Consider the following 57,671-nt stretch of genomic DNA (forward strand, 5'->3'; position numbering starts at 1 on the left):
GACGGCTTATTTTATGATTTTGGTCTTTCATCCAGCGAGACTCTTTATTTTTAGACTTTTTGATGGCAGAAAGCTTTTTCGATTTCCCCAGCTTTTTTCTTTTAGCTGCAAAACGTCTACGTACAAAAGCAACCTGATTTCCTTTGAAGAATAATGATATTGTTCCAACACTGGCGACAGCTATGTATTTTATGATATTCCACTGATTTTCCTTGCAGATTTGCTCTACAATTTCCTTCAATCGCTCTTCTACTTTGTTTACCAGTACCTTACGGCGATATCCAGGACAAATGATAGTTAATCAATGATACAGCCGTTTTTGTTCGTCTATACTCTTGACTCATACTATAACTGTATCCATTTAATATTCAAACTACAACAAAAAATTAAAAAACGGATGCTCTAAGCATCCCCAGAAGGATACCGAGCAACACCACCTTTTATCTCACGGCTAAAGCCAGCGGGCTTTCAGGCGGCATTTCCGTAATTATTCATATATGATATAGCAACCGGATTCACTTACTCACTTCTTGATTCTTTTTCTTTTTCATCAGTAAAAACAGACCTAAACCAAAAAAGAGAATAATCAACCCAATGAAAATGAGATAAAGAATCTTACTTACACCAATGAGTGGAAGTAACAGAAAAATCATATTTCCGTCCAATTTTTTCTCAAAGATAAACAGGTGAATCCAAACAAGCAGACCTGTACACATCACCGAAAACAAAATGGAGATGACACCTAATATTTTACGCAACTTGATTCGTCCTCTCAAAAACCGTACATCTTATTTTACTTCCCCTGAACGCTTCCAAATCCTTTAAATCAACTGGCTGAAAGTTGGTTCATATTATGTATTTACTAATATATTAAATGATTTTTCATCCCCTCCGCAAATGCTTTGGGACCTTTTCTGAGAATGTATAAACACTTAAACTTAAAGTTGATCCGTTCTTCATCCCAATATATAATAAATAATTATTAATTCGAAATTAACCTAAATTTACTAAACGTTTATCCTCTCGGAAATGAATAAAAATGATTTTAGCAAAGGTTGTGAAACTTTATCTATATCTTGACAGATTTTTTACCAAGGGAATTTTTAGATTTTTTAATTAAGGCAGAAAAAGCAACTTATGCATCACAAGGGGACAATGCGTCTGTAACACCTTTGTTAGAAGGTTCACGTCAATTGGAATTCCAAGAGGGTCCATTTTTATATCGTGATGTATATTTTGGAATGAGCTACTTTGTAGGTCAAGAAGTTGTTTACTATCAAGGGCAACCTATTTGGTCTATGTGTTATTCTGGCGGAGTTGATAAAGAATTTGAGATGGATTTTGTAAAAAAAGTGTACGCCTTTTTAAGAAAAGCACTGAGAAATGTTAGTGCAGACCATCCGTTTCGTGGACCTAAAGAATTTGTTGAAGGAGATTATATTTATAGAGATAGCAATTCGGGTGAGTTAGATGAGTTTACAGGAAAAGAGACAATAACATTTGCCAATAAATTTATATATAGTCTTAACTACTCAGGTGGATTTATTAGATAAAAACAAAGACAGTTTTTTTCTGATTCACTAACGGATAGAACGAAAAAAAGGTTGCTGACGATCCATATCAGCAACCTTGTTTGTTAGACTAGTAAACTTAAACGCTCATAGGCATTTCAAATCCGTACACCTCATCCAATGCTTGGAGTTTTCCCGTGATGTGCTGGCGATAGGTATTGATATAAGCCTGTGGCTCTTTCGGATTGGGCCAGCGCTTGATTTTGCCCGTCTGTGGTGCCACGATTTTGCTTACGGCTCCACACCCCAATCCAATGATCGTTTGCCGTTCTTCCATAATGATAATATTGTATAAGCTTTCCTGGCCAGGGAAAGCATAGCCGACATTTTCCTGGTTTCCGAGGATGTTTTTCTGGCGGTACAGATAATAGGGGACATATCCGTTTGCTTGCGTCCATTCCCGTGCCAGCCGAACCATCTCTTCCACCTCATCCCGTTCGGCGACCCGATATTTCTCTTTATTCTGGGTCATGATCGAGCCCCGTTTAAAGGATAGCGTATGAACCGTCAGCGATTCTGGCCGCAACCTTTCCACCACTTCCAAGGACTGCTTGAACTCAGCCACCCCTTCATTGGGTAACCCGATAATCAAATCCATGTTAATGTTATCGATTCCCATTTCCCGAGCTAGCTGGTATTTCTCCAGTGTTTCCTTGACAGTATGATGCCGTCCGATCAGCTTTAATGTCTCTTCCTTGAAGCTTTGGGGATTAATGCTGATCCGATCAATCTGCCAACGCTTGAGCAAGTCCAGTTTTTCCGGATCGAGTGTATCGGGTCGTCCCGCCTCTACAGTAATCTCCCGCACTTGATCGTAGAATGGAATCCAACGTTTCATTTGCGTAAACAACGCATCCATCTGCTCAACCGAGATCGATGTGGGTGTTCCGCCACCATAGTAAATCGTCGTAACCGGCAAATTACGCTCTTTTAACCAAGATCCCACCGCTTCGATCTCTTCATGCAATCCCGCCAGAAACTCTTCCACCGAACCGTTTCGGCCACGAATGGCATAGGCTGGGAAGGTACAGTATGCGCACTTGGTCGGACAAAATGGAATGCCGATATAGAGGCTCACTTTCCGATCCAGTTCGTACAGATCAGGCAAAACGGCATGTTGCCGTTCCACGATTTCTTTTAGAATTTCAATCTTGTGGGGTTGTAGCAAATAGTCCTGCGCTAAAATCCCGGATGCCTCTTCGATCGTTTTCCCGTTCAGCAGCATGGTGTGCAGCAATTTGGTAGGACGAACCCCTGTCAATATCCCCCAAGGTTGGATCACACCCGTCGCCTGCTGCAACACCTGTAACACAGCATAGCTGATCACTTTCTTGAGCCGCTTCCGGTAACTTTTCTCATCGGAGGCCTCAATGGCACGCTGATGGGAAGCATGCCATTTTTGTTCTCCTTTTTCATCTGTCAATGTAACGCCTACAGAAACGGGATTTCCTGTCTCTATTTGAAACTGGAGAACGGCTTGTACCTGTTCCTCCAGTGAATCTGTCACTTTTACCTCTTCAAAAAACAAAGAAGCAATCAGTTCAATTTCCCGATAAAACTCCGAACGGAGCCCTTCCAAACGAATTTGCATCAATGATTTCACCCCCCTGTTTGCCTCTTTCAGTCTAAAGGATGAAGAAAGGGAAATCAACTGGAGTTTTAGCTTGCCATTTCATCCCTTTTCTTTTTTTAAAATCCTATTGACCATTTGGTCAATCATTTATATACTATAGCTAAACCAATAGACCAACCGGTCAATACTGAGACCGTTGACAAACCTGGTTTTCCTTTTCCAGTTGAACGACTTCTTGCTCGTTTTTATAGAGCGGGAGTGAAACGGAAAAGGAAAACCGGCATATAAAGGATATTTTGTCAACGAGCTGATACCTTTTATCCTTTCTTCTAGGGAGTGTTCTTCATGATCGAACTACAAGGATTAACCAAGCAATTTACAAATGGAAGAGGTATTTTTAATGTGACTTTAACCGTAAGGCCAGGAGAAGTATATGGGTTTCTAGGCCCAAACGGGGCAGGAAAATCGACAACGATTCGCCACTTGATGGGCTTTATGAAACCGGATCAAGGTTCATGTCAAATTGCCGGACTGGATTGCTGGCGAGATGCTGCCGCTATACAAAAACGTGTCGGCTATTTGCCGGGGGAAATTTCCTTTTTGGAAGGAACCAATGGCCTTCAATTTTTGAACCTGCTTGCTGGTATGCGCGGTCTTAAAAGCAAGGAACGAAGAGATGAGCTGATTGAACGGTTCCAGCTCGATGTCAAAAGCCCGATCCGCAAAATGTCCAAAGGGATGAAGCAGAAATTGGGAATTGTCGCTGCCTTTATGCATGATCCCGATATCCTGATCCTGGATGAACCCACTTCCGGGCTGGATCCACTCATGCAACAAGTATTTATCGAACTGATTCTGGAAGAGAAAAATAAAGGAAAAACCATTTTTATGTCCTCTCATATATTCCCTGAAATCCAACGAACTTGCGATCGAGTCGGAATGATCAAAGATGGCCGCCTGATCGCTGAAAAAAATATTCATGACTTGCAATCTGAACAACGTCGAGTCTATGAAGTCGAATTTTTCGACTTGAACAATGCCAATCAATTTATCCATACGGGATTTGAAATCATTGGCCATAACGGTCAGCGTGTCATCGTGTCCATTCAAGGAAATTGCAATGCTTTTATTCGTGAATTGGCCAAATATGAGGTAAGAAGCCTGGATATCCACGAACTTGATTTGGAAGAGATCTTTTTGGAGTACTACGAAAGAAAGGAGAAATAAAACATGAATCTTTCCCTTTTCTCTTATATGCTAAGAACCCAATGGAAAAACATCGCGTCTTTCTCTCTGATTTTGGTATTGTACGAATGGCTGATGATCAGCCTGTACCCTACGATCACGAAAAAGATCAATATCAATGAAATCTATCAAAACTTACCGGAAGAACTGCGTAACTCTTTCGGTTTACAATATGGAATCCATTCACTCAATGACCTCCTCTCTGTATATATCTACAATTTTCTCTTTCTATTCATCATGATGGCTTACTGTATATTTGCGGCGACACGTTTGATGTCTCATCTTGTTGATCGCGGTTCCATGGCGTATTTATTGGCGACTCCCGCATCCCGGGTGCAAGTCGCAACCACACAAGCTTTTGTACTTGCCGCTGGGGTTTTCCTTATTTCTTTTCTCACTACATTGGGCGGGATCACAGGTACTCCCTTATTCATTGAAAATCCGGATTGGGATCCCGACCGTTTTATCCAACTCAATCTCATTGGTTTTCTACTCTTTTTATTTATCAGTAGCTACTGTTTCCTTTTTTCCAGTTTACTCAATGATGAAAAAAAGACTTTGGGTATAGCAGCGATCCTGACCCTGCTCTTTTACGGCTGTGATCAAGCCGCCAAAATTAGTGATAAAGCTGAATGGCTACAATACATGACTCCTTTCTCATTATTCCGGGCGCAAGAAATCGTATCAGGAAAATATGAGCATCTATCAACTACATGCATAGGCCTGATTCTTGCTTCACTGATTCTGTTTACTCTGGGAGTCATTATCTTCCGCAAAAGAAATCTGCCTCTATAGATTTTTAAAATCGGTTTCTTATTCTTTAAAGAAACCGATTTTTTCCCTTTTCATTATGAACTCAAAAGGAATCGATTCCAATCCCAAAACGTTGCCCCCCTTCCAATTTCCTTCCTGAATTACTTACAGAGAGTTGGAAAATGAAACCGTTCCGGTTAACATAATAGATGTTTGAATCAATCCATTATCAAAACAGATCAAATAGGAAACCGCACCGTTTTTCGTGATCTCCATGGCTCACCATCTGGGTGCATAAAGTAGATATGAAAGGAAGTGTCCAATTGTCCCCAACAGATATCCAAATCCCTGAAGATAAACGTGAAAAGATTTATCAAGCAGCGTTAAAAGAGTTTGCCGAAAAAGGTTATGAAAAAGCTTCCACCAATCAGATCATTCAGTCAGCGGGAATTTCCAAAGGTTTACTCTTTCATTATTTTAAAAATAAGAAAAACCTGTTTTTGTACATTTTCGAAGTTTGCCTCGAGACCTTTACCAAACTCGTCCTGGATCAAGCCAAAGACTTACCGAGTGATTTATTTGAACGGCTACTCTTAATTGCCAAGATCAAGATCAAACTATCTTTAAAACATCCCATGGAATATAAATTCCTTTTTTCCTCTCTTTATGAGATTCCAGCTGAGCTGAAGCCAGACATTGATGAAAAAATCAAACACCTTGATACACTCAGACACTCCCTTCTGTTTTCCGGGCTGGATCGCTCGCGTTTTCGGCCAGACATCAATCAGGATCAAGTAATTCACACCCTTATCTTCTTTTTGGAGGCCCTTGGAAACCGCTATGTCTCTCAACTACAGGCCCAGGCAGACAAAGGATTGAGTCAAATGGAAGCGATTTATAAAGAGTTCATCGGAATCATCGATTTATTGAAGTATGGCGTATACAAATCGGAGGAGAAAAAAGAGAAGCAAACATAGAAACGAAACCCAAAACAGATGTTACTCCGCTTTGGGCTTTTCTGTCCATCTATGGATGACTGAAATGTTCCCGAATCATAAAGCGAAGAGATGGGTTCCTTACGGAGTGGCTGTAATGGTACAGAAGTCGTAACAGAGGTAGGAACCCATCCCGAAGTGCGGGAGAATAGATTCCATTTTTAAAGAATAGACTCCCATTAACCTCTGCTTTGTTTTTTAGTGTGGATCCAGGCTTGAATACCGAAGCCCATCAGAACGATCAATATGAAGCCACTCCAAACGTTCCATGCCTTTGAAAAGTCATGAAAGCCATCAACGAATATCCCAAACAGCCAAGGAGCCATGATTAGAGCGATCTGATTCCAGGTCAGAACATATCCAACCGTCAAACCAATGGCATGTTCTTCTGACCTCTTTGTTATTTCCAAAATAAAAAAACTGTACCATCCAAATCCAAAAAAACCCAGCCAACAAGATAAACAAAATAGAGCTTCAACGGATATTTCTTTGGAAACAGAGCTTAGGAATATCATCCCTACCCATATACATCCTGCCGTTAAAAGTAACCCATAGTAGTAATTTCGCATCCCAAGTCGATCATATAACCAGGGCAAAACAATTCTCCCTATAGCCCCTGTCAAAAAAGTAATGGCAAAAAACAAACCGGCAATCCGCTCGTTTATTTCCAAATATTCCGTCAAATACCCGAAGAAATGAGCGACCAGTATGGCCTGCACTGAAACCAGCATCATGCCGATTCCCAAAATCGGGTATAAATTTTTGTTTCGAATCAGGCGAGAAAGCATTGGAAGAAATGAAGACGTTACTTGCTCCCTTGTTCCTCTCTGATCTCGATATCCCAACAAAAAAACCATACCACTCATTAGGGCAAAGCCAGCCAAAAATGCAATGGCAACAGAAATTCCATAAGAGGGGGCCAGAGTAGCAATCAAAGATCCAGCAAGACCGCCACCAATCGGAATCGCAGCTTGTCGAATTCCCATCGCCAACCCTTTCTTTCCTTCCGGAAACCATGTGGCAATCAGTTTGGTTCCACCTGGTTGAGCCACACCATATAACAAACCGATTCCACTTAACAACAAACCTAAAAGCAGATACTGCTTCACATATAAAACCCCAAACATCAAGCAACCGAGCAAAACCAAGCCCATCCCTAACATCCATCGTTCCCCCCGCCGATCCATTTCCTTTCCAACCCAAATCATGGATAAAAGGGGGCCAGCATTGACAATGGAAACCAGAAACCCTGCTTCACTCTGGGATAATCCCATTTGTTGCTGCCAATAGGTCGATAATGGCCCCACTCCATATGTAATCATCGTTGCACTCGCCTGAACCCATGTAGCCAGGAATAATATCCACCAACGTTTCGCTTCCATCATGGTTCTCCTCCCTTCCAGTTCTATTTTAAATTGTTTCATTCATCATTAAAAATGAATAAAATAGAATAGAGATATCATTTTTAATGATGTATTTCTGTTTACAAAGAAAGAGTTCCTTTGCCATCTTTATGGTGCAGCAGTGAAACGCAAAAGGAACTCCATCTCTTGCTGGAAAGGAGAAACAGAGTGGATATCCATGACCTGAAAATATTTCGTACTGTTGCTGTGGAGCAAAGCATCTCCAAAGCGGCACAAAAACTGAACTATGTCCAATCCAATGTCACCATGCGAATCAAGCAGCTCGAAAAAGAATTGCAAACCCCACTTTTTTACCGACATGGACGAGGTGTACAAATGACCTCGGCTGGAAAAACCTTGCTTGCCTATACGGAAAAGATTCTACAGTTACTCGATGAAACTTATAAAGCCGTGCAATACGAATCCGCTGTCATGAACGGCTCTCTCACTCTCGGTTCCACCGAATCAACAGCCGCTGTCCGTCTCCCATCCCTCCTGACTGCCTACTGCCAGGCTTATCCACAGGTCGAATGCACACTGGAAACGCATTCTTCCAGTGAGCTTGTCCAGCGTGTCATTGATTACAAACTAGATGCCGCCTTTGTTCCTGGTCCGATTCATCATCCTGATCTCGTCGATTTTCCGGTTTGGCAAGAAGAGTTGGTTCTCGTTAACAATCAGCAGGAAGCGGATCTCCATCAACTTGTCCGGCAGAAACCGCTTCTTGTATTTGGCACAGGCTGTGCTTATCGGGCTCGCATGGAAAAATGGTTCAACGAAGAAGGGATCATTCCCAGGCCATTTAGGGAATTCAGCAGTATTGACACCATTTTGGGATGTGTCCAAGCTGGGCTGGGCATCGGCATCATGACAAAATCCATGCTAGACAAATATCTGGCATCATCACCAGACGTTTCTTTGTTCGCTCACGCCCTTCCGCAACACTATGCTTCTGTTACCATCGGACTGATCTATCGCCAGGATGTGTTTATGTCCAAAGCACTGGAAAAATTCATCGAAATGTTACAAAAAGACCATCTGGAAAAAACGCCTTCATTTAATCCGTCTTGATCATCATTGGTGAAGAATTGCGAAGAATTGAAACCCTAGACTACATCAAGCCGTAAAGAGTTTCAATTCTTCTCTCGTTCCAAATAATCTTTAATCACTTGCGTAAAATGCAATGCAAAAGCATCTTTTAAAACCTCTAACAATAATTCTTTAGACATTTTCTCCCCCAGTATCTCTTTGATCTGATTACTATTTTGATCTAACCATTTACTGAATTCATCCAATTTCACCTTTTTTAACTGCGATAGGTCTATCTCTCTTTCTTCCTTACTCATTGCTTCCAGCTCTTTTTCATATAAAAAAAGCAAATTTTTTTGAATTGCTCTCGCATAAAGCAATTTTGCCTGTTTTTCTCCGTGTTTCTCCTTATATGTTGGATATGTTTTTGCAAATGTTGAAATCAATTGGTTAAATAACTCCTTATACTTTAACATTTCGATCCTCCTTTATGTTTTGAATATACTTTACCTGATTTTTCTAATTTTTACTATTACATCTATAAAATTAGATCAGAAGCATCTCATCTCCATTAAATCATAAAAGAAGCATCTGGTATACGAGGGATGATTAAGTCTAACCATATTTTTATACACTGCTTTAGTAGCAGTTAGTTTCAGATTTTCTAATTTGGGACTAGAAATTCTGTAGTACTCTTATATATGCTGGATACACATGAAAAAGGCCTCGCAAAATTTGCAAGGCCTCGGAGGATCATCAGCCACTTTTTTTAATATTTTCATTAGCGGAAAACCAGACAATCTAGCTTGGCCATTTATCGGAACTATTTTTTCCCCTTGTTCCACCAGTCTACTAACAAATCGATAGCAGGTCTCAGAACTGCAGACACAAATGCTGCTCCAGACACATACATTATAACAGTAGCCATAACTTTCAACCACTGCTGTCTGTTTTGAGCTCTAAATGTTTTGCCCATCACTTCTTCCTGGGCATCCTGTGTCTGCTGATTTAGTATGATCCGAGCTGCCAAATCGATTTTGGCTAAATGGAAAGCTTTTTTCGCTTCCATTCTTTGTTCAATCAACTTTTCAGCTGATTGAAATGACTGTTGGATGATTTGCTTCTGAATCTCTTGTCTTTTTGCAAGAGATTCAGACAATATTTGTTGAGGATCAAACTCCTTGTGGCCAAGCAGCCTAAGTTTTTCCATCTGTGAGCACTCGCTCTCTTCTAAAAGCACCTCAAAATCCCTATAAAATGAGATAGCCTCTTGTTTTGCCAGACTTGCGAGTACTCTAAATTCTTTTTGTAAAGTTTCACCAGCAAATGGGTCCTCATTATGTGCCTTAAATATATCGTTAAAAAATCCCTGCTGGTACATCACTTTCAAATCTTTTTCTAGCATGTCAGCTAGAGTTTTCTTATTATCTTTTTTCTTCTGGAAAAACTTAAACATAATATCCTTCCTCCTTCTGGCCTCCCCCCCCAAACATATACAATCTCGTTTAATTTACATACAAATTATATACATTTGGGGAGGCAGAAGGATTCCGGTTTTCCTTAAGGGCTAGATCCTCTATACTTTTTATAATAAAATAAAAATTTATTTATGTCAACAAAGTAGATAAATAACATTTTCAATATAGTATTTTATGATATATTGCAAATGTAGAAAATTCTTTATTAAAGAGAGATTAGCAACGTAATCTAATTGGACATCAAAGCGATAAAAAGAACTGAAAAAAGCGAAAGCATTACTTGAAGAAAAAGAATTTAAATAGAGATTCTTCAAAAAAAGTAAGTACTTAAGAGCTCGTGTAAACCTTGAGGCCAATCTCCACCACACCTATAGCTACTAGCCCTTAAAAAAAGACCCAGATAAAGAGGTTAGCCAAGTGAAATTTATTTTCGAGAAAACTTCAAGTAAGCTGTGGTTTGTTCTCTACATTTGTGTATTGTAGGGTTGTGTAATGTTGCGAAGAAAACATGGAGTTACGGTAAATCATACAAAAGTATACCAAATACCAAAAAACTTAATCTATTTTTAATATACGAATGATTGCAACAAAAAAGTAAATATTCTGGTTTCTAACTTTAGCCAGTACTAGGTCGAATAAAAAAGATCAGCATTGACATAGCATAAAAAAGAAGTCTATAATTTAGATAGATAGAGGTGCGGAAAACTCTATCTAGCTTAGCCATTTATCTACAATGAAAGTTGTTGCCAGATTGGTAACAACTTTCTCTTTATATCTATTTCTTCAATGGAGAATTCACACGATAGTTTCCAAATTGCAAAATCTCTTCTAAAAACTGATTGAGCTCGTAGTGTGAATTCACTTGCACTTTCATCCAATAGCATCACTATGACCGCCGATCTGATGAGCTTCATCAACCAGTGAACACGTCTCAATGAATTGCTTAAATTTCTGATGCTGGTTGAAATTAATATTCATTTTTTCCATCCCATCTGTTCACCATTTTCAGAGATTCAAATCCGCTCAGATAGCCCTTTCTCTTTCACCCACTTTCGCAACTTGGCTCGAGTTAATAGACAATGATTCCACGCTTCCATATGAACGGCAATGACTTGTAAAGTGGGGCAAGCCAAACTCATCTGAAGTAGATCTTCAACATCCATGGTAATTGGATCTCCCTCTAAAAATTGCGCTGCTCCGGCGTTTACCACGGCGATTTCTGGCCGATATTGTTGCAGTGCTTCCTCTACTTCTTGGCAACAAACACTATCTCCAACAATATATAAACTCGGCTCCTCTTCTACCTGCAAGACAAATCCGGAAACAGGCCCCATTTTTTGAGCCAATTCCCCTGTCCCATGTTGCCCTCCCGTTCTTATGATTTGTATTCCCTGCCAATAACATCGATCATCCACAGACAGAACTTGAGTAAAAACATGTTGAATGAGGCTGTTTTTGTCCGCCAGTTGACAAAACACAGAAATATGTTTCGCCAGTCTTTGAATCGCCACTTCATCAAAATGATCACGATGTAGATGAGTAACGATGACAGCATCGATATCGAGCAATGAGCTTAAACTCTGCTGGGGTGTATTTGGAGTAGGCGGCATCGCACCTGCCGGGCTGAAAATCGGATCAACCAATATCTTCTTTCAATGGTACATGAGCATAAGCGTAGCATGACGGATGAATTGAATGTGCATCTTCTTTTCTTCCAATTTTTTCTTCTTATCGCTATCTTATCTCATTTTCCTTTTACTTCGGGAGAATGTTTCTTACTTTTTATTTTCATTGTGAAAAGATAGAAGCAGATGAAATGAAAAAAAGGCAGGTCTATCTCCCCACCTTTTTTAATACACCAAATCCAAAAACTCTTCTTTGGAAATATCCCCAAAATAGTATGTTAAGTCCATACCTGCAAGAGCCTGTTCGATATCCTGGCGGTCATAACGGATTCCTGTCAGTCTCTTTTCAATATCGGCCACATCGCCAATGCCAAAGAAATCGCCATAAATTTTACAATGGCGAATGATTCCTTTTTCACCCACATCAAGTCGTATATCGATCGAGCCAATAGGGAAACGCTTGGCATTTTTCACATTGAACTCCGGTGATTCGCCGTAGTTCCAATCCCAGTTTTGATAACGCTCTTTCGAAATCTGATGGATCTTCTCCCAATCTTTTTCGGTCAGTTTGTATTCAGGAATGGAATCTTGTTCGGCAAAGATATGGCGCAAGAGAAAGGCCTTGAATTCCTGGATGGTCATCGGCTCTTTTAAAAATTCGCGAATGTTGGCAACACGGCTGCGAACTGATTTAATTCCCTTCGACTCGATTTTTTCCTTCTTGACATGGAGGGCTTTGGCGACTTGATCCACATCAACATCGAACATGAGGGTACCGTGACTGAACATTCGTCCCCGGGACGAAAACTGTGCATTCCCCGATATTTTCTTTCCTTCCACTAATATATCATTGCGTCCGCTTAATTCTGCCGGTACTCCAAGCTGATGCAACGCCTGAATGACAGGCTCTGTAAACTTGCGGAAATTGGCAAAGCTTTTCCCATCATCCTTGGTAATAAAGCTGAAGTTCAGATTGCCCAGATCGTGGTAGACAGCTCCACCCCCTGATAAACGACGAACAACGTGAATACCATGTTCACGTACATAATCGACATGAATTTCTTCCACGGTATTTTGGTGCTTGCCAATAATAATGGAAGGCTCATTGATATAAAAAAGCAAATACGTTTGTTCAATGTCCAAATATTTAAGGGCATACTCTTCAATCGCCAAGTTGATCCGTGGATCCGTGATATTTTGATTATCGATGAACAGCAAAAAAGATCCCTCCTTTCCACTGACTGTATGTTAGCATATCTCTTTCTTTTCCGCATTTACTTATGGCTTTTCCCCTTCAGCCGTTCATCTGTTACTCTTCTTCTCCATCCGCTGTTTCAGTAGGTTTCTTCTCTTCTTCTTTTTTTACAATGGCATAGATTTCCCTTGAATCGGTTATACTTCTGCAAAGCTCTATCAGTGTAAAGCATCACTCCATTACTGTTTACATTATTTTCTGATTGGTGTTATACTGCAACATGTTGAGTATATAAAACGGATAAATAACAATATATAGAAGTGGGTGATCACAATGGGAGCAGCCTTCTATCGCAAACTCATGTCATTTCCGCCAAAAGTGATCTTATCACTCGAATACCTGGAAGTGCTGGCAGGTTCAGCCATCATCGCCTTATCTTTTAACTTATTCCTACTCCCCAATGAGATCGCAGCAGGTGGCATTAGTGGTTTAAGTACCATTTTATACGGAGTTTTTGGTTGGAAGCCTTCTTACGTACAATGGGCCTTCAATCTTCCTCTCTTCTTTCTGGGGATGGTTCTTCTCGGTAAAGATTTCAGCCTCAAAACCCTTGTCGGAACCTCTTTTCTCCCTTTTATCGTGTATCTAACGGAGGGAATTGCACCCGCTACACACAATCCATTGTTAGGTGCTTTATTTGGCGGGATTGGAATCGGCCTGGGGCTTGGCATTGTTTTCCGTGGCAAAGGCTCTACAGGTGGCACAGCAATTGTCGGACAGATCATTCATAAATATACGGGCCTATCGCTGGGAATCTGTATGGTGATCATTGATGGGCTGATCGTTGTCCTTTCTGCATTTGTCTTCAGCCTGGAACAGGCACTGTACGCTGTGGTTGGAATCTACATTTCCGGAAAAGTGATTGACATCGTTCAAATTGGCATGAGTCACAGCAAAATGGCTCTGATTATCACCAACAAAGAAGAAGATATTCGGCAAGTCATTTTAAATGAAATCGACCGGGGTGTAACCAGGCTTTCAGGTGTTGGTGGATATACCAACGATCAACGGCCGATTTTAATGTGTGTACTCGACCAAAGCGAGCTCACCAAACTGAAACAAGTCGTTAAAGAAGTGGATCCATCCGCTTTTGTGATTATATCCAATTCGATTGAAGTGCTGGGTGAAGGATTTGCGAAGTGAATGGTGATAAAAAAGGCTAAGCCTTCCTGAAACAAGAAGACTTAGCCATTTTATTTTTTATGCGAGATCCTGTTTTACGTGTTGCTTGGCGTTTAATGTTCTTTCTGCTGCATCCACCGTATGTTTCAGCAGAAATGCAATGGTGACAGGCCCCGGACCGCCTGGTACAGGAGTAATGGCACCTGCTTTAGGAAGGCAAGCTTCAAAGTCAACATCCCCGATGTTTCCTTTGTTATAACCCGCATCGATAATGACCGCACCGGGCTTGATCCAATCCCCCTGGACGAAGCGTGGTTTTCCAACAGCAGCCACCACAATATCCGCCTGTGAAACATGATGTGGAAGATTAACGGTTCTTGAGTGGCATACGGTTACGGTTGCATTTCGATTGAGAAGAAGCTGTGAAACGGGTTTGCCCAAGATCGGGCTACGGCCGATCACGACAGCATGTTTTCCTTCAATCGGTATCTTGTAATAATCCAGAATAGCCATAATTCCAGCTGGTGTACAAGAAGGATATTGGCCAAAGCCCATGGATACTTCACCGTAACCATGGCTGGTTACCCCATCCACATCCTTTTCCAGATCAATTGTCTCAAATGCCTTGCGTTCATCAATATGAGATGGCACAGGATGCTGCAACAAAATGCCATGAACGCGAGGATCACGATTCAGTTCTTCAATCTTTGCGACCAGCTCTTCTGTCGTTGTCTCTTCGGGCAAGTGAATGCGGACCGAAGTGAGACCATACTTTTCACATGCTTTTGCCTTCATCCGAACATATGTATGAGATGAAGGATTGTCTCCTACCAATACCGTTGCCAAGCAAGGAACAATCCCCTGCTTCCGTAACTTCTGTGCTCTTTCCTGGGTTTTTTGATGAATCTCTTTTGCGACACGCAATCCATCCAGAATCAATGGGTTACTCATTTATGACCGCCTCCTGAAAATAGTAAAAGAGACTATATATACCTACCCCACCTTTAAGTATATATAGTCTCTCGCCCAGGCGAACGGCATCCAGATCCGTACAGCTCCCTTGTGGTTCATTCCACATGAAATCGCCAGTCACTGTACATCATCTCTGCTTATATTTCATGAGAAAGACATGTTTATTGTATCTTGAAAAGGTTGCCGTTTCAAGGCTAAATGACTATTTTACCTTGTATCTTTTACAAAAAATACAAATTTCATTCTTGAATATAAGTCAATACCCTGCCTTGATAACTTCGCCAGTACCAGGGCAGATTATAAGTAAAAACTTTGGGAGGAACTCATGAAAGAACGAAATATCTTTGCTTTTTTTCATACCATGGATAAAGCCGAAGCCGCAGCAAATGAACTGAAAAAGCGTGGTTTTGCTACTGTTCAAGTCGACCGTTTTTCCCCACTGCCTGGTGGGGGAAAAGATACCGATCTGGATGCGGAAATTCACGGGATATTACGTCGGCAAGCCAATTCCTTGACCACTTCTACTCTCGGACTGCCGCCTGTAAACAATGACCTACGTGTGTTGGCTACGGCTCATCCCGATGCCAGCGGTATGGCGGATGGCTCACCCTTTTATCATTCGGAAGACATTTGCGTAACGGTCATCACCAATGAAGAGCGATATGATGAAGCCTATGAGATCCTGGAAAGATATGGTGCCCATTTCTAACCATGGGCAGAAAGTTTCATGACAAATCGATATCCTCCTAACGCGGGAGGATATCTTCTCTTTAATCATCACCATTTATTTATTGTCTAGGGTTCAACGATGATCTTTCCTGAAAACATATTCATTTCACAATGAAATAAATAGGTTCCTGGTGGTTGCGGCGGAAGTACAATCACTGTTTCTCCTTGCTTTAAAAATTGTCTAATACCAAAATTTTCCATTACCAAGCTTGATGCGCAAGAACTCGGATCATGATTGATAAATCGCAGCTTGACAGGAACTCCGGCTTTGGCTTTCACTTGATTGGGAAAATAGCCATTGGCTTGTACATGAATTTGGATCTCCTGCACACCATTTTTTTCTGCTGCCTTTATTTCTGTCAAAGGGGGCAATTGATTGACCGCAGTCCCTGGCAACTGACACCAATTGGCAATATGGCTACGAGATTCACTGGAAAAAATAAGAAACCCTATCATAAAAAAAACAATTGGTAAAATGACCCACCATGTATATTTCTGTGGAACTCCTTCTTCATTTCCGGTTTTCCTACTGATCCCATGGATCAAGATTAACAGGATGAGCAAAAAAATCACACCTAACAAAGCGAGAATCCACTCAGGCGACTGATTCAGTACCATGACCCCCAGCATGGCTCCCATCATGCCACCCATGATGCCAGCCAGCATCCCATCCAAAACAGCCAGTAAATGAAATGGTTTCCCAACAAAATATCCTACTAACATTCCATAAATAACTGCAAAAATGGTTGGCTCCAACATTCGATGCTGTGCGATGACTCCCAAGATCGTTCCAAAATACAAACTGGATATCATCGCAATGGTCATCGCAACCATCATGGCTGTCATTAATGAAATATTCTTCATTCGACGTGGAATAAGGAAAATGAGATAAATCGTTATAATCAGTAAAAAGCCGAGCAAAATAAAGGAAAACAAAAATGATCCTCCTTTCCTGGAAATGAAATCTATCAAACACATTCCCCCTTTCCTCTCATTTATATTTCTTTTTGTTTAAAAATAGCCCAAATGGGCTATGCAGCCTGTTGACAAAGTTTCCGTTCTATGCTGGGTTTGTCAACGGTCTCAATGGACCTAAGGGGCTATCTAAAAAGGAAGTATCTCAGGGCCGCTCCGAGCCGGAGTCGAGAAAAGCGGGCAAAATACACTCCTGATTAAGTGGATATTGCCCGCTTTTTTAATCTTTCTCTTTCCGTCTCTCCGCTGGGTAAGCCCATATGTCAATCGCTTGGAAAAACACCGCCCATTTTCATCCATTGTTACGTATGAATCAGTTTTGAAATAGCTTCTAGCTTGCTGGTTGATCTGTTAACGTCCGCTGACTGATAAAGGAGTGAATCTTTAGTGAATTCCCATCCCTTCTCACCAGATGAGTGGTTAAAAAACTTTTGAATCTCTTCTTTCCATCTGCATAGGTAATGTAAAACTCATCATACGTCTCCACTCTATAGGTGCTATCATTCGGCTTGGTCAATGAACGCAATTCCGTCTTGTTGTGAATCTCAAAAACTCCCTTTTTTCCCAAATATTCTACCACCTTTTTTTGTTCTTGATAATGGGGTCCACTTGGGTCAAAAAAGCCTTCTACCAACAAAAATGATTTGTTATTGACTGCTTGTGTAAAACTCTGGTGATAATTCCGAATAAATTCCTCCAATGCTTTTTTTTCCTGATCACTCACATCAGGGGATGGATTCGGCACTGGATTTGGGTTTGGGACAGGGTTCGGAGAAGGGGTGGTAACAGGTTGGGCAGGTTTGGGACTTGGAATTTCGACTGTTTTGGTCTCCTCTTTTTCGCTTTTGGGAAGAACCTCAATGGGCGGTTTTGCTTCGGAATTTTTGGATAATAACTGACAACCAGAAAGCACAAGCAACGAACTAACAAATAAAAAAACTGAAAGCCTTTTCAATTTCAATAATCTCCCTTCTAAAAAATCCATTTTTTCGGTATACTCTTTCAATATGATAACATACCCATCGCTCAAAAACGAACTACGACACAAATTGCTCAAAAGTACCCAGCTTGTTGACGAAGTATCCCAGCTTGTTGACAAAGTTTCTGTTATATGCCGGTTTTCCTTTTCCGTTTCACTCCCGTTGCTTAAATACGAGCAAGAAGTCGTTCAACTGGAAAAGGAAAACCGGGTTTGTCAACAGTCTCACCTCTATGATGTTCTCCATCTTTACCAGCATGAGCATAAGTGAATATTGTATAATCGATGATAGACAACCTTAAAAGAAAGGAACAGCAACAATGTTTTTTCGTTCTCCTTCTTTTGAATTTCCCTCCTTTCCCGAATACGAAGTCCATATATGGCTCATTCATTTTCCCGCCTTTCTGTCTGATATGAATCTACTGTTTGATGCATTATCGCCCGCTGAGAAACATAAGGCGCAGCAATTCCATTTTCAGAAAGATCAGCACGCCTATATCATTTCACATGGAGCGGTTCGCTGGATTTTAAGCCATTACCTGAATGTTTCTCCGGCACAAATCATCTTTGGTACAGAGGATCATGGAAAGCCAGTGATTCTTGAACCATCTATGCCTGCTCTTCATTTCAACCTAAGCCATTCAGGCTCTCGTGCCCTTTTGGCAGTATCCCATCACCCTGTTGGAATTGATATTGAACAAATTAAACCTGATTTTAATTTCACAGAACTTGTTTCTCATATTATGTCCCCACCAGAGCAACAATGTTTTATGAAACTTCCGAAAGAGAAACAACGTGATCATTTTTTTCTCTTATGGACAAGAAAAGAAGCGTACATTAAAGCCATTGGCAAAGGACTTTCCTATCCACTGAAAAAGCTGACCATTTCCCTGGATTGGAATAACCCAAAAATTCAGGAAGACCAAGCTTATCCTGAAGAGTATAAACGCTGGCAAATGATTCATGTCGATGTGGGCCCCGATTATGTTGGAACCCTGACTTGTTCACAAAAAAGCCGTGCGATCCGATACTACTTATTTGAAAGTTATCTGTTTCAGCCAAACCAATTTACAATGAAAAGTGGAGAAACCCCATGAACTTAAATTGAGCATAACAAAACAAAGGAATCGGTTTCCTGCCCACAGTCCCGAGATCACAAACTGTCAGGTAGAACCGATTCCTCTTATTGTTTGGAAAAATCCATTTACAGGCAAGTATCACAAAATCTGTTGCAGAATGATACCTCCTATGCTTCCAAATAAGACAACGAGCCAGGATGGACATTTCCAGACCGTTATGAGCCCAAAAGCGATCAGTGCCAGGCTAAATATTTCAAAAAACTTATGCATAACTCCAGTAGGACGATTCAAATATCCGCTTCGGATGATGAAAAATCAAACACGAAGAAAACCACCTTCTGAATGGATCACCTGACCTGTGATCCATTCTGCTTCATCGCTGGCGAGAAATGCTACCAAGCGAGCAGCATCCTCTGGAAGCCCAATACGTCCCATCGAAAATTTTGGAAGCAGCTTCTGTTTTATTTCTTCCGTCATCCATCCTGTATCAGTGGGACCTGGATTCACAGCATTGACAGTAATACCGATGGGAGCCAATTCCGCCGCCAAAGAAAGGGTAAATGCAGAAATGGCACCTTTTGTTGCCACATAGGCCAATTCACCGGGCATCGGGCCCAGAGCTTGTCCTGATGTCATATTGATGATACGACCACTTGATCGATGAGCCTGTTGAAAACGCCGGGCAAACTCAACACAAAGAAGACAGACTGCCCTCACATTTACGGCATAATGAGCATCCAGCGTTTGCGCATCCAGGGCGATATATCCATCCCGAGCGGAGTGGGCTGCGTTATTAACGAGGATCGAAGGAATACCCCATTTCTCAGTAACGGCATCAAGCAGTCGAAATGGAGCATCCGGTTCCGATAAATCGATACCAAGACTCTCACATCGGACCCCCAGCCCCCGAATTTCATTTTGAAGAGTCTCTGGCCAATCCTCATCAGTTTGCCAGTATGTAAAGAATATATCTGCACCCATCCTTGCCAGTTGACGACAGATGGCTGTTCCAATTCCTTTTGGATGACTGGCTCCAGTGATAACAGCGATCCGTTCACTCAGTGCCCGTTTCATCTATTCGTATCACTCCTTTACGTCACGCGATTCTTGGACAATCCCGTGAATATGAAAGCAACAAGTCCTGAAAAAGAGCACAATGAGATCAATTGTGCTCTCCGAAAAAATGATTCATTTTGATATTGTTCTACAAGCTATTTCAACGCAACTACGTATAAAAATAAGCGGAGTTTTTCCAAGCGAGTGACTTAAGAGCCCTACCCAGCGGAGAGACGGAAAGCGAGAGATTTAAAAAGCGGGCAATATCCATTGAAGCGGCAGCGTCTTTTGCCCGCTTCTCTCGCTTCCGACTCGGAGCGGCCCTGAGATGCTTCCATGCAGGGCGTAGTCGGAACGAGTCGGAAAAACGGAGCGGGTATTGATTCGATTTGTAGCTCCAGGGACTTTTGAAATGACTCTATAAAAAACCACGCCTATGCTTCCCGACCATCACGCTTTCATCTCTTTGCAAGTTTCCATAGCGGTCTCCAGTACTACTTGAAGTACTTCTTTCTCACATGAATGCAGAAAAAAGTGATCGCCATCAAACAGGTGAAGTTGAAACGCACCAGATGTCTGCTGTTGCCATGGGACCAATAGATCAAGGGTGACTTCAGGATCTTTCTTTCCACCAAACACCGTGATAGGACAGTTTAATAAGGGGCCTGGTCGATATGTATACGTTTCACACAGAGTAAAATCCGTGCGCAATATGGGTAAAAACAAAGCCAATATCTCTTCATTTTGCAAAATTTCCTGTGGCATGCCGTTCATCTTGGCTAGTTCATCCGTAAACGCATCATCAGGCAAATGATAAATGGGCGGAATAGGATCTGGCAGTTGAGGCGCTCGAAAAGCGGAAACAATCAAATGATTAGGTTGTAACTGATATTGATCAGCCAGATATCGAGTCAGTTCATAGCTTACCAGTGCACCCATGCTATGTCCAAAGAAAACAAACGGCTTGGTGAGATAAGGGAGTATGGCTTGAGACAAATCCCGAATCAAAGCAGGAAGATCCGTGTATGACGGCTCAGCCATGCGCATCCCTCTCCCCGGAAGATGAACGGGAAACACTTCGATCCATTCAGGCATCTCCGTTTGCCATGAACGAAAGATGACCGGGTTTCCTCCAGCATAAGGAAAACAGAAAAGATTTACTCTTGCAGCTGTTTTCTGTTTATTGAATGGGAACCACATTTTTGAATTTGTTTTCATGACGATTTCCCTACCTTTCTTGTCATAGGCTAATTTCATAATAACGGGAGAATAAAGAAAAACAAAGTGATTTTCTTCCAAATGATCCACTTTTGCTTAGGAGTGGAAACGGAAAAGGAAGCCTGACACCAAAAAGAAAACTATGTAAAAACTCTACTTTCATGAAATGGAATGTGAAAGCATAGTAGAACTCCAGGAAGTCTGTACTCCCTGGAGTTACCGTACTTTTTCATGATTTCGGGGTTTGACGTTGATTGGGAAAACCGCTTTTTCTGATCTCGGCAGCGAGCGTTTCTACATGCGGTCTTTCTAACATCGTTATATGATTACCCGAAATGGTTACCTGATAAACTTGACCGGCTGTATACGGTTGCCATTCATAGCTGCCGGACAGCCATTGTTTTTCCTGAGCCACAAAGAGATGAATATTCGCATTGATTTTGTACCTGATTTCATACTCTGCATAAGCCAAGCCGTTTAGTAACCAGATATATGCTTTTCGTTGGGTTGAATGAGTAAGATGCTGGATTTTGTTTGCAACATGCTCTGGAGTTAGTTCATCTACTTCTACCTGTTGTAACATCTCAGATGGATCCAAATCCAGGAGCTGAGCCTGTTCTCTCAATACCAGTGGATCTGTTAGCAACTGCAGGAACTTCGCCTTTTGTTCCTGTGGAATCCAGGTCGTGTCGATCAGCCCAAGCCAGGCCACTTGTTCTCCTGCCGCTTCCAAACGTCTGGTCATTTCAAAAGCAATGACTCCACCCAAGGACCAGCCCGCCAAATGATAAGGACCATGCGGCTGTACTTGCCGAATTTCATGAACGTAGCGCTCCGCCATTTCTTGGACGGAAGTAAGAGGCAGGTCAGCTGTATCATATCCGATGGACTGGATTCCATAAACGTTTACTTCACCCAATCGTTGCGCCAGTTCGTAAAGCGGCATCACTCCACCACCCTGCGGATGGATCATGAAGATGACTGGCTGATCATCCTGGGCAGAATGAAGCGGGATGAGATGCCTGTTTGTCACTGGATGATCGGCTTCAATTTCTTTAGCCAGCTCGGCAATCGTGGATGCTGTCAATAAGGCTCTAAGCGGCAGATCCACCTGGAATCGCTCTTGAATCATCGACACGAGCTGGAGTGCTACCAGAGAGTGTCCGCCTACTTCAAAGAAGGAATCATGAATGCCAATCGGCCGAACCGATAAAACCTCTTCCCACATTTTTACCAATTGCCGCTCTGTTTCCGTTCGAGGTGGCTCATATGTTTTTACCGAGCTGCCCATCTCAGGTGCTGGCAAAGCTTTTCGATCGATTTTTCCATTTGGCGTTTGCGGGAATGCATCCATTTCAATAAAGACAGCCGGGATCATATAGTCAGGCAGTTTTTTCTGCAGGTAGTTCCGCCACATATTTGCATCATGGGTATAACCAGATTCGAGAATGAGATAAGCGACCAACTGCTTGCTTCCTGTCCGGTCATCCCTGGCGACAACCACTGCTTCCTGAATCGCTTCGTGCTTAGCAAGTACGGTTTCAATTTCTCCCAATTCAATCCGGAATCCCCGCACTTTCACTTGATGATCGATCCGCCCCATAAACTCGAGTACCCCTTGTTCATTCCAACGTACCAAGTCACCCGTTTTGTACATTTTGGCGCCTGCCTCTCGGCTGAAAGGATTGGCAATAAAACGTTCTCCCGTCAATTCAGGTTGATGGAGATACCCTCTGGCCAAACCGGATCCGGCAATGTACAGCTCACCGGGTACACCTACAGGAACAGGCTGTAAATGCGCATCCAATACATACATCTGGGTTCCACGGATGGGTCGGCCAATCGGCGGCGCTGTTTTCAGTCCTTTTTCAACGATTTCAACGGAAGAATATACCGTGTCTTCGGTAGGTCCGTAGAGGTTCACCACCTTTTCGACGGTTTCGATCGCATACAGTTTTTCCACCAATGCTTGTGATAACGGTTCGCCACACAAATTGACCGTTCGGACCGTTTCCGGAAGTGTCGTGAGCCGGAGCACTTCCGTCATGATGGAAGGAACGGTATTGATCAGTGTAATCGGCTGAATCGTCGTCAATTGCGGCAATTCCAGGGCACTCTCTGCCAGAATGACCGTCCCTCCCATGGTCAGTGGAACAAAGAGCTCATACACTGATAAATCAAAGCAAATGGAGGTGGTAAATAGTACCCCTTGCAGTTCTTCCAGGCTGTATGCTTCATGTGCCCAACGAATCAAGGCAAGGACACTGCGATGCTCAATCACGACACCTTTCGGTAGCCCTGTTGAGCCAGATGTATAGATCACATAAGCACAATGTTCGGGTTGGATGTCGATCACGAGCTCTTCGCCTGGATCGTGTGCGGCAATTTCTGGCCATTTTTCATCCAGACAAATGGTTTGGATTTCTCCACCAGGTATCCGGTCACCAAGTGATGACTGGGTGATAACCACTTTGGCTTTGGAGTGCTGGAGCATATAGGAAATCCGCTCAGCTGGGTAGTTCGGATCCAGCGGAATATAGGCTCCTCCCGCTTTTAATACTCCCAGAATCGCTACAATGAGATCAAACGACCGTTCCATACAAATCCCCACCAAGCTCTCAGGTTCGACGCCGAGCTGTTGTAAATAGTGAGCCAACTGGTTTACCCGCTGATCAAGCTCCTGATACGTCCACTGTTGCCCTCTCCACTCGACAGCAATGGCACTCGGTGTTTGTTCGGCCTGTGCCGTGAATAAGTCTGGAATGGTAGCGTGATCTTCCTTAACGAGAGGCGGTTGGTTCCAGTCTGATAAAACCTGGCGCTGCTCCTCCTCTGGCAAGATGGAGATGTCACTCAGTTTCCGTTCAGGTGCCAGAACGATTTGATCCAACACCGTTTCCAGATAGCGAAGAATACGGGCAATGGCTTCATCGGTATAATGGGCTGGATCATACATGATCTTGATCAGCAGTTCCTCACCGGGGCCTGTAACTACCGTGAGCGGAAAGTTGTTTTGTTCATGGGCATAAAGATCCGTGATGGCCAGTTCGCTGTCTCCAGCGGTTTCGACTGCTTGGATCGGGTAGTTTTCAAAGATAAATAACGTTTCAAAGAGCGGCACTCCTCGCGGCATCTCACTCCAACCCTGAATGTGAATGAGCGGTGTATATTCATAAGATTTGAGCTCCATTTGATTCTCCTGCAATTGTCTCAACCACTCAAGGAAGGAACTTTCGCCTGGCAATTGAACCCGGATTGGCAAAGTGCTAATGAATAGCCCCACCATGGTATCCACTTCAGCAAGTTCTCCGGGACGTCCCGAGCTCGTTACACCATAGACAATGTCCGTTTCGCCACTTAATCGGCTTAACACCAACGCCCAAGCGCCTTGAACCACTGTATTGAGTGTCAATTGATTTCGCTGTGCCAGCTCTTTCAGCTTGTTCATTTGGGATGTGTTCAGACAGATTCTTTGCTCCCGCTGTGGCTCATGGATCTCTTTGGATTCAGACAAGGCGATCTTGGTCGGTTCCGTGAAACCCTTCAGTTTTTCACGCCAATAGCTTTCTGCCGCTTCGATCGGTTGCTTTTTCAGCCAGGCCAGGTATTGTTCATACGCTGGACTTGCTGTCCAGTCCATTTCTTGTTCATCCCGCTGGAAGTAGCAGGTAAAGACTTCTTTAAGTACAAGGGAAAGACTCCAACCATCCAGCAGAATATGATGATGGGTCCAAATAAACCGGTACGAATCCTCAGCCAATCGAATCAAATACCAACGCATGAGTGGTGGTTCACTGAAATCAAAACCTTGACGGCGATCCGCTTCCAAAAATGCCTGGAGCCGTTCATTTTGTTCAGCTGGTGACCATCGACTCCAGTCCAGTTGAATCAATTCGACTGGAACACTTCGATGAACCAGTTGATGCGGCTCAGACAATCCGGCTGTTTGAAAAGATGTACGCAGAACCGGATGACGATCCACAACCTTCTGCCAGGCCTGCTGGAATAAGTCGATATCCAGTTTACCCTGAAGCGTAAAGGCAATTTGCGTAATGTAATCGCCTTTTTCCGCTGCATAGAGTGAATGGAAGAGCATTCCCTGTTGCAAAGGGGTAGCCACATAAATGTTTTCAATTTCCGGATACTCTTCGAACAGCTGATCCAGCTGGAAAGAGGTTATGTTCGCCAATGGGAAATCGGATGGTGTAAATCCCTGACCGGAGTCATTCTCCTGCTCAGCAAGAATGGACTGCAGTTCATGAATAAACTGCTGGGCAATGGCTTCGATCGTCTGACGATGATGCTTCTCTTTACTATATTTCCATGTCACGACTAACTGACCGCCCGACACCATTCCCGTGATCTCCAGGAGATAGGTGCGCAACTCCCCAGGATCTATGGCAGATCCGACCGATTCGGATGCTCCTCTCAGCAAGGCATCCGGTGTATCCATTTGGTCAAACTGGCCCAAGTAATTAAAGCTGATCTCTGGCTGCGGCAATGAACTTAGTACTGCTTGCACGTCTTTATCTTCGTGTAAATAGCGTAACAATCCGTAGCCGATTCCCCGGCGTGGTATTTGCCTTAACATTTCTTTAACCTGTTTTAATGAATCGGTAAGGGATCCATGTGGCTCGATGGTCAAGCAAACGGGATACACACTGGTAAACCAGCCTACGGTCCGTGACAAGTCGACTCCTTCTACAATCTCTTCCCGTCCATGACCTTCCAGGTCAATCCAAACTGTTGATTGTCGGGTCCAACTGGCCAAAGAGCGCACCAAGGCGGTCAACAGGACTTCCTGTACCTGTGTCCGGTAGATGGCAGGTACTTGCTTAAGCAGAGCTTGAGTTTCTGCTGGTGTCAGAGCAACATGGATGTATTCAGCCGACCCTTCGGTATTGGCTCCTTCATGGAAGTCTACGGGAATCTCTGATATCTCCTGAGGTGCTGCTTGCCAGTATGCCAATTCTGCCTTGACTTCCTCTGTTTGGGCGTATCGCCTCAGCTGTTCCGCCCATTCTTTATAGGAAGTGGTTTTAGCTGGCAAACGAACGGTTTGAAACTGACTTAATTGTTCATACACGGTTTGGAAATCTTCCAATAGAATACGCCATGAGACCCCATCCACCACCAAATGATGAGCGACAAACAAGAGACGATCTGGTTCCTGTTCACCAAGGTCAAAATAAACCACCTGAAACACAGGGCCGTTGATAAAATCCAGGCTGGCTTGCACTTGATTGGCGATCTGTTCGATTCTCTCTTTTTGGAGAGAAGCGTTCAAATTCCTGAGATCATGGTAAACAAATGGAACCCCTTCTTCTGGCTCGGCCAAATATTGGTGCCATGTCTCGCCTTGGCGTTTATAGCGCAAGCGCAACGCATCATGATGGTAGAGCAAATGCTTCACTGTTTCCTTCATCCATTTGATGGGGAGAGGTTGATCAACCGAAAACATGATCGCCTGGTTAAAATGATGGGGATTCACGCGTTCTTGCTCAAAGAACCAGTGTTGAACCGGTAATAGCGGAACCTCACCGCAAACCAGCCCCTGCTCTCCCATGATCACGGTTGTCTCATCAACGACTTGAGCCAGCTCGGCAATGGTCTGATTTTCAAAAATCTGTTTCGGGGTAAGATGGAGTCCTGCTTGTTTCGCCCTGGAAACAATCTGAATGCTCAGGATCGAATCGCCGCCCAGATGGAAGAAATTGTCGTGAATCCCTACTTGGTCTACCCGTAACACTTCACGCCAAATTTCTGCCAAAGAAGCTTCGACTTTGTTACGAGGAGCCACATACTCCTTTTCACCGCTAAATGTAGAAGGATCCGGTTTCGGTAGAGCCTTCCGATCGATTTTCCCGTTTTCTGTCAGTGGCATTTCATCCAACAACAGAAATCCTGCTGGAACCATATATTCTGGCAATCGCTGCTTTACAAAAGCGCGCAGTTCCGCTACCAAACAGTCTGCCACCACATAAGCGACCAAGCGTTTTCCTGCTTCACTCTGATCAACGATCACCACGGTCTCCTTCACGGCTGGATGCTGACGGATCGCTGCTTCCACTTCGCCAAGTTCAATCCGGAAGCCTCTGATTTTGACTTGATGATCAAGGCGACCCAAAAACTCGATATTTCCATCCGGTAAGTAGCGGACCAAATCCCCCGTCCGATATAAGCGAGCATGGGGATCATCGCTGAATGGATGAGGCACAAACCGCTCTGCCGTCAGATCCGGACGGTTCAAATAACCACGAGCCAAGCCATCTCCACCCGTATACAGCTCACCAGGCACGCCGATCGGAACCGGCTGTCCATGTGGATCCAGGATATATACATCTGTATTGCTGATCGGGCGACCGATAGGAACCGATGTACCGCCCTGCCAGTCGGCCGGGATTGGGTAGCAACTGGTAAAGGTGGTATTTTCCGTTGGACCATAACAACTGATGACCTGGACACCACCCAATGCCAACACTTTTTGCACATGGGGAACAGATACCACATCACCCCCGACCAAGAGCTGACGAAGCCCTTTGAGTGCAGAAAGTTGATGTTCCACCATCAGATTAAAGAGTCCGACCGTCAGCCATAAGGTAGTGACACGAGCCTCTTTGAGGACTTGAGCGATTTCTTCCAGGGATGGTGTGTGTGGTGGCATTATGACCAGCCTGGCACCATTGAGCAAACTCCCCCAGATTTCAAACGTGGATGCATCAAAGGCGACCGGGGCCAGTTGTAAAAAGACGTCATCCTGACGAATGTCCACATAATTGGCTCCCTTCACCAATCGCAAGATTGCTCGGTGGACGACTTCCACTCCTTTGGGCTTTCCGGTAGATCCAGAGGTATACATGACGTATGCCAAATGTTCGCCTTTGGCCAGCGGAAGCGGATTTTCCCTGCTTTCCCGGGCAATTTGTTCCCAGTATTGATCCAGCACGATCACTCCGTCTGACTGAAGCGGCAACTGAGCCTGTAAACGCGACTCTGTGAGCACCAACTTCACTTTCGCATCCTGCATCATATAAGCGAGCCGCTCCATTGGATAGGTGGGGTCCAGCGGAACATAAGCTCCACCTGCCTTGGCAATCGCAAGTAGTGTGACAATCAAGTCCAGTGAGCGTTCCATTGCCACTCCAACCAGTGTCTCGAGACCGACACCCTGCTTGCGCAAGAAGTGAGCCAATTGATTGGCCCGCTGATTCAACTCCTGGTAAGTCAACGTTTCATTTTCAAAAACCAGTGCAATCGCTTCGGGTGTTTTTTCTGCCTGTTCCGCAAACACATCCGCAATGGACGCATGACATGGATACTCCACTTGTGTTTGGTTCCAACGCTGAAGTTGTTCCAGTTCAGTTGAAGTGAGCATGGGGAGATACCCAATCGCCTGATCCGGATTTTGTACAATCCCTTCCAATAACTGCCTAAAGTGCCCAGCCATCCGGGCAATCGTAGCCGCATCAAAGAGATCGGTATTATATTCAAAGTTGGCCATCAACCCTTCCTCTGTTTCCATCATGGTCAGGGTGATATCAAATTTGGCTGTGACATGCGTGAAATCGAATGGGGCCAGTTCCAGTCCGGCCAGGCTTTGGGCAGTAAACGGCATGTTCTGTAGCACGAACATGACCTGGAATAAGGCAGAGTGGCTTAAACTGCGTTCAGGTTGCAGTTCATCCACCACTTTTTCAAACGGTACATCCTGATGAGCAAAAGCTTCCAGAGCAGTCTGCCGAACACGAGCGAGTAACTCACGGAAGCTGGGATTGCCCGATAAATCGGTCCGAAATGCCAGAGTATTGACAAAAAAGCCGATCAATCCTTCGGTCTCTTGCCGATTTCGTCCCGCAATAGGGCTTCCGACAATCACATCCTCCTGCCGGCTGTAGCGGCTGAGCAGTGTCTGGAATGCCGCCAATAAAGTCATGAACAAAGTAGCCTCTTCCTGTTGGCTCAGTTGTTTTAATTGTTCCGTAAGTTCAGGCGACAAAGCGACGGTATGCATTGCTCCATGGAATGTTTGTTCAGCCGGACGTGGTCGATCGGTTGGCAAATGCAAGACCGGGAGCTCTCCACCTAACTTTTCTTTCCAGTAAGCCAGCTGCTGTTCCATTACTTCGTTCTGCAGCCATTTTCTTTGCCAGACGGCATAATCCGCATATTGAATCGGCAAATCGCGGAGGTGAAGTGTTTCTCCTTTGACCAACGAATTGTACAGACTGAAGAGCTCCTGTTGGAAAATGCTCATCGACCAACCGTCGGAGACAATGTGATGCATATTCACGAACAGTACCCATTCTTGTTCGCTTAAACGGAATAGACTCGCACGTATCAGGGGACCCTGTTTCAGATCAAATGGATGAGCAACATGTTGTTCAATCATTTCCTGTGCCCGCTGAACCGGCTCTTTTTCATCCCGCAAATCAAAGAATGGCAACAACCAATCCATGTGCTCATGAATCACCTGCAGAATTTCGCCATCCACTTCCGCAAAGGTTGTACGCAAGGACTGATGCCGCTCGATCAGAGTACGGAAGCTTTGTTCCAACGCTTCGATTTCTACATGTCCCGTCAATTTCAGGGCGAAGGGCAAACTGTACGCTGAACTGCCGGAAATCAGCTGTTCGATAAACCATAACCGCTGTTGAGCGTAGGAAACCGGAACCATCCCTTCATCACGAGAAACAGGCGTAATGGGCATACTGGCCACCGCATCTTTATGGGCCTGCCCATCCAACCAGGCTGCCAATTCCATTACTGTCGGCTTCTCGAAAAGAATCCGAAGGGGAATCTCTTCCATATCCAACGATTCACGCAAACGGGAAATGACCTGGGTAGCAAGTAACGAATGTCCCCCTAACTCAAAGAAATGCCCGGTCAGCCCCACTTGATCCACTTTCAGGACACTTGCCCATATATCTGCAACGATTTGTTCTGTTTCCGTTCGCGGTGCTACATAGTTATCCTGTGTTCCCTGCTCAGGTGCCGGTAACGCCTTGTGATCCACTTTTCCATTGGGAGTAAGTGGCAATGCTTCCAGGACCACAAAGGCAGCTGGTACCATATAGTCAGGCAAATGTTGCTTGAGATGGGAACGCCATTCCCCACTGTTTACTTCTACAGGATTGGTTAATACCAGATAGGCAACCAAACGTTTTTCCCCTGGTTGATCTTCCCGGGCAATCACTGCAGCATCTTTCACCATAGGGTGTAAACGTAAAACTTCTTCAATCTCACCCAGTTCAATCCGGAACCCGCGTATTTTTACCTGATGATCCAAACGCCCCAAAAAGGCCAACTTACCATCCGGTAACCAACGCACGAGATCTCCTGTTTTATACAAGCGAGCCTTTGGATCTTCACGAAAGGGGTGTGGAACAAACCGTTCGTTCGTCAAATCGGGCCGGTTCATATATCCACGAGCCAGTCCTTCTCCTCCAAGGTACAATTCTCCCGGGACACCAACAGGCACGGGACGAAGCTCCTGATCCAATACATAAGCTTCTGTATTGGCGATCGGTCGGCCAATGGGCGGAGAAGTGGCCGCTCCCCTTTCAACCAGGGCATAGGTCGAATAGGTCGTATCCTCCGAAGGACCATACAAATTGTATACTTTTTGCACATGCCCCAATCGATACAGTTGTTGGGCCAAGGTGTTGGAAAGCGGTTCTCCGGCTAGATTGACGACACGAACCGAACGTGGAATCCCTTTGATGCGCACCAATTCCGTAGCTGCAGATGGAACGGTGTTGATCAAGGTCACTTGCTCTTTTGCCGGCAATTCCGGTAATTGCAAGGCATTTTCAGCAAGAATGACAGTTCCGCCTGCACTCAAGGGCAGGAAGATTTCAAAAACAGACAAGTCAAAACAAATGGATGTAGCGGCCAATACGCCTTGTAACTCTTCAGATGTAAACACTTGCCTGGCCCAGGCCAGCAAGGCAACCACGCTGCGATGCTCAATCATCACCCCTTTGGGTTTCCCGGTTGAACCTGAGGTGTAGATCACATGGGAACGATGAAAAGGTGAACCCTCATGTTCTACATCTTGCGTGCTCATCTCGCAAATGAGTTCCCGATCCGCATCCAAGCAAATCGCTTGAACACGCTCCAGCGGTAAAGACGCTTTCAAGGATGCTTGTGTCAAAAGAACACGAATCCCTGAGTCTTCAAGCATATAGGCGATACGCTCTCTCGGATAGGCTGGATCCAGCGGAACATAAGCACCACCTGCTTTCAAAATCCCCAGAAGCCCGATAACGAGATCCAAAGAGCGTTCCATACAGATCCCCACGAGCGTTTCCGGGCCCACCCCGAATCCCTTTAAATAGTGAGCGACTTGATTGGCACGCTGATTCAGCTCCTGATAGGTTAACGATTCATCTCCCCATACGACTGCTGTTTGCTGCGGCGTGCGCTCCGCTTGTGCTTCCACTAACTGATGGACCATCATGCTCCGTGGATAGTCCAGTGCGGTTCTGTTCCAGTCAGTCAGGATTTTTTGCTGTTCAGCGGGTGTGAGTAACGAAAGTTTTCCGACAGGCATTTCCAGATCCGTAACCATTTGTTCCAGCAAATTACTGACATGGGTCAGGATTTGCTCCACGGTTTTTTCTGTAAATTGGCTGCGATCATACATCATTTTAAGCAGCATCTCTTTTCCAGGTGCACAGACCAATGACAAAGGGTAATGGGTCTGCTCCACCGCTCGAATATTGCCAAGCTCCAAATTCAGGTCCATCCCTGAGCTGGTGGATTCGCCAATCGGATAATTTTCATACACAAACAAACTGTGAAAGAGCGGCGTTCCGCGCGGTGCTTCACTCCAACCATGAATATCGATCAGTGAACTGTATTCATACTGGCGCAACTCTACTTGCTGGGCCTGTAACTGTTTCAGCCAGGCAACCAGCGGAAGATCAGTTGGCACTTGTACCCGAACCGGGAGCGTATTGATAAATAGCCCCACCATTTGTTCGACACCGATTAATTCAGTCGGACGTCCAGACACCGTAGCTCCATATAAAACCTCCTGCTCCCCGCTATAACGATGTAAGAGAATGGCCCAGGCTCCCTGAACGATCGTATTGACCGTAACCTGATGCTCTCTGGCCAAGCGATGAAGTTTCTCTGTGATCGATGGGGACAAGGTCCGATACAGGGTGTGATACCCTGTTTCTCCTGTTGGTTCATTCACAACAAGCGGAGTGGGTGACGTGAACCCTTTGAGTGATTCACGCCAATATGCTTCCGCTTTTTTCATATCCTGTTTACGCAACCAGGCGATATAGTCACGATAAGGACGTGGAGTGGGAAGATTTAATTTTTTTCCTTTGACCAAGGCATCGTAGGATTGGAATACTTCATTTAAAACAATGGGCAAACTCCAACCATCCAGTAACACATGATGATAGCCCCAGACAAATTCATAGGTTTGCTCTTCGGTTTGAATCAAATTAAGCCGCATCAAAGGGGCGACAGTGATGTCAAAGTCTTGCATCCGATCCTGTTCCATCCACTCTGCCAGCTTTCGCTGCTTTTCAGCTGGTGGCAGATGACGCCAATCCAGCTGATGCAGCTTCACTGGTGATTTACGATACACCACCTGTACAGGCTGCTCGGTTTCGCCCCAGATAAATCCTGTGCGCAAAATCGTGTGACGATCCACTACCTGTTGCCAGGCTTGTTCAAAAGCATCCACATTCAAGCTTCCCTTGATGGTCACAGCCATTTGCGTAAAGTACATTCCAGAGTTTTCAGCATAAACAGAGTGAAAGAGGAGCCCTTGTTGCAAGGGCGATAATGTATAGATATCCTGAATTTCTTCCATCATGTTGATCTGCCCCTCTTCTTCTGGAGTAATGATAATACTTTGGTTAAGTCTTGATCCGTCAAATCGGCATCCGGGAAATCGGTTGGTGAATAGCTCCAGATGTCTCCCTGATCATTCGGCGATATAAACGATCGCAAGGCTTCCATGAATTCTTCTGCTACCCGAATGAGGGTGTTGCGATTGAACAGCTCTTTGCTGAACAGCCAGGAGACGTGCAGTTTTCCACCTGTAATGACCGCCACGATATCGAGAAGGTGTGCTCTTTGATTGGCCGGATGGATTTGCAGGCCGCCAAATTCAGGCGCTTCTCCGGCAAACAGGGTTGCTTCTGTCGTTACAGAATCAAACTGTCCAAGGTAGTTAAAACTGATCTCGGCCGATGGACAGGTTTGGAGATTTTCCCTCTCCATCCCTGGTCTGAGATAGCGCAACAATCCATAGCCCAATCCTCGATTCGGTACTTGCCGTAACTGCTCTTTGATCACTTTTAATGCTTCGCCTTGGGTGCCTGCTTCACCCAGATCAAGACAGACCGGATACATGCTTGTAAACCAGCCGACCGTTCGTGACAGGTCGATATCCTCCACAATCTCTTCACGACCATGTCCTTCCAGATGAACGAGATGTGAGCGTTTTTTCGTCCAACGTGAAAGGGCAAGGGACAAGGCCGTCAATAAGATCTCGTTGATATGTGCGTGATACTTGTTTGGCACTTCCTGTATCAACTGAATGGTTTCTTCTTCGGTCAGGGACAGAACCACACTTTCAAGGGTGGCTTCTGTATTTTCTCCTTCTGCCTGATCTTTTGGTAAATGCGTCTCCTGTTTGAAGGAGTCTGACAGCCAATAGTCTGCTTCAGCCAATAACGCATCGGACAGTGCGTACTCTTGCAGTTTGAGCGCCCATTGTTTATAGGAGGTTGTTTTCGGGAGCAGTTGCACTTCTTTTCCTTGGCTCAACTGTTCATAAACGGTTTGCAGGTCTTCCAGTAAAATTCGCCAGGAAACTCCATCTACAATCAGGTGATGGGCGACAAACAGAAGCCGGCCGGGCTGGTCATGACCCAAGTGGAAGTATGCGATCTGCCAGGTGGGCCCTTCGGAAATATTCAAGCCAGATTGCACTTCTTGCGCGATTTGTTCCATCATCGTGTTTTGCATGGATGGCGATTGATCCGACAAATCTACATAGTGCAATGGAATCGTTTCATCGATCTCGGCATGGAACTGGAACCACTCATCCCCCCGCTTTTGATAGCGAAGCCGCAGCGCATCGTGATGGTACAGCAATACTTTTAATGCCTGCTCCAGTTTTTCTGGATCCAGTGGCTTTTTCACCAACAGGAACATGGACTGATTCCAGTGGTGAGGCTGATCCAGTTCCTGTTCAAAGAACCAATGCTGAATCGGTGTAAATGGAACCTCTCCCATCACCAGGCCCTGTTCTGCTTCGATCGGTTTGATTTGATCCACCACACTGGCCAGTTCGGCAATCGTTTGGTGCTCAAACAGCTGTTTCGGTGTGAGTTTGAGTCCGGCTTGATTGGCCCGGGCAACCACCTGCAAGCTTAAGATCGAATCACCGCCCAATTGGAAGAAATTATCATGTACTCCCACTTGTTCGATCCGCAGGACCTGTTGCCAAATTTCCACCAGTTTTCCCTCGATTTCATTACCGGCTGCTGTAAATGGAGTATGATCCACGTAAGCCGAAGCGTCTGGAGCCGGCAGCGCCTTACGGTCAATCTTTCCGTTCGCCGTTAGCGGTAATGCTTCCATCTGTACGAAGGCTGCCGGAATCATGTAGTCAGGCAATGATTGCTTCAATCTCTGCCGTAAATCCTGGTTTGAAATCGATTCACCGGTTTTCCCAACCACATATGCGACCAATCGTTTATTTCCTGATTCATCTGCACGTGCGATGACCACACATTCATTTACAGCCGGATGACTGCTTAACACGGCTTCAATCTCGCCCAACTCAATCCGGAAACCGCGAATTTTTACCTGTTGATCAATCCGGCCCAAAAACTCGAGATTTCCATCTGGCAAGAACCGAACCAGGTCGCCGGTTTTGTAGAGGCGTGCATTCGGATCTGCACTGAATGGATGTGGGATAAAGCTGGCCGCTGTTAACTCCGGCCGGCCATAATATCCACGGGCCAAGCCGATCCCTCCGACGTACAGTTCACCTGGAACACCAATCGGGACTGGCTCTAAGCGGGAATCGAGCACATACACTTCCGTGTTGGCAATCGGACGGCCAATCGGTGGCGTTGTGGGTGCATTCTCTTTGGGTGTCACCGCTACAGCCGTGGTTACAACGGTATTTTCCGTTGGACCGTAATGATTCACGACCTCTACGGGGAAATCAGCCGGCGGATAGGATCTGAGCTGATCACCGCCTGTCAGCAGTTTGCGCAAGGATACCTGCCGCGGCCAATCCAGCAGGAGCATGCTTTCCAACAGCGGTGTCGGCAGGAAACTGATGGTGATCTGGTTTTCGATCATCCAGTCTCTCAGTTCCGCTGGAGACAAGCGTTGTTCCTCGGTCGGGATGTATAAGGTTGCTCCGCTTGCCAAGGTCGGCCAAACTTCCCACACTGAAGCATCAAATGCCGTGCCCGCCACCAAAGTCGTTCGATCTTGCGGTGTCAATTGATACTCCCGCTGATGCCAGAACACCAGGTTAAGCAATGAGCGATGTGTGATCATGACACCTTTGGGCTTTCCAGTGGATCCAGAGGTGTAAATCATATAAGCCAGTTGATCGATGTCCTTTTCGATAACCGGTTCTTCCGTCGGTTCTTCTGCGATGAGATGCCAGTCACGATCCAGGCAGAGAATTGACGCTGATCCCGACTCGATCCTGTCAGCAAGGTGAGCTTGGGTCAGAACGGCAGATACCTCTGAATCGCTGATCATATAGGCCAGCCTCTCGGCCGGATACGTAGGATCCATCGAAACATACGCTCCGCCTGCTTTGACAATGCCCAGTAAACCGATAAGGTACTCGGGGGAACGCTCTGTACAGATGCCGACAAGTGTTCCCGAACCAATGCCCCGTTTCAGCAAGGCATGTGCTAACTGGTTCGCCCGTTGGTTTAACTCTAGATAGGTGAGTGTTCCTAGCGGACTTACCACAGCCAGGGCATCCGGATTTTGTTTCGCTTGCTCCATGACCCATTCAAAAACGAAGCGATCTTGCGGGAAGTCCTCCTGTGTTTGATTCCATTCGACCAAGAGCTGCCGTTCTTCGCCGGTCAGTACCTGGAAGCGGGAAACCAGCTGGTCGGCTCGTTCGACGATTTGCTCCAATAAATACTGGAATTGTTTTGCCATCCGTTCGATTGTTGCTGCTTCAAACAGATCGGTATTGTACTCAAACGCAGCGACCAGGCCTTCTGGTGCTTCAGCCATGGTAACCGTGAGATCAAACTTCGCCGTTTCCTGTTCCAGCGGAATCGTTTCAACATCCAGGCCTTCCACTTCGCTCCAGTTACGTGGCGTATTTTGAAGGGCAAACATGACCTGGAACAGTGGTGTGTGGCTGAGGTGACGTTCAGGCTGGACTTCATCCACCACTTTTTCAAAGGGCACGTCCTGATGTGCATAAGCACCCAAAGCCACTTCTCGCACCCGCTTTAAGAGCTCGCGGAAAGTAGGATCCCCTGAAAGATCCGTTCGGAAAACCAGGGTATTAACAAAGAAGCCAATCAAATCCTCGATTTCCTTATGATTCCGTCCGGCAATCGGGCTTCCGACTGCAATATCTTCCTGACCGCTATAACGACTGAGCAAGACTTTAAACGCCGCCAGGAGAGTCATAAAGAGTGTCGTACCTTCTTGCTGGCTCAATGTTTGCAGTTTTTCTAACAGGGTCGTTGGGAAAATGGCCTGATAGGTTGCACCATGGAACGTTTGCTCAGAAGGTCTGGGCCGATCTGTTGGCAATTGCAACACTGGCACATCGGCCAACTGCTGTTTCCAATAAGCGAGTTGTTGTTCAAGAACTTCTCCTTGTAGCCAGTTTTGCTGCCAAACCGTAAAGTCAACATATTGAATGGCCGGTTCAGAGAGCGGACTCTCCTGACCACTCACAAACGCCTGATAAAGCGAGAACAGCTCACGGATAAAGATGCTCATCGACCAACCATCTGAGATGATATGGTGCATATTGATGTAAAGAATCCATTCATTTGTCGCCAGCTGCAAGAGTTTCGCACGAAAGAGTGGCCCTTGCTCCAGGTCAAATGCTGTTTGGAGATCGGCATTGATTTGTCGCATCGCTTCTTGCACAGGATCTTCGTTTGCACACAGATCGATCACATCGAGTGCGATTTCGTCTGTTTCCTTCACCATTTGAACCGCTTGACCATCGACTTCCCGGAATACGGTACGAAGGGACTCATGGCGCTTAATCAATGCATGGAAGCTTTGCTCCAGGCTCTCGACATTGAGCTCACCGCGAATCCTTAACGCAAATGGAATGTGGTAAGCTGTCCGCTCTGTCATGAGACGATCCAGGAACCAAAGCCGTTGTTGTGCATAGGAAACGGGGTAGGTTGCCTGGTTTCGACCAACAGGTGTGATTGCTGGCATAACGTTCTGATCCCCTTTACGAACAGCCAGCTCCACCTGTTTGGCCAAATCTTCCAGCGTGGGTGCCTCAAACAGGCTGCGTAAAGGCAACTCGATCCGGAACGCTTCATTGATGCGGGATATGACTTGGGTTGCCAACAGCGAATGGCCGCCCAAGGCAAAGAAGTTGTCTTCCGCATGTATTTCTTTGACTGGCAACAAGCTGGACCAAATTCCCGCAATCATCTCTTCCACAGGTGTCTGCGGTTTGCGGCCTGCCGGTTGATATCGCACCGTTTCCGGCTCTGGCAATGCCTGACGATCCACCTTGCCATTGGCGGTAAGCGGGATGGCATCCATGACCATAAAAGCCGATGGAACCATATATTCAGGCAATTTTTGTTTCAGGTATGTTTGCCAATCGGATTCTTTGGCTTCCGGTTCCAGCACGAGATAGGCAACCAAACGCGTCTCACCTGTTTGGTCTGCGCGGGCAATCACTGCGGCTTCTTTGATCTCTTCATGCTGGCTTAAAATGGTTTCGATTTCTCCCAATTCGATACGGAAGCCGCGAATTTTTACCTGTTGATCGATCCGTCCCAAAAATTCCAGCTGACCATCCGGCAAAAAGCGAACCAAATCACCTGTTTTGTACAACCGCTCGCCAGAATCTTTGCGGAATGGATGCGGGATAAAGCGTTCTTTGGTTAACTCTGGACGACGATGATACCCTTCCGCCAATCCCAAACCACCTACATACAGCTCACCTGGAACGCCAATCGGCACAGGCTGCAGCCAGGCATCCAGTACATAGACTTCCGTATTGGCAATGGGACGGCCAATCGGTGGAAGTGTCTGGCCTTCTCCTCCTTTTGGCACAAGACAGGCTGTCGTTACCACCGTATTTTCCGTCGGGCCATAATGGTTGACCACATCGACCGGGATATCAGCTGGCGGATACACGTGAAGCTGGTCTCCGCCTGTGAGCAATTTTCTCAAAGGCAGACGCTGTGGCCACTCCAGGGTTAGCAGGCTTTCTAACAGCGGTGTTGGCACAAAGCTGACAGTTACTTGCTCCTGGATGAACCAGTCGCGCAACTGATCCGGTGCCAAGCGTACTTCTTCAGATGGGATGCAGAGACTTGCCCCTGCCACGAGGGTAGGCCACAGTTCCCACACTGAAGCATCAAATGCTGGGCCGGCGATCAGGGCAGTACGATCCTTACTGGTCAATTCATACTCCCGGATGTGCCAGAATACCAGGTTGAGCAGAGAACGGTGCGTAATGCGTACTCCTTTGGGTTGACCGGTAGAGCCAGAGGTATAGATCATATAGGCCAGTTGGTCCACAAAAACGGACACCTCGGGAGCTGCCTGACTTTCTGCAGCAATGAGAGATTCATCCGTTTGCCAACAGATGACCTGTTTACCCGCTTCTAACATCCACTCTGCCTGTTGTGCAGTTCGGCAAAGGATCACAGATACTTCTGCATCTGCCATCATATAAGCCAAGCGTTCTTGCGGATAAGCCGGATCCATAGGTACATAGGCGGCCCCAGCCTTTAAAACAGCCAAAACACTGATGACCAGTTCCGGTGAACGTTCCATGCAAATACCAACCACATCACCGGAGGATACCCCACGTTTTTGCAATGCATGCGCCAGTTGGTTCGCCCGGCGATTCAGCTCCTTGTATGTCCATACAGCAGTTCCATCATCTACCGCCACTTGATCCGGATCCCGTTCCGCCCGCCATGCGACCCATTCGTGAACCGCACGATCAGCAGGAAAATCGGTCCATGTCTGGTTCCACGCTTGCAGTTGTTTTTGCTCCTCATCCGTGAGTAACGGCAATTGGTGAATGGTTTGTTCCGGTTCCCTGACAATCGCTTGAAGTAACTGCTGGAACTGCGCTGCCATGCGCTGGATCGTTTCTGCTTTAAACAGATCGGTATTGAATTCGAAGACTGCTGCAAATCCATCTTCGCCCTCTCCCATTGTCAGTGTGAGGTCGAATTTGGCCGTCCTGACTGGCAATTCCAACGATTGGACGGTCAGATCCTCAAATGCCTCGGCAATTCCGGGCATATTTTGGAGGGCAAACATCACCTGGAACAATGGTGAATGGCTCAAGTTTCTCTCTGGCTGCAGTTCATCGACAACCTTTTCAAAAGGTACGTCCTGATGCGCATAAGCTCCCAGCGCCACTTCACGTACCCGGTGCAACAGCTCACGGAAGCTGGGGTTCCCCGACAAATCCGTACGGAAGACCAGCGTGTTGACGAAAAAGCCGATCAGCTCTTCGGTCTCTTTGTGATTGCGCCCGGCAATCGGACTGCCGACGGCTATATCTTCCTGACGGCTATAGCGACACAGTAACAGCTGGAAGGCAGCGAGCAGAGTCATAAACAAGGTCGTGCCTTCTTTTCGGCTCAGTTCCTGCAGTTGTTCAACCAGTTCGCCTGAAAGTACCATCCGATATGCATCGCCATGGAACGTTTGCTCCGCTGGGCGTGGGAAATCCGTTGGCAATTGCAGAACCGGGACATCTGCAAGCTGCTGTTTCCAATAAGCGAGCTGTTTTTCCAGTACTTCTTCCTGGAGCCATGTTTGTTGCCATGCAGCAAAATCGGCATATTGGATCAGCAGATCTGGCAGTTGGGCCTGCTCTCCCCTGGTTTCGGCTGTATACAACTGGATCAGGTCTCTGAAGAACACTTGCATCGACCAACCATCGGAAACAATATGGTGCATATTGACATACAACAGCCAGTCTTCCTCAGCCAATCGATACAGGATCGCCCTGATTAATGGCCCCTGATGCAGCACAAACGGCCGCTCGATGTCTGCATGAATATGCGATAACGCTTGTTCCATTGGTTCCGCTTCTCTTGCGAGGTCTACCACTTTCCACGCATCCCGGCCTGATTCACCGATCACCTGAACCACTTGCCCATCGATCTTCTTAAAGGTCGTCCGCATGGATTCATGCCGATCAATCAAGGCATGGAAACTGCGCTCCAGGGCAAGGGGATCCACTTTTCCTTCCAAACGTAGCGCAAACGGCAAATTGTATGCGACGTTTCCCGGTTTTAGCTGGTCCAGGAACCACAACCGCTGTTGCGCATAAGAAAGCGGCAGCTGATGACTCTGGCGTGAAATTTTCGGAATCGTTGTTACCTGAAGGGATACGCCTTGCACTTTCGAATCGATTTCTTGGGCCAGTTCACTGAGCACTGGTTTTTCAAACAGGATCCGCAGTGGCAGTTGGATTTGGAACGTTTCATGGATCCGTGCCATAACCTGAGTGGCTAACAGAGAATGCCCGCCCAGCTCGAAGAAATGATCATGGACTCCCACAGGTTGAATTCGCAATACTTCACTCCAAATGGCGGCCAGAATTTCTTCTGTGGCTGTTCGTGGGGCGACATATGCCTGGTCTGAACCGGTTTGCTTTGGTGCTGGCAATGCCTTGCGATCCAATTTTCCATTGGGAGTGAGTGGCAAAGCGTCCATGACCACAAAAACGCTTGGTATCATATAATCAGGCAGTTTTTGTTTGACATGCTGTTGCCATGCATCTGTATCTGCCTGCTCGGATACTACATAAGCCACCAGGCGCTTGTCTCCAGGAATATCTTCCCGCGCGACCACCACCACATCTTGCACCGTCGGATGCTTACGAAGAACGGCTTCGATTTCACCCAGCTCAATCCGATAGCCACGAATTTTCACCTGATGGTCAATCCGTCCCAAGAACTCCAGCTGGCCATCCTCCCGATAACGAACCAGGTCTCCCGTTTTGTACAGACGAGTGGTTTCACCTTTTGCCCATGGAGATGGTATAAACCGCTCCGCTGTCATCTCTTCTTTATGGAGATAACCACGGGCAACCCCCGCTCCACTCAGATACAGCTCTCCAGGCACCCCAATCGGTACTGGACGTAATCGGGCATCAAGCACATAAGCCTGCGTATTGGATAATGGACGACCAATCGGCGGTTGCGTATCTGCACCTTTTTCCACCAGTGCATAGGTGGAATAGGTGGTGTCTTCGGATGGCCCATACAAGTTGTATACTTTTTCCACCGTTCCCAGCGCATAAATCTGTTGTGCCAGTTGATTCGGAAGCGGTTCGCCTGCAAGATTCACCGTGCGAACGGAAGCCGGAATACCTTTGATGCGCAAGAGTTCCGCCATCGCTGAGGGAACGGTATTGATCAGTGTTACCTGATCTTTCATGGACAGTTCAGGCAACTGCAACGCATTTTCAGCCAAAATCACGGTTCCGCCCACACTGAGTGGCACAAACATTTCAAACACGGACAAATCAAAACAAATCGAAGTGGATGCCAATACCCCTTGCAATTCTTCCGGAGTAAATACCGTTCGTGCCCAATGGATCAAGGCGGAAGCATTGCGATGGGTAATCATGACCCCTTTGGGCTGCCCCGTTGAACCAGAGGTATAGATCAAGTAAGCCAAATGATCAGCACTTGCCAGGGATTGTGGATCATCCTCTGCCTCTGCCGCCCACTCCGATGCATCACGATCCACCGCAATGACCGATGCAGATACCTCTTTCAACTCCGGTTCAAGCGCTGCCTGCGTCAAAATCACCCGGGCTTGTGCATCTGACAGCATGTATAGAAGACGTTCCTTTGGATAGGCCGGATCCAGCGGGACATAGGTACCACCTGCTTTCAGCACGGCCAATATGCCAACGAGAAGATCGAGTGAACGGTTCATAAAGATACCGACACGCACTTCTGGCTCTACGCCCTGTTTTTGCAGGAAGTGAGCCAAACGATTCGCACGGTGGTTTAACGCTTCATATGTTAACGCCCTTTCTTCTGTCATCACAGCGATGGCCGCAGGCGTCCGTTTCACTTGCTGTTCCACCCATTCATGAATGGTGTGATCCATCGGATAGTCACAGGCGGTATCATTCCACTCAGCCAGTAAATGTGTTTCTTCCTCTGTCAGAATGTCTACCTGTGCCACCGGTTGCTCTGGACATTCCACCAGATCCCGCAAAATCACTTGCAGTTGCTCGATCATGCGGGCAATTGTCTCGTCAGGGAAACGGTTGGCATCAAACATCCATTTCAAATACAACTGTTCACCGGGTGCGACGATGAGGGTTAACGGATAACTGACCTGTTCCAAACCTTTCGCTTGCAAGATATCCAGCTCTCCAGGAACGCGATTGGCCACTTCACCCACCGGATAATTCTCAAAAACCACCAGGGTGTCAAACAGGGAAGCGCCTGCTGGCAGCTCACTCCAGCTTTGAATATCGACCAGCGGTGTATATTCATATTGACGCAATTCCAGTTGCTCCAGCTGCAGTTGCTTCAACCATGCCAGTACCGTTTGCTCCATCGGCACTTGCACACGAACAGGTAAGGTATTGATAAAAAGCCCCACCATTTTTTCGACACCAGGCAAATCGGCTGGACGCCCTGAAACCGTTGCACCATAGACGACATCATTTTCTCCACTATAACGACTGAGCAGATAAGCCCATGCACCCTGTACAACGGTATTCACTGTCATGCGATGCTGACGGACAAAGTCCGTTAATCTGGCTGTCATCTCTTCAGACAGATAAACGACACGTTCCTGATATGCGGGTTTTTCCTGGCTGGATTGTGTTTTCCAGGCAGGAAGGACAGTCGGTGTTGTGAACCCTTTGAACTTCGTGCGCCAGAATGTTTCTGCTTCCTCCTGATCCTGTTTTTGCAGCCAAGCGATATATTCGCGATAAGGACGAACTTCTTCGAGTTGGATGGGTTGCTCCGTTGTCAAACTTTCATAAAGGGTGAACAAGTCCTGGAAAATGAGCGGCATGCTCCAGCCATCCAGGATGACGTGATGGTAAGTCCAGACAAACTGATAGGATTCCTCTCCTTGCTTAAACAAGGCCAGGCGCATAAATGGCGCTTGATTCAATGAAAAACCGCGTTTTCGATCCTGCTCCAGGTAGGATTGGAGGAAATCCTCCTGTTCTGCTGGGGTTCGCTCGGTCCAATCTTCTACTAAGATGGGAAGCTCCACTTGCTTCAAGACCACTTGATGCGGGCGAGCAAGCCCTTCAGCCACAATCGCCGTCCGCAGCACCGAATATCGCTGCGCGATTCGCTTCCATGCCTCCATAAACGCGGGAACATCCAGCTTGCCAGCTAGAGTGAACATCATTTGCACCACATAGTCGCCTTCACCCTCATCCACCAAACTGTGGAACCATAATCCTTCCTGCAGCGGCGACAGGGGATAAATATCTTCTGCATCCGGATATAATCTCAGCACCTGATCAAGCTCTGTTTGCGTCAGCTGGGCCAACGGGAAGTCAGAAGGTGTATATCCCCGTTCCTCTTCCTGGCATGCCGTAATCAATGTCCGCAAGCAATCGATATAGATTTCGGCGATTCGGGCAACAGTGTCTCTTCGAAACACTTTTTCGCTAAACATCCATGTGATATGCAGTTGACCACCAACAATGCCACCCACCACATCCAACAGATGGGGACGAGGCGTTGCTGGATCGACATGGTGACCGCGTGACTCTGGTGCTTCGCCGATAAAGAAGCCATCTGCATTCATCGTTTGATCAAATTGTCCCAGATAGTTGAAGCTGATGTCTGTCCCTTTCCCTGACTGTTTCTTGAACACCTCAGCTGTCTCCTGATCAGACAGATAGTGTAAGAGTCCGTATCCCATGCCCTGATTCGGAATGCGTCGTAATTGTTCTTTCACCGCCTTGATGGCTTCAATTGGGCTTTTCTCACCATGTAAGGCAAGCAAAACGGGATACATACTGGTAAACCAGCCAACCGTCCGTGATACATCCACTCCTTCGACCATCTCTTCACGGCCATGCTCTTCGAGATGGATGCGGAAACACGACTGTCCAGTCCATTTTGCCAAAGTTTGCCCCAATGCTGTTAACAATACTTCCTGGATCTGTGCCCGATAAGCTCGCGGAACTTCTTTCAGGAGAGCCTGAGTCTCTTCCGGCTCCAATGACAGGGTAACCGTTTGCGTGAAGGCTTCGGTATTTTCTCCTGCAGGATGGTCCACAGGCAATGTTGCAGTGGGTTGATCCAGTTGTTGCAACCAGATTGACTGTTCTTGCTTCAGGGCACCAGACTGGGTATACGCTGCCAATTGCTGTACCCACTGTCTATAAGAAGCCGTTTTTTGTGGCAAACGAACCGTTTGGCCACGTTCCAATTGCTTGTAAACCATCACAAAATCGCCCAGGAGAATCCGCCAGGATACTCCATCGATGACCAAATGATGGGCAACAAACAAGAGCCGGCCCGGAGCCCCTTCTCCACAGTTGAAATAGACCACCCGTAACAACGGTCCCTGGCTGAGATGCAGGCTGGTTTGAGTTTTCTCCGCTACCTCTTCGATCACATGTCTTTGTTCATCCGCTTCCAAGTGACTGACATCGACATAGTCGAATGGAACAGCATCATCCAGCCCTCCGTAAAATTGCCGCCACTTGCCATCCTGCTCGACAAATCGCAGACGCAATGCATCATGATAGATCAGGAGGTGTACAAGTGTTTCCTGAATCAACCTTGGTTGCAATGGTTTTCCTGTCAAAAGAAACATGGACTGGTTCCAATGATGGCGATTGGACATCTCTTGTTCAAAGAACCACTGCTGAATCGAGTACAGCGGAACTTCCCCCGTCAATACACCCTGCTCTGCTTCCACCATGGCCACTTGCCCAACTGCTTGCGCCAACTCAGCAATGGTTTGCCTTTCAAACAGCTGCTTCGGCGTTAGACAGAGCCCCTGTTGATTGGCTTTTGCGACAATCTGGATGCTCAGGATGGAATCCCCACCCAAAGCAAAGAAATTGTCATGAATGCCCACACGTTGAATCCGGAGTACCTGTTGCCAGATTTCAGCCAGCTTTTGCTCCACTTCATTCCGGGGAGCTACATAGGCTCCTTCCTGTACCTCATTCCAGTCCGGTGCAGGTAACGCCCGGCGATCAATTTTGCCATTGGCAGTGAGCGGCAAAGCAGACAAGGTGACAAATGCCGCAGGAACCATATATTCCGGCAACTGCCGTTTCAGGAACTGGCGCCCTTCTTCAGCTGTAAATGTGGCCTGGTTTTCTGGCACCACATAAGCAGCCAAACGTTTATCTCCAGGAACATCTTCACGTACAACGACGACTGCTTCTTTTACAGCTGGATGTTCAGACAGGATCGCTTCAATTTCGCCAAGTTCAATGCGAAAACCACGAATTTTCACTTGTTGATCCATCCGTCCCAAATACTCGAGCTGTCCATCCGGCAAGAAACGGACCAAATCACCTGTTCGGTACAGGCGCGCTTGCGGATCTGTGCTGAACGGATGCGGGATAAAGCGCTCCAATGTTAACTCAGGACGATGCAAATATCCTTGTGCCAGGCTGTCTCCACCGATGTACAGCTCACCTGGAACACCAAGTGGAACCGGCTGGAGATCTCGATCCAATACATACACTTCGGTATTGGCAATGGGGCGTCCAATCGGTGGCAATCCGTGATCCGCCTGATCTGCGGTTGGCACTTTCGCCATCGTAGCTACCACTGTACTCTCCGTCGGACCATAATGGTTGATCACTTCCACAGGAAAATCGTTCGCTGGATAATAACGGAGCTGATCTCCACCTGTTAACAGCTTGCGCAAAGCCAAAGATTCTGGCCATGGCACAAACAGCAGTTGTTCCAATAATGGCGTGGGGACAAAGCTGATCGTAATCTCATTTTCAACCAGCCAATCCCGTAGCGCTTCTGGAGAGAGCCGAGTATCATCCGTTGGAATATGCAAGCTCGCTCCCGCCACAAGGGTTGGCCAGATTTCCCAAACAGAGGCATCAAAAGCAACTCCCGCAAGTAACGTGGTTCGATCCGTTGCGCTTAGCTCATACTCCCGTAGATGCCAAAACACGAGATTGAGTAACGAACGGTGCTGAACCATCACGCCTTTGGGCTTGCCTGTAGAGCCTGATGTATAGATCACATAGGCCAATGAGTCCACCGTTACGGGAACGTACAGATTTTCCGTGCTTTCCCGGGAAATTTCCGTCCAATCCTCATCCAGGCAAATCATCCGGTCTACCTTTGGCAACTGTCCCTCCAGATGAGCCTGAGTCAACAGGATATCCACCTGCGCATCTTCCAGCATATAAGTGATCCGGTCTGCTGGATAGGCCGGGTCAATCGGGACATAGGTACTGCCTGTTTTCAAAATTCCAAGCAGTCCGATGACAAGCTCTGGTGACCTTTCCATACAGACTCCCACCAGGCTTCCCTGCCCCACACCCCGTTTATTTAAGTAATGAGCCAACTGATTGGCACGACGGTTCAGCTCGCCGTATGTCAAATGGGTTGTTTCACTGGCAACTGCCAGAGCCTCTGGTTGTTCTTCCGCTCGACGTTCCACCCATTTATGCACACAATCGTCCAGCGGAATGGGCAACTGCGTTTGATTCCATGCACTTAGAAGTTGACGCTCATCTTCCGTCAAGATCGGCAATTGCCCGATAGGCTGATCCGGATTGGCAATGATCCCTTGCAGGAGAGTGCCAAACTGTGCAGCCATCCGTGCAATGGTCGAATCTGCAAACAGATCAGTATTATATTCAAAGGCAATGACCAAACCTTCTTCACTTTCAGCCGCATTTAAAATAAGGTCAAATTTGGCCGTTGTATGCTCGATCTCCACCGCTTCAACCTGTAACTCACCCATTTCAGGCACAGAAGCAGAAGCGTTCTGTAAAGCAAACATCACCTGGAAAAGCGGGGTATGGCTGAGATGACGGTCCGGTTCCAGTTCATCGACTACTTTTTCAAATGGAACATCCTGATGAGTATAGGCTCCCAAAGCCACTTCACGTACCCGAGCCAACAACTCTCGAAAACTTGGATTGCCGGATAAATCCGTCCGATAAACCAGGGTGTTGACGAAAAAGCCGATGAGCCCTTCCAGATCTGCGTGATTTCGTCCTGCGATCGGGCTTCCAACCGCAATATCTTCTTGCCCGCTATAACGGCAAAGTAATGTTTGGAAAGCGGCCAACAATGTCATGAACAAGGTCACACCGTTTTTCTGGCTAAGCGCCTCCAATTCAGTGAGAATGTCCCTTGGCAAAGTCATCCGATACGTTGCACCATGGAAAGTTTGTTCCGCCGGGCGGGGATAATCCGTCGGCAGTTGCAAAACCGGAACATCCGCCAGTTGTTTTTTCCAGTAAGCCAACTGATTACTCAGGCTTTCTTCTGACTGGCATTCACGTTGCCATAAAGCATAGTCAGCATATTGGATCGGCAACTCTGGCAATGAAGGGATTTCACCGGATACCTTTGCTTCATAAATGGCAAACAGTTCACGGGTCAATACTCCAAGCGACCAACCATCTGAAATGATGTGGTGCATATTGATGTAGAGTAACCATTCATCATCAGCCATCTGGCACAATTTCACCCGTACGAGTGGACCCTGGCTCAAATCGAAGGGCTTCGATGCATCTTCACGCAAATGACGCATCGCTGTGCCTTCAGGATCTTGTTCCGCTCTCAAATCAAGTGACTGCCACCATCCATTCACCTGCTCGACAACCACTTGAACTGCCTGGCCTTCTTCCTCCTGAAAAACGGTCCGCAAAGACTCATGACGCCTGAACAAAACTTGCCAGCTTTCCTCGAAAGCAGGGATATGGAGTTTTCCTTTCAAACGTAGAGCAAAGGGGATGTTATAGACAGCAGATTGGTTCATGAGCCGATCCAAAAACCAGAGCCGTTGTTGGGCATACGATAATGGGAAAGCCTGCCCTTGTCGGTCTTTCGGCTGAATGTTTCGTTCGACTGACTCCACTTCTCCACGCAACAGGCCTTCAATGACTTCAGAAAGCTCTCTGACTGTCGGCTTTTCAAAAAGCACACGTAACGGCAGATCGATCGCAAACGCCTGGTTTAAGCGTGCAATCACCTGTGTTGCCAGAAGTGAGTTTCCACCCAGTTCAAAGAAGTTTTGCCGGACAGCTACTTGAGGTACACGCAACACCTCATGCCAAATGCCAGCAACGATCTCTTCAATGGGTGTACTGGCCTGTGCCGATTCTTCGGACTGAAGCGAAAGATCTGGAGCTGGCAGTGCCTTGCGATCCACTTTTCCATTGGGATTGAGCGGCAGGCTATCCATCACAACAAAGGCAGATGGTACCATGTATTCAGGAAGTCTCTCTTTGGCATACGCACGCCAATCACCGCTTTGATCCAAGCCCTGTTCACAAACGAGGTAAGCCACCAGCCGCTTGTCTCCAGGTACGTCCTCCCGCACAATTACCACCGCTTCTTTGACAGCTGGATGCTGGTTTAAGACGGCTTCAATTTCCCCAAGCTCAATGCGGAAACCACGCACTTTCACCTGATGGTCCAGACGCCCCAGAAACTCCAAATTGCCATCTGGCAAATACCGGACCAAATCACCTGTTTTATACAGGCGAGCTTCCGGGTCATCACGAAATGGATGAGCCACAAACCGCTCTGCCGTCAATTCCGGACGACGGTGATAACCTCGTGCCAATCCGTCCCCACCGACAAACAACTCACCAGGGATCCCGATCGGTACAGGTTGCCCATATCGATCCAGCACATACACTTCCGTATTGCTGATAGGGCGACCAATCGGAACAGAAGATCCCCCAGACCAGTCAGCCGGAATCGAATAACAGCAAGTAAAGGTGGTATTTTCCGTTGGACCATATCCATTGATGATTTGCACCCCACCCAAAGCCAGTACTTTCCTGACATGAGGAACGGAGACCACATCACCACCGACCAACAGCTGGCGCAGGCCTTTCAGTGCTTCGACATGATGGTCTGCCATCAGATTGAACAAGCCTGAAGTCAACCACAGCGTCGTCACTTGATACTTTTGCAATGCTTCGGCAATCTCTTCCAAAGATGGTTGATGAGGTGGCATCACAACCAGTTTGGCGCCATTGAGCAAAGGCCCCCAGATTTCCAATGTAGATGCATCAAAAGCGACGGGAGCAAGTTGCAAAAAGACTTCATCCGCATCAAAACGGGCATAATTGGCTCCTTTCACCAACCGCACGATCCCACGATGGATCACTTCCACACCTTTTGGCTTTCCGGTAGAACCCGATGTGTACATGACGTAGGCCAGGTTTTCGCCACAGGCTACAGGTGCAGGATCATCGGTACTCTGTTGCTCGATCTCCTCCCAGGCCTGATCAATCATGATCATTTGTGTATTTTCAAGTGACCATGTTTCAGCGAGATGAGATTGTGTCAACAATACCCTTACTTGCGCATCTTCCACCATATAAGCCAGCCGCTCTTTTGGATAGGTCGGATCAAGCGGTACATATGCACCACCCGCTTTTAAGACTCCCAGGAGAGCCACGATCAAATCAAGGGAGCGGTCCATCGCGATTCCAACCATCGTTTCAAGTCCGACTCCTTGCTTCCGCAAATAATGGGCTACCTGGTTGGCACGCTGATTCAGCTCTTGATAGGTTAGGGAGTGATCACCGAAAACGACAGCAATCTGGTCGGGTGTGGCTACTGCCTGTTGGGCGAACAGGTCGCCTACCGAAGCCTCACGTGGATATGCAACTTTAGTTTCATTCCAGCGACGAAGCTCCTCCTCCTCTTCTTTCGTCAACATGGTCAGGCTGCCAATCGGTTGATCAGGCTGCGCTGCTGCTCCAGCCAACAATTGTCGAAAATGACGGGCCATCCGGGCAATCGTTTCCGGTGCAAACAAATCCGTATTATATTCAAACGTCGCCACAAGTCCGTCGTTGCTTTCCATCATGGTCAAGGTCAGGTCAAATTTGGCGATATCCTGTTGGACACTGACCGGACGGATGGTCAAACCATGGACATCTTCGAATGCCAGTGGCATGTTTTGCAAAGTAAACATGACCTGGAACAAAGGGGAATGGCTTAAACTCCGTTCTGGTTGCAGTTCATCGACCACTTTTTCAAACGGAACATCCTGATGCGCATAAGCTTCTAAGGCCATTTCCCGTACACGGGCCAATAATTCACGGAAACTCGGATTTCCAGACAGATCTGTGCGAAATACCAGGGTATTGACAAAGAAGCCCATCACACCTTCGAGCTCTTTGCGGTTCCGACCGGCAATCGGGCTTCCGACCGCAATGTCTTCCTGACCGCTATACCGACTCAGCAGGATTTGAAAACCAGCCAAAAGTGTCATAAACAGACTGGTTCCTTCCTGCTTGCCCAGTGCTTGCAATTCTTGGGCCAGATCCTGTGGCAAAGTGATGTTGTGAATGGCTCCATGGAATGTCTGCCTGGCAGGCCGCGGATAATCGGTTGGCAACTGTAAAACGGGAAGATCCGCCAATTGCTTTTTCCAATAAGCCAACTGCTTGGCCTGCACTTCCTCTTTGAGCCAGTCCTGTTGCCACAAGGTATAGTCCACATACTGAATCGGCAAATCAGGCAGTGAAATGGATTCCTGTTGGGTCAAAGTAGAATAAACCGTCCACAATTCCTTGAAAAATACTCCCATCGACCAACCGTCTGCCACTATATGATGGATCGTGATTAACAAAATCCAGTCGTTGTCATCCATCTGAAACAGACTGGCCCGTACCAAAGGACCTTGTTTTAAATCAAAGGGCTGCTCTGCATCTTCCTTGATTCGTGCAATCACTTGCGCTTCAGGATCCTCTTCTTTCCGTAAATCTTCGACCCTCAAGTTCATTTTCACATGCTCAGCAATGATTTGAACGGGTTCTCCATCGATCTCAGAGAAAGTCGTACGCAATGCTTCATGTCGTCCAACCAGAGTTTCCAGACTCTGTTCCAATGCCTGCAAATGGAGATCTCCATGAATGCGTACGGCGGAAGGAATATTGTACACTGCAGTATGAGGCATCCATTTTTCAAAAAACCACAACCGTCTTTGAGCATAAGACATCGGAAAAATCCGCTCTTTCCTTGAAACCGGTTGAATGGTAGACCATGTGCTTTTTTCAGGCGCTGTTTGGCCAAGTTCCTTTTCGATCCGTTCTGCCAACTGGGCAATGGTGGGTGCTTCATATACAATTTGTGGGGGCAGTGGAAGGTTAAAGACTTGCTGAAGGTAAATATGTAACTCTTCTGCTAGTAAATCATCGCCGCCCATTTGGAAAAAGTCTTGAAACACACTGATTTCTTCCTGTTCAAAAAACTCCGTCCAAATTTCGGCAATCATCTCTTCTGTAACCGTACGCGGAAGAACCTTCTGAAGTGCAGGAGGTACTGGCAGAGACTCCTGATCCACCTCGCCATCCGCTGTCAGTGGCAGATCAGCCAGTATCACAAGATCAGCCAGCTCCACTTCACTTCCCCATTCTTTATCGAGCCATGTCAACAAAGTCTGTCTGATCTCTGGATCACCATGCTCTTCTGCCGCCCGATTACTGACCACGTCGGATCTGACTTCGTCATTAACAGAGGCCATGACTTCTTTTTCCATCATTTCACTTGTCTCTTGCTGGAGTACAACATAAGCAATCAGCTGCTGTTCGTTCGTTTCCATTTCACGGGAAACAACCACCGCATCCGATACCATCGGATGTTGCTTTAATGCTTTTTCCAATGCCTGCATTTCTGTTTGAAAACTGCGCGTCTTCATCGTCGGTCAGCTCCTTTCTCCAATGATGTAGGGAGGATGGGAAGGATCGTTTCCTTCTCCCATCCTCGATGTCTTACCGTTTGAGAGCAAATGTCGAACGCAAATTCGCTTTAATCTGTTTAACCAGCTCAGCCACTGTTGGATTTTCAAACAGATAGCGAATGGGCAAATTGGCTCGCAGCACTTCATTGATCCGTGTCATTACCTGTGTTGCCATCAGCGAATGTCCGCCCAGTTCAAAGAAATTGTCGTGAAGTCCAACCCGTTCGACCTGTAACACTTCAGCCCAAATGTTTGCCACTTGCTTTTCCATGGGTGTTCGTGGTGATACAAATGCAGTGGTTACAGCCATCTGCTCTGGTTCAGGCAATGCTTTTCGATCGATTTTGCCATGGGGCGTCAGCGGGAATTGCTCCAATACCACAAAGACCGTGGGAATCATGTATTTCGGTAACTTTTGCTCCAAAAACTGTAGCCACTCATCCTTGTGATTCTTCCCATCCGTTGTCACCACGTACGCAACCAATTGCTTGCGCTCCGGATTCGCTTCATGGACGACCACCAAAGATTCGGCAATGGTTGGATGATCGCTCAATACCGCTTCGATTTCGCCCAATTCGATTCGATAGCCACGAATTTTTACTTGCTGATCGATTCGATCAAGAAACTCCAGCTGACCATCTGGCAAAAATCGAACCAGGTCCCCTGTTTTATATAACCGCGCATCAGGGTCATCAGAGAATGGATGCGGTATAAAGAACTCCTTCGTTAACTCTGGTGCGTGAAGATACCCTCGGGCAAGTACTTCTCCGCCAATGTACAACTCTCCAGGCACCCCAATGGGTACAGGCATGAGCTGTTCATCCAACACGTATACCTCCACATTGGCAATCGGACAGCCAATCGGTGGCAAAGCGGAAATCGCCTTTTCACGAGATAAATGAGCTACCGTAACCAACACGGTACATTCAGTTGGACCATACAGATTGACGACCTCCACCGGGAAGCTGTCTGGAGGATAGGAACGTAACCGCTCACCACCTGTAAACAAGAGGCGTAAACTCGTCTCTTGGGGCCACTCCACGGTAAACAAATGTTCCAAGACAGCTGTTGGCACACAACTGATCGTAATCTCCTTTTTCAACAGCCAATCTCTTAAGCCAATCGGTGACAAACGCTCCTCTTCGGATGGTAAATACAAACTCGCTCCGGCAAACAATGCTGACCAAATCTCCCACACAGATGGGTCAAAGGCAACCCCCATCAACTGCGCAACACGATCAGCAGGCGTTAATTGGAATGTTTGCTGATACCACTGCAGCAGGTTGAGTAGCGAACGGTGACAAATCTCTACCCCTTTGGGTGTCCCGGTCGAACCTGACGTATAGATGACATAAGCCAAATGATCAGCTGTCACGTCTGAAACAGGCGTTTCGTCGGGTGCATCATCCCAAAGGTGTTCATCCGCATCCAGGCATACCACTTCCACACCCAGCCGGATTACATCTGGCTTCAAATCTTCTTTCGTCAATACCATGGCCATCCGGGCATGATTGATAATGAAAGCCAATCGATCTTCCGGATAGGCGGGATCCATGGGTACATAAGCGCCACCTGCTTTTAGAATGGCTAACTGTGCGATCACCATCTCAATAGACCGGTCCATAAATACCCCCACCAGCACTTCTGGTCCAACTCCACATTGCTGCAAATAGTGGGCCAATTGGTTGGCACGTCGCTGCAGTTCAGCATAACAAAGTACTTCCTGCTCTGTAACGACGGCCGGAGCAGTTGGTTGCTGGCCAGCGTGGAAGGATACCCAATCCTGTATCAAACGATCTGTCTGAATTGCTGCTTTCGGTCCGTGCCGTTGTGCCAGCTGCTCCTCTTCTTCCTCTGTCAATGGAGAAATGGAGAGCAAAGGTTGATCAGGTGCTGCAATCATTTGAGTCAGTAGTGCTTGCAAATGCTTCGTCATTTGCTCAATCATTGACACATCAAAACGCTGGCGATCATACATCCATTTGACAAGCAACTGCTCCCCTGGTGCCACGACCAAAGCCAGCGGATAATTCACCTGTTCACTGCCATCAATCCGGGTCATAGAAAGTCCATGCTCGCTTTCTTCCAAAAGCTGCCCAACCGGATAATTTTCAAATACATAAATGTAATCAAATAGCGAAACACCTCGTGGCAGTTCACTCCAACTCTGTACATCGAGCAAGGGACTATACTCAAACTGGCGAATCTCCAACTGGTCCTGTTGCAATTGCTTTAACCATTCCAATACAGAGCCATCTGTCGGAACGTGAACACGCATTGGCAAGGTATTGATAAACAGTCCAACCATCCATTCCACGCCTGGCAAATCAGCGGGACGGCCAGATCCCGTCAATCCATATACCAAATCGCGTTCACCACTGTAGCAACTCAACAATAACGCCCATGCACCTTGAATCAACGTATTCATCGTAATCTGGTTCTTTCTTGCAAAAGTTTCCAGTGCTGCGGTCAGTTCTTTCGACAAAAGGGTGATTCTCTGCTCTGGCATTGTCTTTCCTGGTTCTCTTGGCAAACGTTCTACACGTAAGGAGATCGGTTCGGTATACCCTTGCAATTTTTTACGCCAAAACCGTTCAGCTTGCAGCGGATCCTGTTTTTGCAACCAGGCGATATAATCCCGATACGGTCGAACCCACTCCAATGTAACTTCACTGCCCTCAGTGAGCCCCTGATAAATACGGAACAAATCCTTTAATACCAGCGGCATACTCCAACCATCCAAAATAACATGGTGATAACTCCAGATCAGTTGGTAGGTATCGCTGCCCAGTTTAAACAATGTCCAGCGCATCAGGGGCGGCTGATGCAATTCAAAGCCTTGTTTTCGATCAGCCGTTACATATTCCTGAATCTTTATTTCTTGTGCTTCTCCTGTCAAAGGAGAAAGATCCACCAAACGGATGGAAACGGGCACTTTTTGATAAATCAACTGATGTGGAACCTTCAGTCCTTTCCAAATGACCGCCGCCCGTAGAATCTCATATCGGGCAACCACATGGCGCCAAGCTTCCGTAAACTTCTCCAGATCCAAATCACCCTTTAATGTCAAGTGCATCTGAACGAGATAGTCCCCAGCTTCTTGACCGACCAGCGTATGGAACATCAACCCTTGCTGGAGTGGGGCCAGTGGATAGACATCCTCAATCCAACGGTTCTCACCAATATGCGTATCCATCTCCTCTTGTGACAATTGGGCAAGTGGGAAATCCGACGGTGTATACCCTCCAGCCTCGTCAGAGCAACAATGGGCGATAATCGCCTTGAGTGATTCGATAAAATTCTGTGCCAACTTTTCAATCGTTTCCCGGCGATGCATGGCCTCGCTGTACCAGAATATCATCTGTAATTGTTCTCCAGAGACCACCCCAACTATATCGAGCAAATGGGGGCGAATCGATTCACCATCCATATGCGGCCCCCGATATTCCGGGGCCTCACCCTGGAACAAGCCGCTCCGGGAGATCGTTCCATCCAACTGACCCAGATAATTGAAACTTGCTTCTACGGGTGGCATGGCCATGAGTTGTGAACGGATTTCCCCATCGGGTGCAAGATAGCGTAACAAACCATATCCCAAGCCACGGCGAGGCACTTGGCGAACTTGTTCTTTTACAGCTTTCAGCTTATCGCCGACTGTCGAACACCCTGTCAAATCCAATCGGGCAGGATACATACTGGTCAGCCAGCCGATCGTTCGGGATAAGTCAACTCCCTCCCGGATCTCTTCCCGGCCATGCCCTTCGAGATGAACCCAATGCGACGTCTGTTCTGTCCACTCATGCATCGCTTGCGCCAGGGCGGTGAGCAACACTTCGTTTACATGCGTCCGGTATGCACGTGGAACTTCTTGAAGCAAAGCCCGTGTCTCTTCTTGATTCAATGAACAGGAAACGTTCTTGACGGACGCCTCCGTATTTTTACCTTGCCGATCATCCACTGGCAGAGACACATCATCCATCACTTCTTGCGACCACCATGTTTCCCATTCCTGGCGACAGGCTTTTGATTGGGCCTCTTCTTGAAGCACTTGAACCCACTGTCGAAGGGAAGTGGTTTTCATTGGTAACTTTACAGGCTGGTTTTGCTTTAGTTGGCTATATACCGTCTCCAAATCTTCGAGCAAGATCCGCCATGAAACGCCATCCATGACAAGATGATGCACAACCATGAAAAGTCGACCAGGTTTATCCACTCCGAGGTCAAAGTAAATGACCCGCATGATGGGCCCTTGCGTGATGTTCAGGCTTTTTTGCGCTTGTGCGGACATCTCCTCTATTTTTTTCTTTTGAACTTCAACAGGCTGATTGGACAAATCAACGTATTGGAAAGGAATTTCATCATTTGCTTTTCTGTAAACCTGTTTCCATCTGCCATCCTGTTTCATGAAACGCAGTCTGAGTGCATCATGATGAGTAATTAAAATGTGCAAGGTCTTCACAAGCAGTTCAGGATCAAGCCGAATCTTAGTTTGTAACAGAATGGACTGATTCCAATGATGGCGATTATGAACCTCTTGCTCAAAGAACCAATGCTGAATGGGAGTCAGTGGCACCTCACCGCTCAATACCTCTTGTTCAGCCTGGACTTGCGAAGATTTCCCCACCACTGCGGCAAGCTCGGCAATGGTCTGATGTTCAAAACATTGCTTTGGCGTAATGCGTAATCCTTGCTGATTTGCTTTGGAGACAATTTGGATACTCAAGATCGAGTCCCCGCCCAGGGCAAAGAAATTATCATGGATCCCCACACGTTCCAGGCCTAATACCTGTTGCCAAATGGATGCCAGCTTCCTTTCAGTTTCATTGCGTGGAGACACATATTTTCCTTGTCCCACCATTTGAGCACCGGATGGCATCGGTAACGCCTTGCGATCAATTTTTCCATTCGCCGTCAGCGGAAGTGCGGGCATTACCACAAAAGCGACAGGTACCATATATTCTGGTAAACGCTGTTTCAGGAAAGAACGACAGTCGCTAATGGTAAATGATTCTCCCTCTTTTACCACGACATAGGCAACCAGCCGTTTTTCTCCAGGAATATCTTCCCGTGCAATGACCACTGCCTCTTTGATACACTTATATTCACTTAAAACCGCTTCAATCTCACCCAATTCAATCCGAAAACCGCGAATTTTCACTTGTTGATCCATTCGTCCCAAAAATTCGAGTTGCCCATCAGGCAAAAGTCGTACCAGATCCCCTGTTTTATACAGGCGGGCCCCAGGATCAACACTGAACAGATGCGGAATAAACCTCTCGGCTGTTAGCTCCGGTCGCCGATAATATCCACGAGCCAAACCGACACCACTGATATAAAGCTCCCCAGGAATTCCAATCGGCACTCGTCTTAAATGGGAGTCCAGAACATACACTTCCGTATTGGCAATCGGTCGGCCAATCGTAGGCAGATGTGCCTTATCCCTTCCTTTGGGAACGATG

General features: G+C 46.5%; 23 protein-coding genes, 2 pseudogenes and 1 riboswitch (1 of these 26 running past the window's edge). Of the genes and pseudogenes, 8 read left to right on the forward strand and 17 right to left on the reverse strand.

Features of this window, described 5'->3' with window-relative positions:
- The 3 genes and pseudogenes from BMZ78_RS13530 to BMZ78_RS13535 all read right to left on the reverse strand — a co-directional run.
- Window positions 1-193: pseudogene (locus BMZ78_RS13530) on the reverse strand (RNA-guided endonuclease TnpB family protein); the annotation flags it as partial.
- A 15-nt stretch (window positions 194-208) separates the two neighbouring features.
- Window positions 209-344, reverse strand: a pseudogene (locus tag BMZ78_RS18865) (transposase); the annotation flags it as partial.
- Window positions 345-515: 171 nt separating this feature from the next.
- The gene (locus BMZ78_RS13535) at window positions 516-758 is read right to left on the reverse strand and encodes a hypothetical protein (RefSeq protein WP_093230977.1); all 243 of its coding nucleotides are present in this window, start codon (window positions 756-758) and stop codon (window positions 516-518) included.
- A 318-nt stretch (window positions 759-1,076) separates the two neighbouring features.
- Here BMZ78_RS13535 and BMZ78_RS13540 point away from each other — a divergent pair, with 318 nt between their 5' ends.
- Complete coding sequence (locus BMZ78_RS13540; protein ID WP_093230978.1) at window positions 1,077-1,553, forward strand: DUF5680 domain-containing protein; 477 nt, start codon at window positions 1,077-1,079, stop codon at window positions 1,551-1,553.
- Window positions 1,554-1,650: 97 nt separating this feature from the next.
- Here BMZ78_RS13540 and BMZ78_RS13545 read toward each other — a convergent pair whose 3' ends face one another.
- Window positions 1,651-3,162, reverse strand: a complete 1,512-nt coding sequence (locus tag BMZ78_RS13545; RefSeq protein WP_093230979.1) for a coproporphyrinogen III oxidase — start codon at window positions 3,160-3,162, stop codon at window positions 1,651-1,653.
- A 327-nt stretch (window positions 3,163-3,489) separates the two neighbouring features.
- Here BMZ78_RS13545 and BMZ78_RS13550 point away from each other — a divergent pair, with 327 nt between their 5' ends.
- The 3 genes from BMZ78_RS13550 (at window position 3,490) to BMZ78_RS13560 (ending at window position 6,119) form a co-directional block, all read left to right on the forward strand.
- Entirely contained in the window at window positions 3,490-4,371 is an 882-nt protein-coding gene (locus tag BMZ78_RS13550) for an ABC transporter ATP-binding protein (protein ID WP_093230980.1), read from the forward strand.
- Between the two features lie 3 nt (window positions 4,372-4,374).
- Window positions 4,375-5,184, forward strand: coding sequence for an ABC-2 transporter permease (locus tag BMZ78_RS13555; RefSeq protein WP_093230981.1), 810 nt, complete (start codon window positions 4,375-4,377; stop codon window positions 5,182-5,184).
- 281 nt (window positions 5,185-5,465) lie between these two features.
- Complete coding sequence (locus tag BMZ78_RS13560; protein ID WP_175482476.1) at window positions 5,466-6,119, forward strand: TetR/AcrR family transcriptional regulator; 654 nt, start codon at window positions 5,466-5,468, stop codon at window positions 6,117-6,119.
- 197 nt (window positions 6,120-6,316) lie between these two features.
- On the opposite strand, the gene BMZ78_RS13565 is transcribed toward BMZ78_RS13560, so the two are convergent.
- Window positions 6,317-7,522 (reverse strand): MFS transporter, encoded by a 1,206-nt coding sequence (locus tag BMZ78_RS13565; RefSeq protein WP_175482477.1) that lies wholly within the window; start codon window positions 7,520-7,522, stop codon window positions 6,317-6,319.
- A 186-nt stretch (window positions 7,523-7,708) separates the two neighbouring features.
- Here BMZ78_RS13565 and BMZ78_RS13570 point away from each other — a divergent pair, with 186 nt between their 5' ends.
- Window positions 7,709-8,611, forward strand: a complete 903-nt coding sequence (locus tag BMZ78_RS13570) for a LysR family transcriptional regulator (RefSeq protein ID WP_093230984.1) — start codon at window positions 7,709-7,711, stop codon at window positions 8,609-8,611.
- Window positions 8,612-8,673: 62 nt separating this feature from the next.
- Here the strand turns inward: BMZ78_RS13570 and BMZ78_RS13575 are convergent, their stop codons facing one another.
- The 4 genes from BMZ78_RS13575 to lplA all read right to left on the reverse strand — a co-directional run bounded on the left by BMZ78_RS13575 (window position 8,674) and on the right by lplA (window position 12,890).
- On the reverse strand, window positions 8,674-9,045 hold the full coding sequence (locus tag BMZ78_RS13575) for a hypothetical protein (protein ID WP_093230985.1): 372 nt from the start codon (window positions 9,043-9,045) through the stop codon (window positions 8,674-8,676).
- 347 nt (window positions 9,046-9,392) lie between these two features.
- Window positions 9,393-10,025: a hypothetical protein gene (locus BMZ78_RS13580; protein WP_093230986.1), complete on the reverse strand. Its 633-nt coding sequence runs from the start codon at window positions 10,023-10,025 to the stop codon at window positions 9,393-9,395.
- 1,035 nt (window positions 10,026-11,060) lie between these two features.
- Entirely contained in the window at window positions 11,061-11,690 is a 630-nt protein-coding gene (locus BMZ78_RS13585) for an MBL fold metallo-hydrolase (protein WP_245739862.1), read from the reverse strand.
- Between the two features lie 207 nt (window positions 11,691-11,897).
- A complete protein-coding gene (gene lplA / locus BMZ78_RS13590) occupies window positions 11,898-12,890 on the reverse strand; it encodes a lipoate--protein ligase (protein ID WP_093230987.1) in 993 nt (330 codons plus the stop codon).
- A gap of 310 nt (window positions 12,891-13,200) precedes the next feature.
- Between lplA and BMZ78_RS13595 the strand changes: the two genes are divergently transcribed.
- Complete coding sequence (locus tag BMZ78_RS13595) at window positions 13,201-14,070, forward strand: YitT family protein (protein WP_175482478.1); 870 nt, start codon at window positions 13,201-13,203, stop codon at window positions 14,068-14,070.
- A 57-nt stretch (window positions 14,071-14,127) separates the two neighbouring features.
- On the opposite strand, the gene BMZ78_RS13600 is transcribed toward BMZ78_RS13595, so the two are convergent.
- Window positions 14,128-15,000, reverse strand: coding sequence for a bifunctional 5,10-methylenetetrahydrofolate dehydrogenase/5,10-methenyltetrahydrofolate cyclohydrolase (locus BMZ78_RS13600; protein WP_093230988.1), 873 nt, complete (start codon window positions 14,998-15,000; stop codon window positions 14,128-14,130).
- Window positions 15,001-15,066: 66 nt separating this feature from the next.
- Window positions 15,067-15,152: riboswitch (ZMP/ZTP riboswitch) on the reverse strand.
- 194 nt (window positions 15,153-15,346) lie between these two features.
- On the opposite strand from BMZ78_RS13600, the gene BMZ78_RS13605 reads away from it, so the two are divergent.
- The gene (locus tag BMZ78_RS13605) at window positions 15,347-15,730 is read left to right on the forward strand and encodes a hypothetical protein (RefSeq protein ID WP_093230989.1); all 384 of its coding nucleotides are present in this window, start codon (window positions 15,347-15,349) and stop codon (window positions 15,728-15,730) included.
- A gap of 86 nt (window positions 15,731-15,816) precedes the next feature.
- On the opposite strand, the gene BMZ78_RS13610 is transcribed toward BMZ78_RS13605, so the two are convergent.
- Window positions 15,817-16,686, reverse strand: coding sequence for a cupredoxin domain-containing protein (locus BMZ78_RS13610; protein ID WP_175482479.1), 870 nt, complete (start codon window positions 16,684-16,686; stop codon window positions 15,817-15,819).
- Window positions 16,687-17,056: 370 nt separating this feature from the next.
- On the reverse strand, window positions 17,057-17,680 hold the full coding sequence (locus BMZ78_RS13615) for a TcaA NTF2-like domain-containing protein (RefSeq protein ID WP_139203329.1): 624 nt from the start codon (window positions 17,678-17,680) through the stop codon (window positions 17,057-17,059).
- Window positions 17,681-18,024: 344 nt separating this feature from the next.
- Here BMZ78_RS13615 and BMZ78_RS13620 point away from each other — a divergent pair, with 344 nt between their 5' ends.
- A complete protein-coding gene (locus BMZ78_RS13620; protein WP_093230992.1) occupies window positions 18,025-18,801 on the forward strand; it encodes a 4'-phosphopantetheinyl transferase family protein in 777 nt (258 codons plus the stop codon).
- Between the two features lie 297 nt (window positions 18,802-19,098).
- Here BMZ78_RS13620 and BMZ78_RS13625 read toward each other — a convergent pair whose 3' ends face one another.
- The 5 genes from BMZ78_RS13625 to BMZ78_RS13645 form a co-directional block, all read right to left on the reverse strand.
- Complete coding sequence (locus tag BMZ78_RS13625) at window positions 19,099-19,857, reverse strand: SDR family oxidoreductase (protein WP_093230993.1); 759 nt, start codon at window positions 19,855-19,857, stop codon at window positions 19,099-19,101.
- A gap of 432 nt (window positions 19,858-20,289) precedes the next feature.
- Complete coding sequence (locus BMZ78_RS13630) at window positions 20,290-21,057, reverse strand: thioesterase II family protein (RefSeq protein WP_093231016.1); 768 nt, start codon at window positions 21,055-21,057, stop codon at window positions 20,290-20,292.
- A 229-nt stretch (window positions 21,058-21,286) separates the two neighbouring features.
- Complete coding sequence (locus tag BMZ78_RS13635) at window positions 21,287-32,896, reverse strand: amino acid adenylation domain-containing protein (RefSeq protein ID WP_093230994.1); 11,610 nt, start codon at window positions 32,894-32,896, stop codon at window positions 21,287-21,289.
- Window positions 32,893-52,170, reverse strand: a complete 19,278-nt coding sequence (locus BMZ78_RS13640) for a non-ribosomal peptide synthetase (protein ID WP_093230995.1) — start codon at window positions 52,168-52,170, stop codon at window positions 32,893-32,895. The genes BMZ78_RS13635 and BMZ78_RS13640 overlap by 4 nt, the downstream gene beginning before the upstream one ends.
- Window positions 52,171-52,243: 73 nt before the next feature.
- On the reverse strand, window positions 52,244-57,671 hold the 3' portion of the coding sequence (locus tag BMZ78_RS13645; protein ID WP_093230996.1) for a non-ribosomal peptide synthetase. It continues 5,426 nt past the right edge of the window; the window shows 5,428 of its 10,854 coding nt (coding positions 5,427-10,854); its start codon lies beyond the right edge, outside the window; the stop codon is at window positions 52,244-52,246.

Origin of the sequence: Thermoflavimicrobium dichotomicum (genome assembly GCF_900114055.1) — a bacterium.
GTDB classification, from domain to species: domain Bacteria; phylum Bacillota; class Bacilli; order Thermoactinomycetales; family Thermoactinomycetaceae; genus Thermoflavimicrobium; species Thermoflavimicrobium dichotomicum.

What these genes read in the sequence shown, in the direction of transcription:
- BMZ78_RS13545 (WP_093230979.1), bottom strand. Translation starts at nt 3,162, where the DNA reads ATGCAAATTCGTTTGGAAGGGCTCCGTTCGGAGTTTTATCGGGAAATT.
- BMZ78_RS13550 (WP_093230980.1), top strand. Translation starts at nt 3,490, where the DNA reads ATGATCGAACTACAAGGATTAACCAAGCAATTTACAAATGGAAGAGGT.
- BMZ78_RS13555 (WP_093230981.1), top strand. Translation starts at nt 4,375, where the DNA reads ATGAATCTTTCCCTTTTCTCTTATATGCTAAGAACCCAATGGAAAAAC.
- BMZ78_RS13565 (WP_175482477.1), bottom strand. Translation starts at nt 7,522, where the DNA reads ATGATGGAAGCGAAACGTTGGTGGATATTATTCCTGGCTACATGGGTT.
- BMZ78_RS13575 (WP_093230985.1), bottom strand. Translation starts at nt 9,045, where the DNA reads ATGTTAAAGTATAAGGAGTTATTTAACCAATTGATTTCAACATTTGCA.
- BMZ78_RS13580 (WP_093230986.1), bottom strand. Translation starts at nt 10,025, where the DNA reads ATGTTTAAGTTTTTCCAGAAGAAAAAAGATAATAAGAAAACTCTAGCT.
- BMZ78_RS13595 (WP_175482478.1), top strand. Translation starts at nt 13,201, where the DNA reads ATGGGAGCAGCCTTCTATCGCAAACTCATGTCATTTCCGCCAAAAGTG.
- BMZ78_RS13600 (WP_093230988.1), bottom strand. Translation starts at nt 15,000, where the DNA reads ATGAGTAACCCATTGATTCTGGATGGATTGCGTGTCGCAAAAGAGATT.
- BMZ78_RS13605 (WP_093230989.1), top strand. Translation starts at nt 15,347, where the DNA reads ATGAAAGAACGAAATATCTTTGCTTTTTTTCATACCATGGATAAAGCC.
- BMZ78_RS13620 (WP_093230992.1), top strand. Translation starts at nt 18,025, where the DNA reads ATGTTTTTTCGTTCTCCTTCTTTTGAATTTCCCTCCTTTCCCGAATAC.
- BMZ78_RS13625 (WP_093230993.1), bottom strand. Translation starts at nt 19,857, where the DNA reads ATGAAACGGGCACTGAGTGAACGGATCGCTGTTATCACTGGAGCCAGT.
- BMZ78_RS13630 (WP_093231016.1), bottom strand. Translation starts at nt 21,057, where the DNA reads ATGAAAACAAATTCAAAAATGTGGTTCCCATTCAATAAACAGAAAACA.
- BMZ78_RS13635 (WP_093230994.1), bottom strand. Translation starts at nt 32,896, where the DNA reads ATGATGGAAGAAATTCAGGATATCTATACATTATCGCCCTTGCAACAA.
- BMZ78_RS13640 (WP_093230995.1), bottom strand. Translation starts at nt 52,170, where the DNA reads ATGAAGACGCGCAGTTTTCAAACAGAAATGCAGGCATTGGAAAAAGCA.